At 69.7% G+C, this 45,117-nt stretch carries 33 protein-coding genes; 24 read left to right on the top strand and 9 right to left on the bottom strand.

Annotated features, from left to right (window positions below):
* The first annotated feature begins 315 nt into the window (after positions 1–315).
* The 6 genes from pglX (at position 316) to D457_RS0129130 (ending at position 16,895) form a co-directional block, all read left to right on the top strand.
* On the top strand, positions 316–4,029 hold the full coding sequence (gene pglX / locus D457_RS33705) for a BREX-2 system adenine-specific DNA-methyltransferase PglX (protein WP_039832019.1): 3,714 nt from the start codon (positions 316–318) through the stop codon (positions 4,027–4,029).
* Between the two features lie 365 nt (positions 4,030–4,394).
* Positions 4,395–8,198, top strand: a complete 3,804-nt coding sequence (locus tag D457_RS0129150; protein ID WP_026117148.1) for a DUF6079 family protein — start codon at positions 4,395–4,397, stop codon at positions 8,196–8,198.
* On the top strand, positions 8,195–11,161 hold the full coding sequence (gene pglZ / locus D457_RS0129145) for a BREX-2 system phosphatase PglZ (protein WP_017584198.1): 2,967 nt from the start codon (positions 8,195–8,197) through the stop codon (positions 11,159–11,161). The genes D457_RS0129150 and pglZ overlap by 4 nt, the downstream gene beginning before the upstream one ends.
* Positions 11,162–11,163: 2 nt before the next feature.
* Positions 11,164–12,489, top strand: a complete 1,326-nt coding sequence (gene brxD / locus D457_RS0129140) for a BREX system ATP-binding protein BrxD (RefSeq protein ID WP_017584197.1) — start codon at positions 11,164–11,166, stop codon at positions 12,487–12,489.
* Entirely contained in the window at positions 12,486–14,642 is a 2,157-nt protein-coding gene (locus D457_RS0129135) for a DEAD/DEAH box helicase (RefSeq protein ID WP_017584196.1), read from the top strand. Before brxD ends, D457_RS0129135 begins: the two co-directional genes overlap by 4 nt.
* Before the next feature lie 219 nt (positions 14,643–14,861).
* Entirely contained in the window at positions 14,862–16,895 is a 2,034-nt protein-coding gene (locus D457_RS0129130) for a hypothetical protein (RefSeq protein ID WP_017584195.1), read from the top strand.
* 152 nt (positions 16,896–17,047) lie between these two features.
* Here D457_RS0129130 and D457_RS0129125 read toward each other — a convergent pair whose 3' ends face one another.
* The gene (locus D457_RS0129125; RefSeq protein ID WP_017584194.1) at positions 17,048–17,968 is read right to left on the bottom strand and encodes an NPCBM/NEW2 domain-containing protein; all 921 of its coding nucleotides are present in this window, start codon (positions 17,966–17,968) and stop codon (positions 17,048–17,050) included.
* A 321-nt stretch (positions 17,969–18,289) separates the two neighbouring features.
* On the opposite strand from D457_RS0129125, the gene D457_RS0129120 reads away from it, so the two are divergent.
* Positions 18,290–18,469: a WD40 repeat domain-containing protein gene (locus tag D457_RS0129120; RefSeq protein ID WP_017584193.1), complete on the top strand. Its 180-nt coding sequence runs from the start codon at positions 18,290–18,292 to the stop codon at positions 18,467–18,469.
* 1,027 nt (positions 18,470–19,496) lie between these two features.
* A complete protein-coding gene (locus tag D457_RS37615) occupies positions 19,497–19,631 on the top strand; it encodes a hypothetical protein (RefSeq protein WP_017584191.1) in 135 nt (44 codons plus the stop codon).
* Between the two features lie 431 nt (positions 19,632–20,062).
* Here the strand turns inward: D457_RS37615 and D457_RS33700 are convergent, their stop codons facing one another.
* Positions 20,063–20,713, bottom strand: a complete 651-nt coding sequence (locus D457_RS33700; RefSeq protein WP_152514408.1) for a hypothetical protein — start codon at positions 20,711–20,713, stop codon at positions 20,063–20,065.
* A gap of 272 nt (positions 20,714–20,985) precedes the next feature.
* On the opposite strand from D457_RS33700, the gene D457_RS0129100 reads away from it, so the two are divergent.
* Both D457_RS0129100 and D457_RS0129095 read left to right on the top strand, forming a co-directional pair.
* Positions 20,986–22,329 carry a DUF2786 domain-containing protein gene (locus D457_RS0129100; protein WP_017584189.1) on the top strand — a complete coding sequence of 448 codons (1,344 nt, stop codon included), beginning with the start codon at positions 20,986–20,988 and terminating at the stop codon, positions 22,327–22,329.
* A gap of 88 nt (positions 22,330–22,417) precedes the next feature.
* Positions 22,418–23,476: an SEC-C metal-binding domain-containing protein gene (locus D457_RS0129095; RefSeq protein ID WP_026117146.1), complete on the top strand. Its 1,059-nt coding sequence runs from the start codon at positions 22,418–22,420 to the stop codon at positions 23,474–23,476.
* Between the two features lie 81 nt (positions 23,477–23,557).
* Here the strand turns inward: D457_RS0129095 and D457_RS0129090 are convergent, their stop codons facing one another.
* The gene (locus D457_RS0129090) at positions 23,558–23,935 is read right to left on the bottom strand and encodes a DUF1330 domain-containing protein (protein WP_017584187.1); all 378 of its coding nucleotides are present in this window, start codon (positions 23,933–23,935) and stop codon (positions 23,558–23,560) included.
* A 324-nt stretch (positions 23,936–24,259) separates the two neighbouring features.
* Here D457_RS0129090 and D457_RS36010 point away from each other — a divergent pair, with 324 nt between their 5' ends.
* From D457_RS36010 to D457_RS34310, 5 genes are all read left to right on the top strand, one after another.
* Complete coding sequence (locus tag D457_RS36010) at positions 24,260–24,640, top strand: hypothetical protein (RefSeq protein ID WP_152514407.1); 381 nt, start codon at positions 24,260–24,262, stop codon at positions 24,638–24,640.
* A complete protein-coding gene (locus D457_RS36290; protein WP_017584186.1) occupies positions 24,610–24,783 on the top strand; it encodes a hypothetical protein in 174 nt (57 codons plus the stop codon). The genes D457_RS36010 and D457_RS36290 overlap by 31 nt, the downstream gene beginning before the upstream one ends.
* A 200-nt stretch (positions 24,784–24,983) precedes the next feature.
* Positions 24,984–26,573, top strand: coding sequence for an HD domain-containing phosphohydrolase (locus tag D457_RS0129080; protein ID WP_017584185.1), 1,590 nt, complete (start codon positions 24,984–24,986; stop codon positions 26,571–26,573).
* Positions 26,574–26,744: 171 nt separating this feature from the next.
* A complete protein-coding gene (locus D457_RS0129075) occupies positions 26,745–27,575 on the top strand; it encodes an alpha/beta fold hydrolase (RefSeq protein ID WP_017584184.1) in 831 nt (276 codons plus the stop codon).
* Positions 27,572–28,459: a class I SAM-dependent methyltransferase gene (locus D457_RS34310; RefSeq protein ID WP_017584183.1), complete on the top strand. Its 888-nt coding sequence runs from the start codon at positions 27,572–27,574 to the stop codon at positions 28,457–28,459. Before D457_RS0129075 ends, D457_RS34310 begins: the two co-directional genes overlap by 4 nt.
* 56 nt (positions 28,460–28,515) lie before the next feature.
* Here the strand turns inward: D457_RS34310 and D457_RS0129060 are convergent, their stop codons facing one another.
* The 3 genes from D457_RS0129060 to D457_RS0129050 form a co-directional block, all read right to left on the bottom strand.
* Positions 28,516–28,977: a hypothetical protein gene (locus tag D457_RS0129060; RefSeq protein WP_017584182.1), complete on the bottom strand. Its 462-nt coding sequence runs from the start codon at positions 28,975–28,977 to the stop codon at positions 28,516–28,518.
* A 167-nt stretch (positions 28,978–29,144) separates the two neighbouring features.
* Positions 29,145–29,654 (bottom strand): TspO/MBR family protein, encoded by a 510-nt coding sequence (locus D457_RS0129055; protein ID WP_017584181.1) that lies wholly within the window; start codon positions 29,652–29,654, stop codon positions 29,145–29,147.
* A 248-nt stretch (positions 29,655–29,902) separates the two neighbouring features.
* Positions 29,903–30,604 (bottom strand): SDR family NAD(P)-dependent oxidoreductase, encoded by a 702-nt coding sequence (locus tag D457_RS0129050; protein WP_017584180.1) that lies wholly within the window; start codon positions 30,602–30,604, stop codon positions 29,903–29,905.
* A gap of 195 nt (positions 30,605–30,799) precedes the next feature.
* Between D457_RS0129050 and D457_RS0129045 the strand changes: the two genes are divergently transcribed.
* The gene (locus tag D457_RS0129045; protein WP_039832018.1) at positions 30,800–31,681 is read left to right on the top strand and encodes an oxygenase MpaB family protein; all 882 of its coding nucleotides are present in this window, start codon (positions 30,800–30,802) and stop codon (positions 31,679–31,681) included.
* 47 nt (positions 31,682–31,728) lie between these two features.
* Complete coding sequence (locus D457_RS0129040; protein ID WP_017584178.1) at positions 31,729–32,118, top strand: cryptochrome/photolyase family protein; 390 nt, start codon at positions 31,729–31,731, stop codon at positions 32,116–32,118.
* 377 nt (positions 32,119–32,495) lie between these two features.
* Here the strand turns inward: D457_RS0129040 and D457_RS0129030 are convergent, their stop codons facing one another.
* Complete coding sequence (locus D457_RS0129030; protein ID WP_026117144.1) at positions 32,496–33,314, bottom strand: metallophosphoesterase family protein; 819 nt, start codon at positions 33,312–33,314, stop codon at positions 32,496–32,498.
* A 201-nt stretch (positions 33,315–33,515) separates the two neighbouring features.
* Here D457_RS0129030 and D457_RS0129025 point away from each other — a divergent pair, with 201 nt between their 5' ends.
* The 6 genes from D457_RS0129025 (at position 33,516) to D457_RS0129000 (ending at position 41,083) form a co-directional block, all read left to right on the top strand.
* Positions 33,516–34,724 (top strand): PLP-dependent cysteine synthase family protein, encoded by a 1,209-nt coding sequence (locus D457_RS0129025; protein WP_017584175.1) that lies wholly within the window; start codon positions 33,516–33,518, stop codon positions 34,722–34,724.
* A 671-nt stretch (positions 34,725–35,395) separates the two neighbouring features.
* Positions 35,396–36,799, top strand: a complete 1,404-nt coding sequence (locus D457_RS0129020; protein ID WP_017584174.1) for a family 2B encapsulin nanocompartment shell protein — start codon at positions 35,396–35,398, stop codon at positions 36,797–36,799.
* A 35-nt stretch (positions 36,800–36,834) separates the two neighbouring features.
* Positions 36,835–38,169: a family 2 encapsulin nanocompartment cargo protein terpene cyclase gene (locus tag D457_RS0129015; RefSeq protein ID WP_017584173.1), complete on the top strand. Its 1,335-nt coding sequence runs from the start codon at positions 36,835–36,837 to the stop codon at positions 38,167–38,169.
* A gap of 114 nt (positions 38,170–38,283) precedes the next feature.
* The gene (locus D457_RS0129010) at positions 38,284–39,156 is read left to right on the top strand and encodes a geranyl diphosphate 2-C-methyltransferase (RefSeq protein ID WP_026117143.1); all 873 of its coding nucleotides are present in this window, start codon (positions 38,284–38,286) and stop codon (positions 39,154–39,156) included.
* A gap of 124 nt (positions 39,157–39,280) precedes the next feature.
* On the top strand, positions 39,281–39,883 hold the full coding sequence (gene idi, locus D457_RS0129005) for an isopentenyl-diphosphate Delta-isomerase (protein ID WP_017584171.1): 603 nt from the start codon (positions 39,281–39,283) through the stop codon (positions 39,881–39,883).
* Positions 39,884–40,036: 153 nt separating this feature from the next.
* Positions 40,037–41,083, top strand: a complete 1,047-nt coding sequence (locus D457_RS0129000; RefSeq protein WP_017584170.1) for a PDDEXK family nuclease — start codon at positions 40,037–40,039, stop codon at positions 41,081–41,083.
* 67 nt (positions 41,084–41,150) lie between these two features.
* Here D457_RS0129000 and D457_RS0128995 read toward each other — a convergent pair whose 3' ends face one another.
* Positions 41,151–41,837: an HNH endonuclease family protein gene (locus tag D457_RS0128995; protein WP_017584169.1), complete on the bottom strand. Its 687-nt coding sequence runs from the start codon at positions 41,835–41,837 to the stop codon at positions 41,151–41,153.
* Positions 41,838–42,162: 325 nt separating this feature from the next.
* Entirely contained in the window at positions 42,163–43,263 is a 1,101-nt protein-coding gene (locus tag D457_RS0128990) for a hypothetical protein (protein WP_017584168.1), read from the bottom strand.
* 279 nt (positions 43,264–43,542) lie between these two features.
* Here D457_RS0128990 and D457_RS0128985 point away from each other — a divergent pair, with 279 nt between their 5' ends.
* The gene (locus D457_RS0128985; RefSeq protein WP_026117140.1) at positions 43,543–44,373 is read left to right on the top strand and encodes a hypothetical protein; all 831 of its coding nucleotides are present in this window, start codon (positions 43,543–43,545) and stop codon (positions 44,371–44,373) included.
* Positions 44,374–45,117 lie beyond the last annotated feature (744 nt).

Raw genomic sequence — 45,117 nt, 5'->3', positions numbered from 1 at the left:
ACGGGTCAGGAGTGATCCTGATACCGCGCCTCGGCCCGACCCACCACGCTCTCCTACTGGGTCGCCGGGCCGAACGGACTCACCGAGGCTCCCGACGCCCGAGCCCTCACCGGCCTGCTGGGGAAGCTCCTCGTCCACGGCTGAGCGGCCCGGAGTCGGTGCCGACTGTCCGCCAGGGTGGTCGGCACCCACTCATGGACTTTGGTCACTTGACGGGCCGCAGCGTCCCACGGGAGGCGGTTTCCGGTGTGACCACGCGCTTCCACGAGTGAGAATGAAGAGGTACCCCGTCCCTCTGGTGTTGTTGGAGCCCCCGTGGTCGATCAGACGAAGCTGCTCAAGGACCTCCAGAAGCAGGTGAGTCTCTTTGAGGACGATCTACGGGAACGAGGCCAGGACCCAACCGCGATCAAGGGTGTAGGGCCATCGGGTGAGCCGGAGAGCTTCAACGCCTACCTCAAGCGGGAGTACCAGAAGGCTCGAGACGCTGAGCGGACCGCCATCGCCGAGGGTGAGTGGCGGGAAGACCAGATCACCCAGGCTGCGGTGGCGTGGGTGCTGTCCACGGTCTTCGTGCGCTTCTGCGAGGACAACGGCCTCCTCGAACAGCCCTTCATCGCAGGCCCAAAGGACGAGCGCGACCGGTATGGCGTCGCCCAGGAATTGAAGGAAGCCTGGGTCCTTCGCGGACGGAGCGAGAACCCCGACGCGCCGGAGCGGACCGACCGGGATTGGTTGGAGCACGCCTTCGAGCAGATGAGCGTGTCGTCTGTCATGGCCGGGTTGTTCGACAAGAAGCACAACCCCATGTGGACGATCACTCCGTCTCACCAGGCAGCCAAGCAGCTCATCGAGTTTTGGCGCCAGGTGGGGGAGGACGGCCACCTCGTCCACGACTTTACGGATTCCGAGTGGAACACCCGGTTCCTCGGTGACCTGTACCAGGAGCTGTCTGAGGCGACGCGGAAGAAGTACGCGCTGCTCCAGACTCCTGAGTTCGTTGAGGAGTTCATCCTCGACTACACCTTGGAACCCGCTATCAAGGAGTTTGGCCTTGATGGGAACAGGATCTACCAGGAGGAGAGCGCCGGGTTCCGACTCATCGACCCGACCTGCGGATCAGGCCACTTCCTTCTGGGTGCCTTTCATCGACTGCTGAACAAGTGGCGCGAAGCTGAGCCTGGGGCCTCCGATTGGGACCTGATCAACCGTAGCCTGCGTAGCGTCCACGGAGCCGACAAGAATCCCTACGCGGTAGCCATCGCCCGATTCCGCCTGCTCATCGCCGCGATGAAGGAGGGTGGAGTCGCTGTCCTGAACGCGAGCAACCCTGAGTGGCCGATCGTTGTTGCGGCTGGCGACTCTCTGTTGCATGGGAGGGGTGCCCCTGGTGTTCAGAGGACTCTCTTTGACGAGGTGCATTATTACGCCACGGAGGACGTGGGGGAATACGAGCGGGAGTATGACCTCCTGGGGATGGCGAGCTACCACGCGGTTGTGGGGAACCCTCCGTACATTACGGTGAAGGATAAGCAGGAGAACCAGAACTACCGGGAATGCTACTCGACTTGTTCTGGGACATATGCTCTATCGGTTCCTTTTGCTGAGCGCTTCTTCGGGTTGGCGCGGCGAGCTGGTGGCGACAAGGTGGGTGCTGGATTTGTTGGTCAAATCACAGCCAACTCCTTCATGAAACGTGAGTTCGGTAAGAAGCTGATTGAGCAATTTTTCCGAAATGAAGTTCGCTTGACACATGTCATCGATACTTCTGGCGCTTATATCCCTGGTCATGGCACGCCGACTGTGATCCTGCTAGGCCGTAACGTGCTACCTTCGCCTTCTGGGTATGTGCGTGCTGCTCTGGGGATTCGAGGGGAGCCTGAGCAGCTCGAGATTCCTGCTGAGGGTTTGGTGTGGTCGGCAGTTGTTGAGCAAATGGGTAAAGCTGGGGCCTCGGAATCTGAATGGGTAAGTGTCGGAGATTTCCCGTGGGATGATTTTAAGGAGCATCCGTGGAGCCTGGCTGGTGGTGGTGCTGGGGACCTAATGGAATCCATGGAGGAAGCCCCCGGGCTCCTGGCGGATTGCCTTGATGTCATCGGTCGGACCACTCATACAGGGCTGGATGAGGCATTCTACAGTCTGGCTTCAGGGTTGAACACCAGAAGGCTTGGTGGCTCTAGCGTCCCTGTCGTCTTGGGAGACGGTGTCCGCGATTATCTGGTATCGCACTCGATCGGGGCGATGTTTCCATATGATGAAAATGGGTTGCCTCGTAAGCTTTCCTCTTTGGAGGAGAGGTTCTACTGGCGAAACCGCGAGGTTCTGCGCAAGCGGGTCGATTTCGGGAAGACGCCTGAGAGTCGAGGGCTGCGCTGGTTTGATCACAGCATGTTCTTTCCGAAAAGGTACAGGACTTCTCTCTCCATTCCGTTTGCGTTTGTGGCGACGCATAATCACTTCGTGTTGGATCGGGGTGGAAAAGTCTTCAATCGTTCGGCTCCGGTGATCAAGCTGCCGGAGGGGGCCACGGAGGATCGGCACCTGGAACTGCTAGGAATGCTGAACTCATCGTCGGCATGCTTTTGGCTCAAGCAGGTGAGTCAGGGCAAGGGGAACAGGGGTGGTGAAAGGTCAACCGGGCGTTGGGAGTGGGAGGAATACTTCGAGTTCACTGGAACTAAAATAAAGGAATTTCCGTTGCCTCGTGAGCTTCCTCTCGCGCGGTCGAGGGAGATCGACTCTCTTGCTCGGAAGCTCTCCTCTCTGGAGCCTGCCGCTCTTATCAAGTTCAACGCTCCCACCGCTGACCTTCTAAAGGACTCCCACGCGGAGTGCACTGCCAATCGCCAGCGGATGATCGCGCTCCAGGAAGAACTCGACTGGGATGTCTACCACCGCTACGGCCTCGTCACCGACGCCCAGTTCGCGGAGTTGACCATTCCCGAGACCTCTGTGATCCCGCCCATCAAGCTGGGGGAGCGGGCTTTCGAGATTGTGCTTGCTCGCAGGATGGCTGATGACCCTGCTTTTGGAGCATGGTTCGACCGCCACCGGTCCATTCCTATCACCGAGATCCCCGAGCACTGGCCCGACGCCTACAAGAAGATCGTCGCCAAGCGCATCGAACTCATCGAGTCCGACAAGAACATCAACCTCCTCGAACGTCCCGAGTACAAGCGCCGCTGGGAATCCGAGCCCTGGGAGAAGAAGGAGAAGGCTGCCCTCAAGTCCTGGCTCCTCGACAAGTGCGAGGACCGTCGTCTGTGGTTCACCACCGACAACTACGGCGACGAGCGCGCCCGCCCCCTCTCCGTCCGAGTCCTCGCCAACCGCGTCCGCGACCTCTTCCCCGAGGCCGCCGACGTCGCCGCGCTCTACGACTCCGGCAAGGACTTCGCCGACGTCATCGCCGAGATCGTCAAGACCGAACACGTGCCCTACCTCGCCGCACTCCGCTACAAGGACTCCGGCCTGCGCAAGCGCGCCGACTGGGAGCACGTGTGGGGCCTGCAGCGCGAGGAGGACCGGCTCAACGCCGACCTCGCCGAGGGCGAGAAGGAACACCGCCTCGACATCCCCGTCCCGCCCAAGTACACCTCAGCCGACTTCCGTAAGGCCGAGTACTGGTCCAACCGGGGCAGGCTCGACGTGCCCAAGGAGCGCTTCGTCTCCTACGTCGGTGCCGAGACCGACGCCGACCCCACCCTCCTCCTCGGCTGGGCGGGCTGGGACCACGCCCAGCAGGCCGACGCCCTGGGCACCCTCGCCCACGAACGCCTCGAGGAACTCGGCTGGGGCAAGGACGACGACACCCGCGACCAGGTGGTGCCGCTCCTGGCAGGGCTCCGTGAGCTGTTGCCCTGGGTCGCCCAGTGGCACACCGACACCGACGAATACGGCGAAACCCCCGCCGACCACCTCAAGACCGACCTCACCGAGCTGCGCGACGCCACCGGCATCACCGACTCGCAGATGACCGAATGGCGCCCGTCCGCGCCCAGGCGGGGCCGAGCCAAGAAGGCGTAGGCCCTCACCCCGCACCCCTTTCCCGGGCCGGAGCCGCGCTTCGGCCCGGGACGCACCCGCCTTCGCACACCGCAACCTGTCAACCCGCACCGACCATCAGCCGTCCCACCCGTTACCCCTACCAGTCACCGACCGCACACCCCCACCGCCAGGTACTCCAGCCACCCGCGCACGACCCGTCTCCCGGCTTGCAAGCCACTGCTCAGCGAGCTTCCGATGTCACTGTGCGGGCATAGGCTGGAACTCCTGGCACACCACCTGGAACCGTGTCCCGGCCACCGGGGCGCCCGCTCCGGCGCATCCGCCCCCACCACGGCTGCGCACGGTCTCCAGCCGCACCGAAGGCAGAAAGGCGCACCCAGGCGATGACGACTCCTTCCCCCGCTCCGGGCGGCGAGAGCCGAGTGATCAGTGACCTGATCGACATCCCACAGTCGGTCCAGGACGGTGATCTGGTCGTCAAGCTCACCGAGAGCACCTCCACCCGCCAGGCCCAGGCCATCGACCAGTACGTGGTCACCCCCCAGCTCGCCGAATGCTTCGACCAGGCCCTGGAGACCATCCGCACCTCGGTCGCCGACAACAAGTCCCAGGCCGCCTACCTGCACGGATCCTTCGGCGCCGGTAAGAGCCACTTCCTCGCCGTGCTCTCCGCGGTCCTGGACCACCACCCCGCCGCCCGCGACAAGCGGGGCCTGGGCGACATCCTCGTCAAGCACGACACCTGGCTCGCGGACAAGAAGTTCATCGAGGTCAAGGCGCACATGGTCGAACAGACCGTGTCCATCGAGGCCAACATCCTCGGCGGCTACGTGCGCCAGGTCCGCGAACAGTTCCCGAACGCGCCCGTCCCCGCCGTCTACCGCGCCGACGGACTCCTCGACGACGCCCGCGCCCAGCGCGCCTCCCTCGGCGACGAGGCGTTCATCGCGCAGCTCCCCGTCCGCGGCTCCGGCACCGGCAGCGACGACCCCGACGTGTGGGGCACCTTCGCGGGCCCCTCGGCGTGGACCGCCCAGACCCTCGACCAGGCGTTCGCCGTCCACCCCGACACCGAGGACCCCGCCGAGCGCACCCTGCGCGAAGAACTCGTCAGCGCCCTGCTCGGCGGACCCTTCAAGCGCTACGCCGACGCCGTCGGCGACGCCAGCAACGCCTACGTCAGCATCGACGAGGGCCTGTCCGCGATCAGCCGCCACGCCAAGCGGTACCTGGGCGTGGACGGCGTCATCCTGCTCCTGGACGAGCTGATCCTGCGCTTCACCGCCTTCATCGGCGACGAGGGCCGCATCAGCAGCGAGGTGCAGAAGATCTCCAAGCTCGTGGAGTCCTCCCACAGCGACCGGCCCGCGCCCATCATCAGCTTCGTGCCCCGCCAGCGCGACCTGCGCGACCTGGTCGGCCTCGGCGGCGGCACCGAGGGCATCTCCCAGACCATCAGCTACTGGGACGGCCGCTTCGGCCACGTCAAGCTCGCCGACGCCAACCTCACCGAGGTGGTCCGCCACCGCCTCATCCGGCCGCTCGGCGACCAGGCCGCCGCCGAGATCGACGCCGCCTTCGAACGCATGCGCAACAGCCGCGCCGAGGTGCGCGACACCCTCCTCGACAGCCAGGGCGGCGCCGACACCAGCACCTGGGACGACTTCCGGGCCCTCTACCCGTTCAGCCCCGCCCTGCTGCACGTCATGGTGGACATGTCCTACGCCCTGCAGCGGCAGCGCAGCGCCATCAAGCTCCTCCTCCACCTGCTGGTCAACCACCGCGACACCCTGCCCGTCGGGCAGATGGTGCCGCTCGGGTCGGTCTTCGACGTGCTCATCGAGGGCGAGGACAAGCCCTTCAAGGACCACCTCAGCGGCGAGTACGCCAAGATCAGCACCTTCTACCGCAACAGGGTCCGCCCCTGGCTGCTGGAGCGCAACCAGACCACCGAGGCCGCGGTCGCCGCCCTGGACGTGCGCTCGCCGTTCCGCCGCGAGGACCTGCTCGTCAAGACCCTGCTGCTGAGCGCCCTCACCCCCAACGTGCCCGCGCTCAAGGACCTCACCGTCGACCGGGCGATGGCCCTCAACCAGGGCATCGTCAAGGCCCGCCGCCCCCGCCAGGACGTCGCCGCGGCCACCAAGTTCTTCCAGGACATGGCCGCCCAGTTCGGTGAGGTGCGCGTCGGCGCCCAGACCGACAACCCCACCGTGTCCCTCAACCTGCTGCGCGTGGACACCGAGTCCCTCATGCGCAGCGCCTACCAGGCCGCCAACGACCACGCCCTGCGCCGCCTCTTCCACAAGCTGCTGTGGGAGCAGTTCGGCCTGGAGCCCGGAGCCGAACGCGCCGAGGCCGTCTGGCGCGGCACCCGGCGCGTCGTCGAGCTGGTCTTCGGTAACGTGCGCTCCACAGACGACCTCGGGCGCGAGGCGTTCACGCCGCTCGCCGAGAACGCCGTCAGGGTGGTCGTCGACTACCCCTTCGACGACAGCCACCACGACCCCTCCCACGACCGCCGCCGCATCCAGGACCTGCGAGAGGAGTTCGGCGGGCCCGTACCCGCCGTGGGATGGCTGCCCACCTTCCTGTCCCCGGGCAGGCTGGAGGACGCCCGCAGGGTGCTCATGATGGACTACCTCCTCGAACCCGACGTCATCGAGGAGAAGGCGCCCGACTGGAGCAGCGACGACCGCCGCGAGGCCCGCGCCCAGCTCGACAACCAGCGCAGCCAGCTCGTCACGCAGCTCACCGCCCTGCTGCGCGGCGCCTACGGCCTGGCCGAGGTCGACCCCGACAGCACCGACTACGGGGCCCGCGCCGAACCGCACATCGAACCGCTGCCCGACGGGCTCACCATCGCCCTGGAGGCCGGCAGCCAGTTCCCCGCCGCGCTGGAGCGGGTCACCCACAAGCTCCTGGACAGCCTCTACCCCGAGCACCCCGACCTGTCCAGCGGCAAGGGCAGGACGCCGCTGCGCCGCACCGACCTGTCCGCCGTGCTCAAGGCCGTGGAGGAGGCCAAGGCCGACCGGCTCAACCGGTACGAGCCGCCCAAGACCGACCTGGCCGTGCTCAAGCGCGTCGCCGAGCCGCTGCGCATCGCCACCGTCAGCGAGGTGTTCGTGCTGCGCGATGAGTGGCGCCAGGAGATCGACCGCTTCCTCAAGGTCAACCGGCCCACCAGCACCGACGTGCGCGTCGACGAGATCAAGGCGTGGATCCGCGCCCGCGAGGACGGCCAGGGGCTGCCCGAGGACATCGTCGACCTGCTCGTCATGGTCTACGCGGTCCAGAGCGACCGGGCCTGGATCCGGGCGGGCAAGCGCTACACCGGAGCCGAGATCGGGCGCCTGTCCGGCGACATGGTGCTGCGTCGCCAGGAACTGCCCGCCGAGGAGGACTTCCAGCGCGCCAACGAGCGCGCCCAGCGCATCTTCGGACTGCCCGCCCAACCCCTGCTCAGCGCCCGCTCCGTGCAGCGCCTGGCCGAACAGCTCAAGGAGCAGGCCCACCGGCTGCGCTCGGGCAACGAACACCTGCTGCGCGAACTCACCAGGCACGCCCGGGTCCTGGGCCTCGACGAACAGGCCCCGCGCCTGGTCACCGCGCGCGCCACCGACGAACTCCTGGGCCGCCTCGGCGGCCTGGCCGACGACACCGCGCTCGTCAACGCGCTCGCCCACGCCGAGCTGCCCGAGGACGGCGGCGTGTACCGCATCGGCATGGCGGGCGCGGGCAACCTCGCCCAGGCCCTGTCCGCCGCCAAGTGGGAACTACTCGGCTCCCTGGACACCCTGATCCAGGAGGGCGGGGACAAGTCCGGCGAGGCCGCGCGCATCCTCGACCAGCTCCAGGAGGCCGCCCGCCGCAACGAGAGCAGCCAGAAGCTCGCCACCGCCATCAGCGCCGCCGACAGCGCCGTGACCGCGCTGCTCGTCCGCAAGGCACCGGCCAGGCCCGCACCCGCCCCACCGCAGCCCGCCCGGCCCGAGGCCACCGGGGCCTCGCCCGGCCCCGGCGTCACCCTCGCCGACGAGCCGACCCTGCCCGTGCCCGCCGAACAGCCGTGGATCACCGTCACCCCCGGCGCCGACGTCGACTCCGTCGTCGCCGAACTGCGCGCCCGGCTCGACATCCCCGAGGGCAAGAGCATCCAGATCACCATCCGGGAGGCCGAGTGAGCACCACCGCCCCCCACAGCACCGGCCGCACCCGCCCCGCCGCCGCGCTCGGCCGGGTCAACGCCGAAGCCGTCGCCAACGCCCTCGAACGCGCCCTGGACGCCGAACGGCGGCGCGTGGACAAGGGCCACCCGTCCTCGCGGGCCCGGGCCCTGGCCCTGTCCGCCGACCCGCACTGGGACGGCCCCGACACCCTGCCGCTGAGCATCGACACCAGCGACGGCACCACCCGGGAGGTCACCGTGCGCGTGGCCGCCGCCGACAGCGTCCTGGCCGTCGTGCACGCGCTCAGCGGTCTCGGCGACGACATCGACCACCTCGTGGTGCTCACCCCCCTCGAAGCGTCCGACCTCGGCGAGACCCTCCTCGGCAGCTTCCTGGGCGAGGAGGTCATGCGCCTCAACAACTGGGAGCTGCTGCGCTCCGAACTCAAGGTCACCCGCGTCGACCCCCGGCTGTACTCGGGCACCTGGAGCTGGCTCGCCGACACCCTGCGCAGCATCCGCGCCACCCACCAGCTCAAACTCGGCACCGGTGTGCTCAAGCTCGAACAAGCCCTGTCCATCGCCGTGTCCGCGCGCTTCGGCCGCGACCCCGGCGAGCAGGTCGACAGCGCGGCGCTGCTGGAGTGGACCCGCAACCCCGCCTCGGTCGCCGCCTTCACCCACCTGCCCGACGCCGAGAGCGAACACCTGCGCTCGGCGCTGGAGACCGAACTCGGCGCGGTTCCGCGCGTGCTGTTCACACTCCTGGACCGCGGCCACGCCCTCGACGCCATCCCCGTCGGCCTGGTGCTCGCCGAACTCGCCGACGCCGCGGACCCAGGCACCGGCGGAGCGGGGGCCCAGGCCACGCCCGCCGCCCAGCACGCCCTCATCCGGGCCCAGGAGCGCTACTTCGGCGCCAACCAGCCCGCGCCGGAGCACCTGAAGGAGTTCGCCGGCGCCTGCACCGCCGCCCTGCTGCGCATGCTCGACGGCACCGAGGACGACCACACTGACGAGACCGTCCGCCGCACCGAGGAACTCCTCTTCCAACTCGACGCCGCTCCCGTGGCACAGGCCAGCCGGCTCCTCGACGCGGGACTGCACACCCGCCTGGCCGACCTGGGCCGCCAGATCACCCTCGCCCTGGGCGAGGACACCGCCGACGGCCTGCCCCAGCCGCAGGACGTGCGCGAGGCCGAGACGGCGCTGGTGCGCCTGCGCGACCACCGCCGCCACGGCGCACGCGCCAAGCAGGAACAGGGGCGGGCCGCCACCGACGCGGTGCGGCTCCTGCGCCGCCTCGCCCTGGCCACCGCCGACGCACCCCTGGGCGCCGACACCCCGACCACCGCGCGCGGCTGGCTCCAGGCACACGTGCACCACACCGGGTGGGTCGACCGCGCCGCTTCGGCCATCTGGCACCACCGCAGCGACGTCCCCGCCTTCGCTCAGGCCCTGGACGTGCTCTACCGCAGGACCCGCTGGTGGCGGGCCGAGGTCGACGCCGCGTTCGCCGCCGCCCTCAACCGGTGGAACAGCGGGCACGTCCCCTCCGACACCCTGCTGCGCGCAGAGAACCTCCAACAGCAGATCGCCCTCCCCCTGGCCGGGAAGGCAGAGGACCCGGCGCCGCTCATCGTCGTCCTGGACGGCATGAGCGTCGAGGTCGCCGTGCAGATCGCCGAGGACGTCAACGCCGGCGGACGCCTCACCGAGATCGTCCGTGCCCCGGGCCGAGGCAGGCCGGGCGGGCGCGAGGGCGCGCTCGCCACCGTCCCCTCCACCACCAACTGCTCCCGGGCCGCCCTCCTCACCGGCAGGCTCGTCGCGGGCAAGCAGGACCGGGAACGGGCGGGGTTCGTCGCGCTGTGGGGCAGCTCCGAGTTCGGCGGCCGCCGGGCCGTACTCCACCACCAGCGCGACCTGGAGGTCGGCGCGGGCTTCCACCTGCCCGCCGCCGTCCAGCAGGACATCGACACCGCCGACAAGGTCGTGGGCGTGGTGCTCAACACCATCGACGACGCGCTCTCGCGCGGCAGGGAGATCGACGCCGCCACCTGGCAGGTCCGGCAGGTCGGCAAGCTCGGATCGCTGCTGGACGCCGCCGCCCGCGCCGGACGCCCCGTCGTGCTCACCTCCGACCACGGCCACGTGTGGGACCGCGGCGACGCCGTCAAGACCCAGCCGGGCGAGTCCGCCCGCTACCGCACCGGCGAACCCGGCGACGGCGAGGTCCTCGCCGCCGGCGACCGGGTGCTGGAGGGCGGTGACACCCTCGTCGTGCCCTACCGGGAGGACATCCGCTACACCGACCGCAAGGAGGGCTACCACGGCGGGTTCTCCGCCGCCGAGATGGTCATCCCCGTGCTGGTGTTCGTGCCCGTCCTCGACTCCGGACGGCTCGGCGGAGGCCGGTCCGAGGACCAGGTCCCCGACGGCTGGCAGCGGCTCGACGCACCCGACCGCGAACCGGTCTGGTGGACCCAGGCGCTGGAAGGGACGAAGGAGACCTCACCGGACTCCGAGCCCGCGCGGGGCCGGTCGCCGCGCCCCGGCGCGCCGGGCGAGGCCAAGCCCGCCCCGCGCGCCCGCAGGAAGCAGGCCGTGCCCGAGCAGACCCCCGCCCTGTTCGGGGAGGACGCGGTGGCCCCGCGCGGCCTGGGCGCCAGGACCGTCGCCTCACCCGTCTTCGCCGCGAGCCAGGCCCGCGTGCCCAAGGCGCCCGCCCCCGAACACGTCGCCGCGCTCATCGACGCCCTCGAAGCCGCGGGTGGCACCCACCCGCGGCTGCCCGTCAGCGCCGCCTCCCGGGCCTCGGGCGGACCCGAGAGCCACCCGCGGGCCGTGCGCCACCTCAAGATGGTGGGCAAGATCCTCAACGTCGAGGCCTACCCCGTCCTCACCCTCACCGACGGCGACCGCAGCGTCGAACTCAACACCGCGCTGCTCCGGCAGCAGTTCCCCGAGGAGGGCTGAGCGTGAACCCTGTCAGTACGGCCCGCCGCGCAGAGGTCGTCGGCGCACTGCGCCGGGGCACCGTCCCGCACAGCGGCCTCGACCTGTTCGCCGTCGGCCTCGAACGGTTCGAGAACGCCCTGGACAAGGAGCTGGGCAACGCCGCCTCGGGCGGCGCCGACTTCAAGGCCGTGCGCGGCGAGTACGGCTCGGGCAAGACCTTCTTCGTCCGTTGGCTCGCAGAACGCGCCAAACGCGCCAACTTCGCGGTCACCGAGATCCAGATCTCCGAGACCGAGACCCCGCTGCACCGGCTCGAGACCGTCTACCGGCGCCTCACCGAACGGCTCTCCACCGCCACCCAGCCGCCCAGCGCCCTGCGCGAGATCGTCGACAACTGGTTCTACTCGCTGGAGGGCGATGTCGTCGCCGACGGCAAGGTCGACGACAGCGACGAGGAGGCGCTCAACGAGGCCGTCGGCGCGCTGCTGGAACGCCGCCTTGCCGAGGTCGCCAGCGCCAACCCCTCCTTCGCCGCCGCGCTGCGCGGCTACCACCGGGCCCAGGCCGAGGGCGAACACGCCGTCGCCGAGGCCCTCATCGCCTGGCTCGGAGGCCAGCCGAACGTGGCCGCGGCGGCCAAGCGCTACGCCGGGATCAAGGGCGACCTCGACCACTTCGGTGCCCTCGCCGCGCTCAAGGGGCTGCTCGTGCTGCTGCGCGACTGCGGCCACCCCGGGCTCCTGGTCGTCCTCGACGAACTGGAGACCCTCCAACGGGCGCGCACCGACACCCGGGAGAAGGGCCTCAACGCCCTGCGCCAGCTCCTCGACGAGATCGCCAACCGGCAGTTCCCGGGGCTGTACCTGGTCATCACCGGCACCCCCGCCTTCTTCGACGGGCCGCAGGGCGTGCAGCGCCTGGCCCCCCTCGCCCAGCGGCTGCACACCGACTTCCTGGCCGACCCGCGCCACGACAACCTGTACGCCGCCCAGATCCGCCTCGGCGGATTCGACGCCGACAAGCTCCACGAGCTGGGGCTGAAGGTCCGGGAGCTGTACGCCGACGGCGCGGACGACCCCCAGCGGGTGCGCGAGCGAGTCGACGACGGCTACCTGGTCGGCTTCGCCGAGGCGGTGGCGGGCGAACTCGGCGGCAGGGTCGGCATCGCGCCCCGCCTGTACCTGCGCAAACTCGTCGACGTGATGGATCGCGTCGACCAGAACCCCGACTTCGATCCCCGGCAGCACTACAGTCTCACCGTCACCGGCCAGGAACTCACCGAGGTCGAGCGGTCCGTCCACGTGCAAAGAGCCGCGAGCGCCGACGAGGTGGAACTGGACCTGTGAGCCCCACCCCCGCCGCGGGCCCCGGGCCCAGCAGCCTGGACCTGCTCCACCCCACCCTGGCCCACCACGTGGTCAACACCCTGGGCTGGCCGGGGCTGCGTCCCCTGCAGCGGGAGGCGCTGGCCCCGCTCATCGACGGGGACGACGCGATCCTGCTCGCCCCCACAGCCGGCGGCAAGACCGAGGCCGCGCTGTTTCCCCTGCTGACCACGATGGCGGGTCGGGCGGGGGAGGGGTTGTCACTGCTGTACGTGTGCCCCATCAAGGCGCTGCTCAACAACCTGCTGCCCCGGGCCCAGGCCTACGCCGGGTGGATGGGACGCACCGCCGAACTCTGGCACGGTGACGTGTCCTCGGCCGGGCGTCAGCGCATCCTGCGCAACCGGCCCGACATCCTGCTCACCACCCCCGAGTCCCTCGAATCGATGCTGGTGAGCACCAAGGTCGACCACCGGGCGTTCTTCAAGAACCTGCACGGCATCGTGGTGGACGAGGTGCACGCCTTCGCCGGGGACGACCGCGGCTGGCACCTGCTCGCCGTCCTGGAACGCCTCGGCAGGGTGGCCGGGCGGCCGATCCAGCGGGTGGGGCTGTCCGCGACCGTCGGCAACCCCGACGAACTGCTGACCTGGTTGCAGGGATCGCAGGCGGGTAAACGTCCGGGCCGGGTGATCGCCCCCGGGGTACGACTGCCCCAGGCCGGGCACATCCCCGAGGATCCCCCGCCCGGGGAGGTCGAACTCGACTACGTGGGCTCGCTGCGCAACGCCGCCAAGGTCATCGCCTCCCTGCACCAGGGCGAGAAACGTCTGGTGTTCTGCGATTCGCGCAAGTACGTGGAGGAACTCGGCCACGCCCTGCGCGAGTTCGGGGTGACCACCTTCCTGTCCCACGCCTCCCTGGCCCTGGACGAGCGTCGCCGTGCCGAAGCCGCCTTCGCCGAGGCCCGCGACTGTGTCATCGTCGCCACCTCCACCCTGGAACTGGGCATCGACGTGGGTGACCTGGACCGGGTCATCCAGATCAACGCACCGGGAACGGTCGCCTCCTTCCTGCAGCGCATCGGCCGCACCGGGCGCAGGCAGGGCAGCGCCCGCAACTGCCTGTTCCTCGCCGTGGACAAGGCCGGGCTGTTGGACGCCGCCGCGCTCCTGCACCTGTGGGGCCAGCACTGGGTGGAACCGGTGACCCCCACCCCCGAACCCCGGCACATCGTCGCCCAGCAGTTGCTGGCCCTGTGCCTGCAGGAACCCGAGGTGGGGGAGCGGCTGTGGCCCGAGTGGTGGGGCGACCTGGAACCCTTCCACCAGGGCGTACCCATCGCCGCCCACCTGATTCGTGAAGGGTTCATCGACCTCGACGGCGGCCTGATGATGATCGGCCCCGAGGCCGAGAAGCGCTTCGGCCACCGCCATTTCATGGAGCTCACCAGCGTCTTCACCGCGCCGCCCCAGTTCACCGCCCTGCACGGCCGCACCGAGATCGGCCGGGTCGACCCGTCGCTGCTGGCCGCCGACGAGAAGGAAGCCGGGCCGCGCCGCCTGCTCCTCGCCGGGCGCACCTGGGCGGCCACCTGGGTGGACTGGCGCCGCCAGCGCTGCCAGGTCGAACCGGTCGAAGGCGGGGGCGGCAAGGCCAAGTGGGACTCGGGCGGCCACCTGGGCTCCTTCTTCGCCCTCACTCGCGCCGTCCGCCAGGTGCTCCTGGGTACGGACCCGAAGGTCAGGCTCACCCAGCGGGCGGTGAAGGCTCTGGCCGAGGCCCGCGAGGACCACCTGGACCTGGTCCACCCCGGCGGCACGGTCATCGTCCGCGCCACCAACGGCGACCTGCGCTGGTGGACCTGGGCGGGCGCCCGAGCCAACCTCACCCTGGCCGCCACCCTCGGCCGCGCCGCCGACCCCAAACAACAGCCCACCGACGCCTGCCTGCGGCTCAACGCCGAACTGGACCCGCACACCTGGGCCGCCGCCAAACAGGCGGCCCAGGAACGCGTCACCCTCCCCGAGGTCTCCACCCGCGCCCTGGACGGACTGAAGTTCAACGCGGCCCTCCCCAAACACCTCGCCGAACGCACCCTGTCCGCGAGGCTGGCCGACATCGAGGGCGCGAGAGCTCTTCTGAAGGAACCCACTCGTTTCGTTCAGCTTTAGTCTGGAAGAAACCCACCCCCACTCCGAGGGTCCCATGACGCTCGCCATTTTCACCAAAGACAGCCATGAGCAGCCTGTCCTCTCCCACCCTCCCGGCGAAGGCTTTCCAGGCGGCACGATCTGTCGCTCTCCGCCGTTCTGCTCAATGTGGTGGCGGCGTACCTGAGGAAACCAGCCACCCATGCTGAGGCGTAGATCAAGCGAAAGACCTGGAGGGAAATGGTCGCGCAGGAGACCGCGCTGGTGAACAACTCCGCGGTGTTCAACAACCCGGTCGAGTTCCTCAAGATGGTGCAGCTTGGCCACCTGCACGGGAACCTCTTCGTATACCAGTTCGGTACGGAGGGTCTGGAGCCGGAGAAGAAGAGCTGGCAGTACCAGAAGTACCTGGCGGACACCTTCCACCCGGCGTCCAGGGAGGCCTACGAGCGTTTTCGCGGGGTCTTCAGGAACACACGGTGGGGGGTTCTGGTCGGTGAGCCAGGAAGCGGCCGGGAGACCGCGGCGATCGCTCTGCACACCTCGTGCGGTCTCCAGGTCCACCAGGTCCAGTTCGGTCAGGACAACGACAACCCGGACGAGACGCCGCACAGCCGACTGGGCAGGACCAAACCGATCCCGGGCGCGGGCTACATCGTCGACCTCTCCACGATGAGCAGCGTGGATGCGCAGGTGGTCAACGCCGTCAGAGCGCTGTGGCAGAAGTTGGAGGGGGTCGATTCCGCGCTGATCGTCATCACCCGGCCGGGAACCTACGACACCGCCTTCTCCGAAGCACCGGTCTTCGAGGTCGACCGGCCCCTCGCCATCGATGTGCTCGCCAAGCATCTGGCGTACTTCCCCAGTGCCAAGGGTGTCGAGGCGCTGCCGCGCTGGCCGGAGATCAAGACGCTCATGGCCGAAGCGTCCCCCACGGACGCGGTCCGTATGGCCAACATCGGGTTCAGGACCTTCACCGCACGCGACAGGCAGGGGAGTTTCGACGCCTGGGTCCACGAGGCCATCGGGATCTACAGCGACTGGAAAGCTGAACTCGACCGGTGGTTCGAGGAGCACAGGGGCGGGCCCGAGGCAGCATGGAACCGCATCGTTCTCATTTCCGTGGCCGCACTGGAAGGGCTGGGCAGCGAGGAGGTCCTCAAAGCCGCGGACACACTGGCCCCGATGCTGCGGGTCGAGAAGGGTGACGCGGGCGGTCTCACTGGTCTCGGGGTGGAACCGACGTTCAGGCTCGTCGGAGCCGAACGCGGGGAGGACGACCGGGTGCGGTTCACCAAACCCGAGTACTCGGCCGCGGTCCTCGACTACGTGTGGTCCCAACTCCCGCGGATCCACCCGGAGCTGCTGGCCTGGACCGACGCCATCGCTGCGGAGCGCCCCGAGGAGTGCCTCGAAGCCGTGCGTGACGCGTGGATCGGTCTGGCCCTGCGCAGGAACGACCCCGGGTTGACGATCCGGCTGCTCGACGAGTGGATGAAGGGGAGAGCCCCCAGGAAGGCCGTCGCCGGGCTTGCCGCGGAGGTCGCTTCCTGGCCTGACTTCGGCAGCAAAATGCGTCGAAGACTCTATGAGTGGGCGAGGAACCCGAAGACGGACGAGCATGCCGCCGTGGTGGCCACAGCCTGTGCCACCTACAGCCGGGACGACGTCGTCTCCGCGCTTTTCCGACTCAAATGGCTGGCCCAGGCGGAGTCCGGGAAGGCTCGGGAGGCCGCACTCGGCGCTTTGTCGGAGATTGCGGAGGACACAGAGGGTTTGTTCGCAGTCGTCCGGGCGATCGTGGATGAATGGAGCCATTCGGGCGTCCCGGTCGAACGGCGGGAGATCGCCCGCCGGTTCGTCACCGATCGCCTGGCCCGTGCCGAGGACGGGGTTCCCGAATTCCTGCTGATGATCGAATCCGCATCGGGCGACCCCCGGAACAGAATGACACGTCATGTCGCTGACCTGTGGCGATCGCTTCTCGACCAGGAGGACGACGAGGCCTTACAGGTAGCGATCGGGCCGTGGGTGACCTGTGTTCTGGAATCAGAGGCCAAGCTCGAACCGGTCATGCGGATCTTCGTGGCGGCGGTCGCTGGCACGAAGCAGACGCCCGGAGGCACTGAGGCAAGTGGACGTACCGTCGTCTTGGGGCGGACGATCATCGAGTGGTGCGACCGCAACGGGATCGACCGGGGAGCCAGATCCGTGTATGGGATCCTGACACGCCTCTTCACCGCTCACGAGCCCTTCCGCGACGGAGACAGGTGACAGCTCAGGTAGGTCTGCCTGACGCTCGAGGGTGGCCCAGGCACTCGGGCGTCAGGACTTGAATTCCTCTGGCTTGCTCTCACTCCTCGGTTCTACCTTGATGGATGAAGCTACCGGCCACGGGCACCCTGCTCTGAAGTGCGGTGCTCGGTTCAGCGAAGCACGGTGGGGTCAGCCCACACGGCGACCCCACGGGCAGGGCCGACGCGTTCGGCCTCCAACTTCAGATACTGGGCCCCTTCCACGTCGATGGTGATCTCCTCGGTTTCGCCGCGTGACAGCGTGTGGCTGAGGACGTCCCCTGAGTCCACATACATCAGGAAAGTGATCTGGGCACCCTCTGGGGAGTCGCTGCTCAGGCCGATCAGCGCCGTGAAAGTGGTCCAGTCCTTACCCAGGTTGTACTCCATCGAACACTGGACGCATTCCTTCAGGTAGACGGTCTGGGCATAGGTCTCGCCGGCGACCTGCATGGTCCCGGAGTCCTGCCGGTGGCCGGACGTCGTCGTCTCAAGCTTCAACAGTGATTCCTCTTCGGGGGCGGAATCAGGTGAGGAGGTCGGCGAAGCTGAACCGCCGTCGGAGCTAGCCTCCTCTGAGCGCTGGTCGGGCTCTTCCGCGTCCTCGTCCTCTGGGGCCTCCTCACCCTCTGCAGAATCCGAGGGCTCCTGGGTGGGAATACCTGCGATGATCGTCTCTGAATCGGTCCCGTCGGCTCGGCTCTCCTTGGTTTGAAGTGCCCAGTGTTGGGCTGCGCCACCGGCGACGGCAGCGAGGATGAGCAGAATCGATACCAGTAGCACGATGGAAGCCCAGGACCAGCTGACCTGCCTCTGCGGCCAAGGGGTGGACGACTCCATCTTGACGGAAGAAAAGATCGCTTTAGTCAAGAAGGTGGCCAATGCGCACCAAGCGATGAATAGGGCGACCGGAGTTGCGGTGACCCAGGAGAAGAACTCCCAGGAAGAGGCTTCAGTGGCGCCTCCACCGATCCACAGCAACCATGCGATCAGTCCCAAAGTGGCCAGTAGCCAGAGCAGCCCAGTCGCTATCAGGTAGAACGCATGTCTCATGCCGGAAATTATGGTCGATCGGAGACCTGAGGTGCCAGTGGATTGGGGGATTGATCGCCTGCTTCTTGATAATTGTAGCTTTCGATTCTCATGGTGCTTGTGGTGGATTAAGGCACTGTTTGTCCTTTTTGATCCTGTGTCTTCTGTGAGCAATTCCGGGACTCGACGTGCGCCCGCGAAGCTGGTTTGGCACGGCCTCCGACGCAACAGAACCTCCGGGACGCGGCGCAGGTGCGGTGTTCCCTGGTTCCCCAAGTGCCCCAGGTACAAGGGCTTCTGTGTGCGAGTGGCGAGCATGTAGTGCATGGAACGCAGGCCGGGATGGAACGGGTACTGTCCCCGGTACAGTTGGCGCTGCGCGGGCCGGAACCGGCACCCGATGACCCCCGTCTCGTACGGCTGCTGACCGGCCACCGCGCCCCGGTGCGTGCGGTGACCTGGTCTCCCGACGGCGAGCGCCTGGCCACGGTCGGCGCCTACGACGCCTCCGTGCGGATCTGATATCGCGACGGTTGGCGGGAGGAACACCGGATCGACATCGAGGGTGCCGCGCTGGACGACGGCCAGTGGACTCCCGACGGCCGCTGGCTCGCGGTCCTGGGTAAGAGCAACCGGTTCCCCGACAACGGTGGGTACGGCCCGGATGACATCCACGATGGGGAATCCCGCGTCGAGTACGTGAGCATGGTTCTGGTGTTCGACACCGGCACCTGGCATGAGGTCGCCGCGACCCCCACCGCACCACGGTTCTGGATCGGGGACGATCCGGTCTTCACCTGGTCGCCTGACTCCCGTATCGATCGCCGTCGGGGAGAACAGCAGCGTGCGCCTGTGGGAGTTCGGGGCAACGGAGGAACAGCCTCAGGTCAACACCCTGCCCGGCTTGGGAATCAGCTCCCTGCCCGGGGCGAAAAGGGTCGAGGAAATTCACTGGCGTCCTGAAGGAGTCCTGGAAGCCCGGGCCTGGACAGAGCGACCGGCCTCTGAAGAACACAGGCCTTCGGTATTCGCACACGTGGGCGTGACCTGGCCGGATCCGCTTTCCGCCCCCGATCACCGGACACGGGGTGAGGACGTCGAGTCAGGGCACGGGTACCAGGAGCCGCGTACCAAAGCCGTGGGCTGGTCACCCGACGGGAGCAGGTGGGCTGTGCCGCGCTCACACCACCGGGGGTGGCCGGACTTCGTCCTGTGGGACACCCGCGGGACGGAGGAACCCACGGAGGTCGGCCGCATCGACGTCGCCCCGGAGGAGACGGAGGCGTTGGCCTGGTCGCTCAGAGGGGACCTACTGGCCACGGGCGGGGAGAGCTCGCGTTCTGCCCTGACGCGGACCACGTGGTCAGCTCACAGCATGGAAGTACCGCTCGTGGGGGAAGCGACGACCGTGTGGAGAAGGTGATGCTGACCCTGTGGGGCCCAGCGGTCAGAGACTGGTCCGCGAGTACCTCCGGGGAGACCTCGCCGAGAAGGGGCGTCTGGATGAGTTCCCGGTGGGGTGCGCCGTGAGCCGGATCCATCTGGCCTGGTGCGGCAGACATGGGCGCTCGCCCTGCACGACCTCGAAACCCTCCGGCCCCTGAGCAGGGTCAGGCTCGGCGAGGAGACGCGATCGGTTTCCTTCTCCCCGGACGGTTCCACCCTCGTCGCGGTCGGCTATTAAGGAGTACGCGTCGCCACCGTGGTGAATGCCGGTACGTGAGTTCAGCGTCGGTTCCATTGCTCGCGTGAACTCGGTGAGGGCCCGGAAAAGCCCCCTGGGGCAAGGGGTCTTGTCGCCCTGGACACAGGGAAGTGTCCGTTTCCTGGATATCCGGTACCGATCGGTCCGGGGCACTGTGGTGGCCGGTCCGGATTTCCCGGTGCCGGTTCCCCGCCCTCGGAGGGTTCAGTGCCCACGTCTGCCGAACACAGCAAGCGGTGCGAACAGACCGTCGAACCGACGTGTGTCTGTTCGATCTGCGGCGGCAGCGCTCACGGTTGGTCCGGTCACCTTGAGCGGGCACGTCGAGGTGATGAGGGAATTCCAGACCCGCGGACTGATCCGGCCAAGGCTTCAACCGCGAAACCCGTTCGGGTGATCGGGCCTGGGGTTCAGCGGGACAGCGTCCAGTCGCCTTCGGAGGTGATGGACAGCAGCACCGAGCCCGCAGAGAGACGCGCCTGGCCCTCGTAGGGGCCGATGGTGTTGACGATCAGGTCCCGGTCGCCGTCCGTGTACGCCCAGATGGCGAAGTTGCTGTCGCCGCTGTGGCTGAGATCGAGGATGGTGAGCCCGTCGGGCTCCCACTCCAGGACGAGGACGTCGTCGCCGTTTCCTGAAGCCTCGTCGTCATCCTCGGGCCAGGTGTCGGCTTCGTGGAGGGGCTCCAGGCTCACCTCCCACGCGCCGTCCGCGCTGATGTCCAGGGCGGCCAGTTCCTCGCCGACCAGGTCGTTGTACAGAACCGTTCCCTCGTAGGGGCCGATGGTGTTGACGAGCAGGTCCTGGTTCTCCCCCTGGGAGCCCACGGCCCACACGGCGAAGTTGGAGGAGCCGTTGTGGCTGAAGGTGGCCACCCGTGGTTCCTCGTGCACGTCCACTCGGAGGACGGTGTCGCCGACCCCGTCGTAGGACAGGGTCTCGTCGGAGCCGAGTGCGGCGGGTGGCGCCGCTCCGAGTAGGGGGAGGACCAGGGCTGCCAGGGCGGGCAGGCACAGGGTGGCCCTGCGGTTGCGGCGGGTGCCTTCGGTCGTGCCGCGCATGGTGTCACATCCGTCTCCCACCCGGTCCTTCCGGCTGGCCGGGGTGCTGGGGCCTCCCCACCAGGATGAGCCTGAACTGCGGTTTCGTGATCGTCCGTGACGGTTTTCAGAGGGAAGTTTTGCGCGCTGGTGCATCCGTGGTGCCGGAGGGCCCTGACCCGCGGACCAGCCAGGAGTGCCGGTTTTCCACAGGCCTCTGCGGGAGCGCGGCGATTCTGTGAGCATGGAGGTCGAGCATCCCCCCGAACCCGCGAACACGAAGGAGTTCCCCCTTGGGTAAGGCCAACCGGGAGCGTCGCCGGGCCAAGCAGAAGAAGACGCGTGAGCAGCGGCGTCACCGGGCCTCGAACACCGCGAGCGGAGCCTTCGCCGGGGGCCGTGAACCCGGCCGGGACGAACTCGTCCTCTCCCTGGTCGGCCAGGCCGTACACGGCCTGCACCAGGGCGCGGACGAACCGGAGCCCGAGCTGGTGGCCGCCCTGGTGGAGAACCCCTCCCCGGGGTGGGCACACGCCGTGGACCGGATCCTGTTCACCGCGCTCGAAGAGAGCGTCGGCCATGTCTGGGAGAGCGGCTGGCAGCCAGCGGAGCTGGTCCGGGCGGTCAAGCGGGAGCTCGGGCGCGAGGCGGGCGCACTGGTCGCTGACGCGGTGGTCGTCGAGAACCGGCGCTACGCCGCGGCACGGGTGGCCGACGTCTGGGCCGCGCAGGTCCGTGATCTGGGTGAGCCCTGGTGGGGCGAGGGTGCCGTGCAGCCGGGTGAGTTCGCCGAACGGCACGGTCCCTCCCGGCAGGCCTACGTCGGCATGGCCCTGTGCGTCCTCGCCCTGCTGGCCGCTCTGCCCCCGCTTCAGGTACTCCTTCCGCTGCCAGGGAAGGCATGGGCGAGGCCAGTACGGCAGGGGGAGCAGGCGGACCCGGCCAAGCTCGCCAAGGTGCGGGCGCTGCTGGCCAAGGCGGAGGCCACCGAGTTCCCCGAGGAGGCCGAGGCGCTGACGGCGCGGGCGCAGCAGATGATGGCCCGTCACCGCATCGACCACGCTGCCCTGGCTGCTGAGACGGGTACCGAGTCCGAGGTCGGCGGGCGCCGTCTGCCGCTGGACGCCCCCTACGAGCAGCACAAGGCCGTCCTGTTGAACGTGGTCGCCGACGCCAACGGGTGCCGGTCGGTGTGGCACAACCACCTGGGGTTGTGCACGGTGATGGGCCAGGCCGAGGACGTCAACGCCGTGGAGATGCTCTTCACCTCGTTGCTGGTCCAGGCAACGCGGGCGATGCAGCGCGCCGGTTCCACTCGGGACGTGCGGGGCCGGTCCAGGACCCGATCGTTCCGGAGTTCCTTCCTGTCCGCCTTCGCCGCCCGGATCAGTGAACGCCTCAACGAGTCGGTGCACACCGAGCAGGACCGGGCCGTACACGAGTACGCCCGGGCCGGAACCGACCTGCTGCCGGTGCTGGCCTCGAAGGAGCGCCAGGTGGAGGAGGCGGTCGCCGAGGCCTTCCCTGAACTGGGGTCGGTGCAGCTGAACCACTCGAACAACGTCCAGGGCTGGCGGGCCGGGCGGGCCGCGGCGGACAGCGCCGCCCTGCACACCGGTCAGCGCATCGAGTCCTGAGCCGGTGGTGCGCAGTTCGGCGCTGATCCGGTGTGGCAGTTCGGGTGAACACCGGGTGTGGCCCGGAGTGAGGGGATAGTTTCGCACCATGGACGAGATCTCTGCGCGACCAGCGCTACCCGAGCCGATCCCGCCCGGGTTGTCGAAGGCCCTTGAGGGATTCGACCTTCCCCGCGGGGTCGTGCGCGAGCTGGAGGAGGACCCGGACGAGGCCGGGACGATCCTTCTGGAGACCGCTTACCAACTCGACCGTTCTGGGCGGCCGGACCAGGCAAGGGAACTCCTGCAAGCACTCCGGGAGCACCCTCCCGTACCCGAGGACGGGCAGTTCGCCTCGATCGAGATCCTGTGGCGGCTGCGCGAAAACGGTGGAGCCGACGCGGTGCGGGAGGCGGAGCGGATGCTCGAAGAACTCCTGCGGCCCGGCGGCCTGGAACCGGGGACAGCCGACCTTCTCGCCGAGGACCTGATGGAGGCGGGAGACCTGGAGCGGGCGCTGCGCTGTGCCAATATCGCCTCCCGTGAGCTGCTGGTCGAACCCGCCGACGCGCTCGTCGACGCCGACACGGGCATAATGCGCCCCCTGGTCATCCGTGCCCGGCTTCGCGGCGAACTGGGGCTGCCCATGGACGAGCACGACGAAGTGGGCCTGGCGGTGGCCGAGCGTCTGCTTCGGGAGAACACGGACCTGGACTGGGACGAAGACTTCGAGGAACCGGACGAGGACCTGCCGGGCCGGCGCGGAGGAGTCTTCCCACCGACCGGACGCCTCAGGGGGATTCAGGTTCTCGTCCGGCGCGGCGACTTCGACAGGGCGCGCTCGCAGGGCCTGGTCACCGATGACACCGCCGGGCAGGGGCCGGACCGCTACTTCAGGGCGGCCGAACAGGTCCTGCGGGACTCATCCGAGGCGAGCTTCGGGGCGTCCTTCCACACGGTCCTGTTCGGTGCCGACGAGATGGCGGACTTCGCGGCGGCCCGGGACCTGGACCCCGCTGACGCGGACACCCACCGGGCCTGGGCGCACTCCGAGACCCCCGACGGCTCCCCGCGTCTGCTGGCCTGGCCGCCGGGGCGTAACGAGGCGTGCTGGTGCGGTTCGGGCCGCAAGTACAAGAAGTGCTGTGGTTCCCCGGCCCGCACCTGAGGCGGGCACGGGTGCAAAGCCCTTCCCGGCGGCGCTCCCCGGCGCCATGCACCGTGTCCGCGGCGCCCTCTTCCGGCCTGCTCAGGACTTGCGGCTCGGGCCCCAGGGGTCGGTGGGCTGGAGCACGGCCTCGCTCAGGGCCTGGGAGCGCAGGTGGGTGATCTCCTGGTACTCGGGGTCGGCGACCATGCGGCTGAAGGCCTCCCGGCCGGGGTAGCGCACGAGTAGTACCGCGTCCCAGTCCTGACCCTCCTCGGCGACCAGGGGTGTGGCCCCGTCGCCCGCGTAGAGCAGTTCGGCGCCGTACTTGCCCAGCAAGCGCCCCGCCCGCCGGGAGTACTCCTGGTACGAGGCGCGGCCGTTGGGGGCGAAGCGCAGTAGGTTGAGCATGACGAAGGGTCCGTCGGGGCCCTCGTTCAGCATTCTCGCGAGGTCGGGTCCGGTGGGGTCGACAGCCATGGGTGGCTCCTTGCCGTGGGGGCGGGCACGGCCGGGCTGCGGCCGCCTCAGGGGCGCCGGGAGGCCCGGTGGGCATCCAGTATGGCAAACCGTCTGGTCGGTATCTCTCGGGGGTCTCGTTCGCGCCGCCCGGACCTCCCGCGTCCCCGGGCTACCCCCGCAGCCCGGGCTGCCCGCCCTACTTCAGCCACCACCACTGCCACCGCCGTCACCACCACTGCCACCACCACTGCTGCTGCCGATGCCGCCGCGGCCTCCGTCGCCGAAGGGACCGGTCTGCGCGGACCCCTGCCGGACAGCGCCCCCTCCCGGACCATGGTGCGGATGAAAGCCCGATACGCCGTCCCCGCCTTCGCCGCCGGGGTCACCTCCCTCGCTGTCCTCTTCCCCGGCCTCGACATCATGGGCACCGGTTCCACGACCCCCACCCTGGGCTGGCTCGCCTTCCTCTTCGTGCTGACCACGCTCATCGGAGCGCTCGCCGTGCTCAGGTGGCGCCGGGTAGCCAGGAACCCCCTCACGAGGGTTCCGCCGCCGACGGACCCGCGAGTCCCCTATGTGCTCTACAACGAGGCTGATCCGGAAGGTACCCAGGCCCCTTCTACTCCGGGCCCGCCGAGCAGGACAGGCCCGCCCGTGCTCCCGCCACACCCGAGCACGGCCGTGCCCTGCGGTTGCTGGCCGCGGCACCGGAACAGGCCCTGACCACCTCCGCCGCGACGGAACTGACCGGCCTGCCCGCCGAGCGGCTGATCCCCGTACTGGCCGACCTGACCCGTGCACGACTGGTGGAGCGCGATGCCGTAGCCGAACTGTGGCGCGTCACCGAGCACGGCCGGAACGCGTGAGCCAGCGCTGAGGGAGGCTGCACGTGGGCGCGGTCGTCCCGACCGGGGCGCGCATCGGCCGCCGGGGCGGCGAACGGCTCTCCTCCGCACCCGCTGGTACGGGCCGTGCGGGCCTTCGAGCGGCTCCACCGCCGTGACTGCGGGTCTACCCTGTGCCCCGCGGGTAGGGACAACGGTGCGAGGGGGAGCGAGGGGATCCGATGGGGGCCGACGGGCAGTGGCAGGGTGAACCCGGCTCGGGCGTGCGCCTGACGGACCTGCTGTGCGGGCTCACCCTGGTCATCGACTTGGGCATGGCCCACCGCCCCGGGGAGTCGTTGCGCTCAGGGCTGGTGGCCGCGGCCTTCGCCCGGGACCTGGACCTCGGTTCCGCTACCGTCGCCGACATCCACCACACCGCCCTGTTGCGCCATGTGGGCTGCACGGCCTTCGCCCACGAGGCCGCGCTGCTGCTGGGCGGTGACGACCGGCGGGTCAACGCGGCCGGGGCCAGGACCGACTTCTCCGACGTGCGCGACATCCTCGCCACGTTCCTGCCGGGCCTGTGGGAGGGGGAGGGACTCGCGCGACGTGTGCGCCTGACCGCCGCCACCGTTCGCGCCGGGCCCGTGATGGACGGTCCGGGCCGCCGCGCCAACTGCGAGGTCGCCGCGCAGATGGCCGACCGGCTCGGCCTGGGGCCGGGGGTCGCCGACGCCCTCAGCCAGACCTTCGAGTGGTGGAACGGCAGGGGAGGCCCCGTCGGGCTCGCCGGGGAGGACGTCTCGATCGTCACCCGGGTGACGCACGTGGCCACCACGGCCGTGCTCTTCCACGGCCTAGGCGGCAGTGAGGCAGCTTTGGAGGCCCTCGACCGCCGAGCGGGCAGCCTCCTGGACCCCGACCTGGTCGCGGACTTCCACAGCTACGGTCCCCACCTGTTGGAGGAGGCCGCCGCGGCCGACCCCGGGCCCGCCCTGCTGGAGGCCGAACCCCGCCCGGTGCGTCGGCTGACCACGGCGGGGCTGGCGGAGGCGGTCGCCGCCTTCGGTGACATGGTGGACCTGAAGACCCCCTACCTGCACGGGCACTCGGCGGCGGTCGCGGAGCTGGCCCACAGCGCCGGTACCCGTCTGGGCCTGCCCGAGGCCGGAGACGGGCGTCTGCGCGTCGCCGGGCACACCCACGACCTCGGCCGGGCGGGCATCGCCTCCGGGGTCTGGGACCGGCCCGGGCCGCTGCGGGAGACCGAGCTCGAACAGGTACGACTGCACGCCTACTACAGCGAGCGCGTCCTGCGCCGCTGCCCGCCGTTGAGCGGGATCGCCGCGCTGGCCGGTGCCCACCACGAGCGCTGCGACGCGAGCGGCTACCACCGGGGCCTGAGCGCGGAGCGGCTTCCCATGGCGGCGCGTGTGCTTGCCGCCGCCGACGAGTTCGCGGCGCTGCGGTCGGCCCGGCCGCACCGCCCCGCACTGGGCCCGGAGCAGGCCGCCGCACTGCTGTCCGAGCACGCCCGCGCCGGCGCCCTGGACCCCGAGGCCGTCCGGGCCGTCCTCGCCTGCTCCGGCAGGGGCGGCGGCCCCGGCCCCGCCCCGGCCTGGCCCGCCGGGCTCACCGACCGCCAGGTCCAGGTCCTGCGCCTGCTGTGCGAAGGGCTCACCAACCGGCAGATCGCCCGGCGCCTGGACGTCTCACCGCGCACCGCCGAACACCACGTGCAGGACGTCTACACCAAGATCGGCGTCTCCACCCGCGCCTCGGCTGCCATGTTCGCCATGCGCCACCCGGTGCTGGCCCCCGCCCCCTGAGGTGAACGAACGCCCGTACCCGCGTGTGGTCCGCAGAATCGCGCCCACGGTGGTCGTCCACCGGCGGGACCACTGGGTAGAACTACCGATGTGTGATCGCCCCACCGAGGCGCACGCTGGAGCCACAGCGGCGGACACCCTCCGCCCCGGACCACCGGCGAGGCGATCACCATGACGATCCCGACCACACTCCACAGCGCCGTCTCACCCGACGGCACCGTCATCGGCTTCACGTCCACCGGCTCCGGGCGGCCCCTGGTCCTCGTACACGGCGGCACCGCCGACCGCCACCGCTGGGCTCCGGTCCTGCCGCTCCTGGAGCGCGGCCACCGGGTCCACGCCGTCGACCGGCGCGGTCGCGGCCTCAGCACGGACGGTGCCCACTACACGATCGAGCGCGAGTACGAGGACGTGGCCGCCCTCGTCGGCGCCCTCGCCCGGGAGAGCGGTGGCGGGGTCGACGTGCTGGGTCACTCCTACGGGGCCCTGTGCGTCCTGGGCGCCCTGGGGCTGACCCCGCACCTGCGCCGCGTCGTGCTCTATGAGCCGCCGCTCAACGCCGCTGGGCGGATCCCCGCCGAGGTCGTCTCCGAACTCGACTCCCTGCTCGCCCGGGGACACAACGCCGAGGCGGTGGCCTACTTCTTCCGCACGGTCGTGGGCATGCCGGAACGTGAACTGGACCTGCTCCGCGCACTGCCCGCCTGGCGGGACCGGGTGGCGGCGGCGCCCACCATCGCACGGGAGCTGCGGGCGGCCGACGCCTACCGCTTCGACCCCGAACGCCTGCGCGCGGTGACCTGCCCCGTCCTCCTCCTGCTGGGCGGGGACAGCCCCGCGCCCGTGCAGGAGGATGCCCGGGTGCTGGCCCGCGCGCTGCGCGGCTCCCGTGTGCATGTCCTGCCCGGCCAGCAGCACGTGGCCATAGACACCGCTCCGGAGCTGTTCGCCCGTGCGGTCACCGCGTTCCTCGACCAGCGGCAGGGGGTGCAGCAATCATGACCGTCAACGGCCCGTCCCGGGCCCGCCGCGTTGGGGCAGCCCCGGCCGACCCAGGGCCCAACCCCGGCCCCGGCGGCCGCGACTTCGTTCGCTTCGAGAAGGAGGGCTGGGACGGTATCGCGCACGCCTACCACCGCTTCCTCGGGCCGCTCACGGCCCTGGCCGCACCGGCGGTGCTGGACGCGGCCCGGGTGGAGCCCGGCTGCCGGGTCCTCGACGCGGCCACCGGGCCCGGCTACGCCGCCGGTCTGGCGCTGAGCCGCGGGGCCTCCGTCACCGCGATCGACCTGTCGGTGGAGATCCTCGCCCTGGCCCGCCGCCTGTGGCCGGGGGTGCGGCTGCGGGTGGCCGACGTGCACGCGCTGCCCTTCGGGAACGGTGCCTTCGACGCGACGGTGGCGGGGTTCCTGGTACCCCACATGGCCGACCACGCCAGAGCGGTCGGGGAGCTGGCCCGGGTGACGGCCCCGGGCGGTCGCGTGGCGCTCTCCACCTGGGACGCGCCCGCGCGCGTCCCCGTGTTCGGGCTGGTGCGGGCCGCGGTCGGGGCCGCGGGGGCACGCCCCGACCCGGACGTGCCTCCGGGACCGGACTTCTTCCACTACAGCGACCCGGACCGCCTGGCAGCCCTGCTCGGTTCGGCGGGCCTGCGGGACGCCGAGGTCACCGCGGTGGAGTTCACCCAGCGACTGACGGGCAAGGACGCCCTCTGGGAGGGCGTCATGTCGGGCACGGTGCGGATCTCGGCCCTGGTGCGGGGCCAGGACCGGGCCACGCGCGAACGGGTCCGCGTCGAACTCGACAGGCTCCTGGAGCCGTTCACCGACGCCAGTGGTGCGCTGGACCTGCCCGTCTCGGTCCTGGTGGGCAGCGCGCGCCGCTGACTTGGAGGAGCCGGTGCGGGCGGCTTCGGAACGGGGAGGCGGCGAGCTCCGGCCTGTCAGGGGCGGCGGTACTCCCCGTTCAGGTAGTGGCCCGCGACACCGTCCGCCTCTTCGGTGACCGCGTTGTTCAGGTTGGTGTCCCAGCCCTGGTCCAGCAGCCAGAGGTGGACGGCCTGGCGTTCGGCCGTGATCCGGCGGTAGGCGTCGCGGGCCCTGGCGTAGCGCTCCTTGCGGGCGGGGCGTTCGCGCCGCAGGTCGCGCCGGGCCTGTGCGACACGGCGCCCGTAGTACTCCTCGACGATCGCGGCCGCGTTGAGGTGGCTGAGGAAACCCTCTTCCTGCCAGGCCGCCAGTTCGCGTGCGCGCAGCGCTTCCAGTTCCTGGCCTGGAACGTCGGCCGCTCGGCCGTCGGCCCGCGCCGCGCGTGAGAGGTTCTGGGTGTTCTCCAACCTGCCGGTGAGGAAGTCCTCGATCGCCGCCAGTGCCGTGGATCGCGTGTCCTGTGTCTCCGAAGCCATCGTCGCTTCCGGTTGCCCGGTGCCCCCGTTTTCCTGGATTGCCGGTGCGCGCGGCCGGGCCGCACACTACTCGTGACCAGGTTCCCACGCCGGTGCGGTTGCGTGGTGCTCGACGGCGGGGTTTCGCTCTTTTCCCGTGGTTTCCACGGCGCGGGCGCCTGTGCGGTTCAGCCGCCGGTGTTGAGCTGCCAGATGGAGAAGTTGAGAGCGGTCGCGAACACCGTCCAGGCCCAGTAGGGCACCAGCAGGGCCGCGGCCCAGCGGGAGACGCGGGAGAACAGGACGATGGTCACCGACAGCGTCACCACCAGCAGCACGATGTCGACCAGCGCGGTGCCGCGGAGCCCGGCGGCGAAGAACAGCGGCGTCCACGCCGCGTTCAACACCAGTTGGACGGCGAACAGGGACAGCTCGGTCCGGGCTCCCCGCCAGCGGCGTTCGCGCCAGACCAGCCAGCCGGAGAGCGCGATCATCGCGTAGAGAACGGTCCACACGGGTCCGAAGAGCCAGGAGGGCGGCGCCCACGGGGGCTGTTGCAGAGCAGCGTAGTCTCCGGCGGTTCCGGGGCTGGAGAGCACACCGATGAGCGCGGCCGCGGTGACGGCGGCCGCGAACACCGCGGCGGCGATCAGTGAGGCTCCGAGCGAGGAGCGGCCGGGTGCGGTCCTTGTGGTCATGGCATCCCCTGTCGACGGTGTGCGGGCACTTCTCAGGTGAGGCCGGGGCCCGTGGGAGGACGCGCCAGCTATCCGGCAACTTTACTCTATAACCGAGCTTCTTGAAAAACATGCTATTTCTGTCAAGTCGGTACGAACCATCGCTGTGCGTGTTTGGAGCACCTCTGCGGAACCCGTTCGGGGCCGCGGCCGACACGCCCAGCGCCCTGCTGAGCCTGCGGGGAGCGGGCCCCGGGCCGGACGGCCGACTACCTGACCCGGAGCTCGCGCTCCTGCGGATCGAATGCCAGCTGCCTTGCACCGGACCGCAGTGCGCTCATCAGCGCGTCGACCAACGCGTCCACGGAGAACGGCTCCGGCAGCCTCGCCGGTGGCGCACCGGCCACTGCCCGGTGCGCGAGGCCGGTGTCCATGTGCGGGGCCCGGATGTCCAGGACGGACACCTTCTTGCGGCGGTACTCCGCGCGGGAGGCCTGCAACCACGCGGACAGGGCAGACTTGCTGGCCGAATAGGTGGCCATGCCCGCGGTCGGGTACTCCGCGGTCACGGCCGTGATCACCGCCACCGATCCGCCCGTCTCCAGTTCCCTCAGTGCCGCGCGCAGCATAGTCATCGGCGCCAGCGCGTTGACCTGGAACACGTGCTCCGTCACCCAGTCCTCGGTGTCGGCCTCGGGACCGAAGGTCACGACGCCGAAGGCGATGATCAGCGCGTCGAGTCCACCGAGTTCCCCGGCCGCGCGGGCGACGACCGCCGCGCAGCTCTCGTTGTCCAGGGCGTCGAAGACCAGGGTGGCGGCGCCGGTCTCGGACGCCAAGGCCTCCAGGGAGTCCTCGTCGCGCCCGGCGAGTACGAGCCGGGCGCCGTCGGCGCTCAGCGCCCGGCTGATGTGTCCTCCGAGTACACCCGTGGCTCCGGCCACGAGTACACGCGAGCCCTCGATCTCCATGCGGCCAGTATTTCCGCATCACGTGCCCGGGCCACCCTCCGACACGCCCCGGCGGCACCGACCGCTCCTCCCCCCAGGGGGCTCGGGCACCGGCACGGAGCCGGTTGCCCCTGCCGGTCGCCCCTGACGGCCGAACCGGCCCGTCGTTGCCCGATCAGCCTGACGCGGCGGCGGGGCCTGCCGCATACTGGTGTTATGAGTGATCCCGTCGCCACCCGAACCGTCCCGCGGTCGCCGCGGGCGCGCGCGGGTGCGTGGTTGTTCGCCCGGGTGGCCGGCTCCCAGGGGCCCGCCAACCGCGCCCGTATCCACGGGGCTCAGGGACCGCGCTGGTTCGGACCCGAACGCCCGATCCGGCGCGTGCACGGCGACGCGGCGATGTTCGTCGGCGGTGTGCGCGCACTGCTCCTGCAATCCCTGCACCCGCTGGCCATGGCGGCGGTCGCCGCGCACTCGGGGTACCGGGGCGACCCGTGGGGCCGGCTGCAGCGCACCAGCACCTTCCTGGCCGTGACCACCTACGGCACCGACGCCGACGCCTCCAGTGCGGTGGAGCGGGTTCGCCACGTTCACGCCACCGTGCGCGGTACCGCCCCCGACGGGCGTGAGTACCGCGCCGACGACCCCCACCTCCTGGGCTGGGTGCACGTCGCCGAGGTCGAGAGTTTCCTGTCGTGCCACCAGCGCTACGGTGCGCGGCCCCTGGACCGGTCCGGGTGCGACGCCTACGTCGCCGACACCGCCCGGATCGCCGAGGCCCTGGGCGTCGCCGGACCGCCGAGGAACACGGCTGAACTCCGCCAACGCCTGGCCGCCTACCGGCGCGAGCTGAGGGCGACCCCGCAGGCTCGTGAGACCGCCCGGTTCCTGCTGCGCCAACCGCCCCTGCCGCCGGTCGCCCGCCCGGCCTACGCCGCGCTCGCCGCCGGTGCGGTGAGAGGGCTTCCGCCCTGGGCGCGCCGCGAGCTCGGCCTGCCCGAACCCTCCGGCTTCGGCGCCCTCATCGGTCCGCTGGCCGCGGGCGCCGCGGTGAGCGGCATCCGGTGGGCCATGGCACCGGACACCCCGGACCACTGAGACCGCTTCGGCACGCGCCGCCGACCAGAAGAACGGACGACACCCCTGTGGCCTGCGAACACGGTCGCTTCCGATCGGGCGGCTCCGCGGTCTCCCCGGCCCGAACCGGCCAGACGCTCCTACGCGCCTTCCCCCGCGTGATGGGGGCGGTCACCGTCGGCTACGCCCTCCTCGTCCTTCCCTCACCCGGGTTCGCGCTCGGGCGCTCCGACTTCGCCCGGTGGGCGGGCGAGCGGTCGGGCTTTCGGATGGAGGACTTCTACCGGGACCAGCGCCGCCGGTTCCAGATCCTGATGGAACCGGACGGTGAGCTGACCGGCGGCCGGTGGAACTTCGACAAGGACAACCGGGAGGGCCCGCCCAGGGGTGCCGTGACACTCGACGTTCCCCCTCCCTGGCACCCCCGCGAGAACGACATCGATGACCAGGTCAGGTAGGACTTCGACCTGCTCTGCCAGGAGAGCGGAAGCAGGGTGGTGGGACGCGACGGCCCGCGCCTGTTCGCGGTCGGCCAAGCCGAGGCCCAACGGGCGCTGCGCCGTAATGGGCGTGGATGAAACGCAACGAGGCCGAACTCGCCGAGAACCACCGGATGAGGCAGCCTCTGGCCGGGATGCGCCGGTTGCCCGACCTGGAGGCCGTCCTCGAGCAGGAGCGGCACAGGGAGGGGTAGCGCGCCGACTCGGAGGCAGGTCCTGTGAGTGACCGGGAAGCAGCGGGGCCGGTGGTCTGCCGACTCCGAACGGCTGGCCCCGGCCGCGATCCGGCCCGCCCACGGCAGCGGCCGCGGCCTCCCGGGGCCGCCCCCCCGCTCCTACGACAACACCAGCCGCGGACCCCGCGGCGGCTCGGGGCGGGGCTCCCACTCGCGCGGATAACCCAGGGAGACCTCGGTGTGCGGGACCCCGTCGACACTGATGGTGCGGGGGATGTGCAGATGGCCGTAGACGACCGCGCGGGCCCGGTAGCGCAGGTGCCAGTCGGCGGTCTCCTCGGTGCCGCACCACTGGGCGAACTCGGGGTGGCGCAGCACCCGGGTGGGTTCGCGCACCAGCGGGTAGTGGTTGACGAGCACCGTGGGCAGATCCGGGGACAGCGACTCCAGCCGGGAGCGTGTGTACGCCAGCCGCGCACGACACCAGGCATCCCGCCCCGGGTGCGGGTCGGGGTGCAGCAGGTACTCGTCGGTGCACACCACGCCGCTGGCGTGCGCCACGGCCAGGGCCTGGGCCTTGGTCTGGGCGCCCTCCGGGCGGAAGGTGTGGTCGTAGCCGATGAACAGGGGGACCACCGTCACCGGACCGTCGGTGCCCTCCCACACGGGGTAGGGGTCCTCGGGGGTGTGCACGCCCAGCGCGCGCAGGCCCTCGACCAGGTACAGGTACCGTTCCTCGCCACGCAGCTGGACGGGATCCGCGGGTAGCGTCCACAGGTCGTGGTTGCCCGGAACCCACACCACGGTGGCGAAGCGGGAGGCCAGCGCCCCCATGGTTTCGAGCACTTCGCTGGCGGTGTCGGCCACGTCCCCGGCCACGAGCAGCCAGTCCTCGTCCGAGGACGGTACCAACGCCTCGGTGAAGGCGCGGTTGGCCTCGTACCTGACGTGCAGGTCGCTGATGGCGAACAGGCCCACGGCCACCGCCCTTCCGTGTCGACGCCGGATCGCGGCCACACTATCCGGTCGCGGTCCCGCCTGATCGTGTGAAGGGGTGAAGCCGAAACCGCCCGCGCCGACAGGGATCTTTCCACAGAAAGAAGGCGCAACCCCGGCACCGGTGAGCGGTTTGCTCCCCCTGACGGGTCCCCTGGAACAGGATCCGGGTAGCCCCGCCCCATGACCACGACACAGAGCCCACAGGGCACGGCAACCGTCACCACACGCATCACCGACAACTACGACGGCCGCAAGCGGGCATGGGTGAAGGAGGCGATCCGACTGCTGCACGCCGACGCCACGCGTTCGGCGGACACGCACGTCTTCCGGTTCCCGCTCCCCGCGGAGTGGGGCATCGACCTCTACGTCAAGGACGAGTCCGTCCACCCCTCCGGCAGCCTGAAGCACCGTATGGCGCGGGCGCTCTACCTCCACGCCCTCTGCAGCGGGTGGATCGAACCCGACACGCACGTGTTCGAGGCCTCCAGCGGTTCCACGGCGGTCTCGGAGGCCTACTTCGCGCAGCTCCTGGGCCTGAAGTTCACGGCCGTGGTGCCCAAGAGCACCAGTGTGGAGAAGGTGGAGCTCATCAAGGCCTACGGGGGAGAGGTCAAGAACCCCGAAGACGGCACGGATATTGAGAAGGCGGCGGCCCAGCTGGCGCAGAAGGACCCCAAGGGCCACTTCATGGACCAGTTCACCTACGCCGAGCGCGCCTACGACTACCGGGACGACCACAACGTGGCGGCGACCGTCTTCCGGCAGATCGCCGAGGAGCGCCACCCCGATCCGAAGTGGATCGTGGTGGGATCGGGTACCGGCGGCACCAGCGCGACCATCGGCCGGCACATCCGCTTCAGCCGCCGCGACACCCGTGTGTGCGTCGTCGACCCGCAGAACTCGGCGTTCTTCCCCAACTGGACGGCCCACCGGGGGCACCCCAGGAGTCAGTGGCCGCAGGACCCCTCGACCTGGATTAAGGGAAGCCCGTCCCGCATCGAGGGCATCGGGCGCCCCGTGGTCGAACCCTCGTTCATGCCCGCCGTCATCGACCGGATGATCTCGGTGCCCGACGCCGCCTCGATCGCGGCCATGCGCCTGCTTCTGTCGCGTCTGCGCCACCGTGCGGGCCCCTCCACCGGAACCAACCTGTGGGGAGCGCTGCGGATCGTCGCGCAGATGCTGGCCGACGGGGAGAAGGGCAGCGTCGTCATGCTCATGTGCGACCAGGGTGAGCGGTACATGCACAGCTACTACGACGACAGCTGGGTCGAGCACAGGCTCGGACTGAACCTGGTTCCGTACACCGAGGCGTTGGAGGGCTTCCTCTCCACCGGGGAGTGGAACGAGCCCGTGGCCGACGCGGTCCCGGCGGCGAGGCGGCCCTGAGAGTGATCCGGCTGCGCCCGACGCGAGGGGCCTGAGGCTCGCCGGGCCGGGAGGACCCCGCCGTCGACGGGGTCCTCCTCCGGGTGCGCCTGGTTCCAGGTCCCGCGGTCGCCGGCGCGGACATCCTGTCCTGTTGATCCGGGACTGGGTCTCAGGCTCTGACAGCAGGTTCCTCGCGGCGAAACGAGGAGTGGAATGGTTGGTATGTGCATGTTGGGTGATTCACTGGAGTGACCGAAACATGGTGTGTTCGGTTGGCTCTGAACCTCGAATCATCGGGTCTCCGGTCGGCTTTCTGGTGAGCTATGGGATGAGTCGGATGATTTGTCCCATTGCTGATTTATTGGGAGCTTGTCGAGGGATATATTCGACATCCGTGCTGTTCGTGGGGTTGTTTTGTCGATCAGATCTGGATTGATCTGGTCATTTGTGTCAATGGTCTGCTTTGGGTATCGGATTTGCGCGAGTGGTCCTTCTGTTGTCTGAAAAGGTTGTTCCTGTTCTTTTGTTGTGCTGTTTCTCGTAGAGTGATCCGCGGTTTGTGGGGCTCGGTCCGGAAGGTGTCGGAGCGGGTCGGGTTCCCCCGTATTCCATCCCCTTGACCCTCTCGATCCGTTCACCGCGGTCTCCGCGGAGCACGGGCACGAACAGCATGAGGAGAGACACCGCCGATGTCGATCGATTCAGCGCCCGAAGTACGCACCAGTCAGCAGAAGAGCCTGGCGACCGCGGCCGCTCGGAACCTGGCCACCACCACCAAGTCCGCTCCGCAGATGCAGGGCAAGAGCTCCCGCTGGCTGCTGAAGACGCTGCCGTGGGTTCAGACCGACGGCGGCGCCTACCGGGTTAACCGCCGCCTGTCCTACACCATCGGTGACGGCCGGATCGACTTCGTGCAGACCGGCTCCCAGGTGCGTGTCATCCCGCGCGAGCTGGGTGAGCTGGCCGTGCTGCGCGACTACGACGACATCGAGGTCCTGGAGGCCCTGGCCGGACGCTTCGTCCAGCGGGAGTTTGAGCCCGGAGAGGTCCTGGCGCAGGAGGGGAGCTCCGCCGACCACCTCTACCTGATCGCGCACGGCCGGGTGCACAAGACGAGCAACGGGGCCTACGGCGAGACCAACAGGCTCGGCACGCTGGCGGACGGCGACCAGTTCGGTGAGCGCTACCTCCTCGACACCGAACCCGACTGGGAGTTCACCGTCAAGGCGGCTACCGCGGGCACCCTGCTGGAGCTGCCGCGTCAGGAGTTCATCGCGATCCTGGACGACTCGCCGAGCCTGCAGGCGCACGTCCAGCGGTACCTTTCCGTTCCCGGCCAGCGCCAGAACAAGCACGGCGAGGCCGAGATCGCCCTGTCCTCCGGCCACTCCGGCGAGATCGAGCTGCCCGGCACCTTCGTCGACTACGAGCTCAAGCCCCGCGAGTACGAGCTGAGCGTGGCCCAGACCGTGCTGCGTGTGCACACCCGGGTGGCCGACCTCTACAACAAGCCGATGAACCAGACCGAGCAGCAGCTGCGGCTGACCATCGAGGCCCTGCGCGAGCGGCAGGAGCACGAACTGGTCAACAACCGCGAGTTCGGCCTGCTGCACAACGCCGACTTCAAGCAGCGCATCCAGACTCACTCCGGCCCGCCTACCCCGGACGACCTCGACGACCTGATCAGCATGCGGCGCGGCACCCAGTTCATGTTCGCCCACCCCCGCGCCATCGCGGCCTTCGGCAAGGAGTGCAACAAGCTCGGGCTGAACCTCGGCACCGTGGACGTCAACGGCCACCACCTGCCCGCCTGGCGCGGGATCCCGATCCTGCCCTGCGGCAAGATCCCGGTCTCGGAGCACCACACCTCGTCCATCATCGCCGTGCGTACCGGCGAGGACAACGAGGGCGTCATCGGCCTGCACCAGACGGGGCTGCCCGACGAGGTCGAGCCCGGACTCAACGCCCGCTTCATGGGGATCGACGGCCAAGCGCTCATCTCCTACCTCGTGAGCACCTACTTCTCCGCCGCGGTCCTGGTCCCGGACGCGCTCGGCGTCCTGGAGAACGTCGAGGTCCGTCCCCGTGCCTGAGCGACCGACACCGTCAGGGAAGGAGGTCTGAGACGGTGTCACTGATCTCCCGGATGTCCGCCGCCACGGCCGTGCACGAGACGGCTGAACTGGTGGACCTCCTGCTCCGCGACCCGCACCGCCCGGGCAGACCCGACCTGCTCGCGGTGCCGGACGGCCCGTCCCCGACCGGCCCGTCCCCGACCGGACCGCAGACCGTGCCCCTGCTTCCTCCCGGCCCCATCGGGATCGGCACCTCAGCGGCGAGGATCCTGCTGCCCGAGGCGCCCCGGCGCACCGGGACCCTTGCCGGGACGGCCCCGGCCGCCCGAGTCTCCAGTAGCGCCCGGGCCATGCCGAGAATCCCGACCGCACCGCCCGGTCCCGGGTACACCGGCTCCGGCGCGGCACCGGTGGACGGGGGCTCACCGGTGCCCGTCCTGTACTGTCCTCCCGCGGTCCGGGACGACCCGGCCCTGGGGGAGGAGGTCGACGACCGCTTGGTCGAGTGGGCCGCCGAGGTCGGCGTCTACCCCGGCCAGCTCGACAGGGTCCGGTCGGCTGGCTTCGGCCGCCTCATCATGCTCGCCCACCCCGAGACCAGCGACCCCGACAGGTTGTTGGCGGCGGCCAAGTGCGCCCTCGCTGAATGGTCCGTGGACGACCACTACGTGGACGGTGAGGTGGAGGAAGCCCGGCCGGAGCTGCTCGGCCAGCGGTTGGCGATCGCGCACTCGGTGATCGACCAGGCGCACCTGCCGCTGAAGTACGCACCCCAGTTGGAAGAGGTGGTGCGTGCGGACCCGGTGATGGTCGCCCTGCGCTCCAGCCTGGACAACCTGGCCAAAATCGGGTCCCACGCCCAGGTGCGACGCCTTCGGCATGAACTGGGCATCATGTTCGTGGCCTACAACCAGGAGGCGGTCTGGGCCACCACGGGGCAACGGCCGCCCATGTGGGAGTTCCTCATGCACCGGCACGAGAACAGTTTCGTCCCGTGCATGGCGCTGATCGACACGCTCGCCGGATACGAGCTCCCCCAGGAGGAGTTCGCCGACCCCCGGGTCCGCCGGGTGTTCACGATGGCGGGGTCGGCGACCGTGATCGTCAACGATCTCTACTCCATGGCCAAGGAGGACCCCTCCGACTTCAGCGTGCCCAGGCTGATCGCCACGGAGGAGGGCTGCTCCGAGCGGGAGGCGATCGAGCGCACTGTGCTCCTGCACGACGAACTGATGCGCACCTACGAGGCGGAGGCGGCCGCGCTCGCGCTCACCGGCTCACCGGAACTGCGCCGCTTCCTCGCCGGAGTGTGGGCGTGGACCGGAGGCAGCCGCGAGTGGCATGCCAGCAGCGGCCGCTACCACGGCACCGGAACCAGCGCGAGCTGACCGGAGGCCGATCCGCACACCCGAAATCCCCTGGCGCGGGCCCACGTGGCCCCGCCCCGGTTCGGCGTGCCCCGAACCGACCGAACACACCACCACGACAAGGAGCCACACGCGATGACCGCGACCATGCCCTCTCAGAACCAGGCGCCGACCCGGGTCCTGCGCACCGACTACCAGCGGTCCGTGGCGGACTACTGGAACGAGGAGCAGGACCCCGTCAACATCCGCCTCGGTGAGGTCGACGGCCTCTTCCACCACCACTACGGGATCGGCGACTACGACCCGTCCGTCCTCGAAGGGCCCGAGGAGACCCGCGAACAGCGCATCATCGAGGAGATGCACCGCCTGGAGACCGCGCAGGCGGACGTGCTGCTGGACCACCTCGGGAACATCACGCCGAACGACCGGATCCAGGACACCGGTTCCGGTCGCGGCGGCACCAGCTTCATGGCCAACGCCCGGTTCGGCTGCCACGTCGACGGGGTGAGCATCTCCCAGAAGCAGGTCGACTTCGCCAACGACCAGGCTCGCGAACGCGGCGTGGACGACAAGGTGCGGTTCCACTTCCGCAACATGCTGGACACCGGCTTCGAGACGGGTTCGATGCGGGCCATCTGGAACAACGAGTCCACGATGTACGTGGACCTGTTCGAGCTCTTCCGCGAGCACGCCCGCCTCCTGGAGTACGGTGGCCGCTACGTCACCATCACCGGTTGCTACAACGACGTCACCGGCGGCCGGTCCAAGGCGGTCAGCCGGATCGACGAGCACTACACGTGCAACATCCACTCCCGGAGCGAGTACTTCCGGGCGATGGCGGCCAACAGCCTCGTCCCGATCAACGTCGTCGACCTCACCGCCGCGACCATCCCGTACTGGGAGCTGCGGGCGCAGTCGCAGGTGGCGACCGGGGTTGAGGACCCGTTCCTGACCGCCTACAAGGAGGGCAGCTTCCACTACCTGCTCATCGCCGCCGACCGGGTCTGATCCGACCCCCTCGGCCCGGGGCGCAGCTTCCCGAGCAAGGCATGCGGGTGCCCGCCTCCTCACGGGGCGGGCACCCCGGCCCCGGGCCGTACCGTCGTCAAGCCGTAGAACACGAAGGGCGCCCATGACCACCGACACCGCTGCCGGGGCCCCCGGCCCCGCGACCGAGACCGGGCCGGGTGAGCGCGGACCGATCCTGCTGGAACTGGTCGACGAGGCCGGAACGACGACCGGAACCACCGAGAAGCTGTCCGCGCACCAGGCACCGGGCCAGCTGCACCGGGCCTTCTCGGTCTTCCTGCTCGACGACCGGGGCCGACTCCTGCTCCAGCGCCGTGCCCTGAGCAAATACCACTCGCCCGGCCTGTGGTCGAACACCTGCTGCGGTCACCCCCTCCCGGGCGAACCGCCGTTCGCGGCGGCGGCCCGGCGCACGGGTGAGGAACTGGGGCTGGCCCCTGAACTGATGCGCGCCGCCGGAACGGTGCGCTACCACCACACGGACCCGGTGTCCGGGCTCGTGGAGAGCGAGTACAACCACCTGTTTGTCGGGGTGGTCCGAGCCGAACCCCGACCCGATCCCGAGGAGGTGGCGCAAACGGCCTTCGTCGACTCCGCCGAGCTGGAGCGGTTGCGGGCAGAGGCCCAGTTCTCCGTGTGGTTCCCCACGGTCCTGGACGCCGTCCGCCCCGCCCTGCGCGAACTGGCCGATTCAGCTGACTGGTAGTGGCTCCGAAACCACGGCCCCGGCCCTGACCCCGCCCTGGCCACGCCCCGGCCCTGTTCGGCCCTGACCTGCCCTTCTCCGATCCCCTCGGGCCCAGCCGTGGCATCCTTGCCGATACCAGGATTCTGGTGACCTTCGGGGTGAGGGGCGACGATGTTGTACGAACTTGGTGCGTCCGGCGGCCTGGCTCCGGTGCCGGAGACGACGTTCGCCGAGGCCGGGGTCTGGGAGCGCCGGGACCTGCAGGCCGCGGTCCGCGACCACATCGGGGTGCTGGGTGATGACCTTAAGGTCGTCGCCGAGGAGTTCGACCGCTTCGAGGGCTCCCGACGCCGGATCGACCTGCTGTGCGTCGACCGTCAACTGTGCCTGGTGGTCGTCGAGCTCAAACGCACCGTCGACGGCGGCCACATGGAACTTCAGGCGCTGCGGTACGCGGCGATGGTCGCCGGAATGCCCTTCGATGACCTGTGTACTGCCCTGGCCCGGCACCGCCGCGCCGTCGACGGGGGCGAGTTCACGGTTGGGCAGGCCCGCACCGAACTCCTGGAGTGGTGGGAGGACGAGGGTGACGAGGAACCGGTCATCGGACGCGACGTGCGGGTCATCCTCGTCTCCGCCGACTTCGGTCAGGAGGTCACCACCGCCGTGCTCTGGCTCAACGAGGTGTACGGCACCGACATCCGCTGCGTGCGCCTGTCGCCCTACCGGCACGGGGACAGCGTGCTCCTGGACGTACAGCACATCATCCCGCTGCCCGAGGCCGAGGACTTCCTGATCCAGGCCCGTCAGCACAACGACGCGGTGCGTACCGCCTCGGGCCGCGACCGGACCCGCTACCTCATCGAGTTCGAGGGGCGGAGCGAAGGCCCGCTGAACAAACGCAGAGCGGTGCTGGCCATGGTCGGGGCCGTGCACGCCGCGGGGGCGGACCCGGAGCGTGTCCGCGGCGCAGTGGGAGAGGGCAAGTTCAGGTCCGTAGCGGTGCCTGAACCCGGTCAGGAGCTCTGGGAGGCCTTCGCCGAGCGGCACGGGCTCAGCCAGGAGCAGCGCAGCAGGTGGTTCCACGAGGACCCGCTGGCCGACGGTGACCGGGTGTGGGTGCTCAGCAACCAGTGGGGGACCGACACCGAGGAGGTCCTGCGCGCGCTGGCCGCGCTGGCCCCCGAGAGCGGCGGACCGACTTTCCGGGCGGTGTGAGCGCTCACAGTGCCCGCCGGGCCGCGCGGGCGGGTGTCCGCACGGCCCGGGGGAGTCACCGGCGGTGTCAGCAGCGGGTGTTGATGGTGCTCTGGATGGAGGACTTCTCGGTGCTGGTCACCGACAGGTTGTAGCGGTGCTTCACGTTGACCCAGGCCTTGACGTAGTCGCAGTGGATGGCGGTGCGCGGGGGCATCCACGCGGAGGGGTCGCGGTCGCCCTTGGAGCGGTTACTCGAGGCCGTCACCGCCCACAGCTGGGGCGAGGAGACGTCGTTGGCGAAGGCACGGCGCTGGTCGGTGGACCAGGTGTTGGCGCCCGACCGCCAGGCGTCGTACAGCGGCACCATGTGGTCGATGTCGAACTCGGAGGGGTTTCCGGTCCAGACGCCGTCGTACTCGCTGGACCAGCGACCCGACGTCGGCTGGCAGTTCCCGTCGACCTGGACGGTGTGGCCGTCGCGGCGCAGGACGAACTGTCGGGCGTTACAGGGGCTGTCGACGGCCACCCAGTGCGGGAAGAGGCTGCGGTCGTAGCCCGAACCGTCGTTCTTGGCGCGGACCGTCAGACCGTTCAGCTGGGTCTGTGCGGCGGAGGCGGAGGGGATGCCGGGGGGAAGGACGTGGTGGGCCAGGGCCGGTGCGGCCCACCCGAGGACGGCGATGAGGACGGCGGCGGCGAACGCGGCCAGGGAGCCGAGCACCGTCCGGCGCACGCCGGTGACGGGGGAGGGAGCGGGGGAGGCGGGCAACATGTCTCCTGGGGGAGGAAGTGACAGGTCGGACACCCACACCATGATCGTTCCCGGGGCGCCCGACCAGTCCCCTTGCGTTAATTTCCCGCTGTCTTCGGGTGGCGCCCCGGTGACGGACCCGCCCGCGGAGCGGTCACCTGCTGGGCGAGGGGTACGCGGGGGCCGCGCTCCGCCGGGTGCACGGGTCGCGCGGCGGGAGCTGTCACCGTTCGCGGCGGCACCGCCCGCCCGCGCGGCCTCCGGGGATCCTTCGAACGGTTGCTCGACACCGACGGTCCCTGAACCGGGCCGCCCGGTTCAGGGACCGCGCCCGGCGCGGAGCGGCTCAGTCCAGGGACGAAGCCTCGGAGAGCCACTGCCCGGCGTCGAGGGCCTCACGCATGCTCGCGTCCCGGACGTGTTTGATCGCCTCCAGGTCCACGGCTGCGGTCAGGTGGGTCTCGTCGCCCAGCCCGGCGCTCGCCCGGGCGACCAGGTCGCCGTACTCCGCGTGTCGGGCGACGTTGGCCTCCACCTGCTCCCACTCGCGTTGCGCCCTGATCGCCCTGCTGAGCTTGTCCCGGTACTCCTCGATGATGCTCACCCGTCGCTGAACGGTCGATCGGGTGGCGTTGATGGCGTCGAACTGGGGCCGCATCGAGTCCAGGACGGTCTGGGACATCGCCTTCCTGGCGCGTTTCCTCAGGTCCTTCTCCAACCGCGACTGCTCGCGCAGGATCCGGGCCAGCTGCCATTCCTGGTCGCGCAGCACGAGACCGGGCTGGATCGAGTCGAAGGCGTCACCGAGTTCCCCGGAGGCCTCGGCGACGTAGGTGCGGGCCCGCTGGACCCGCAGCAGCAGTCGCTGGCTGTCCTTGTCCAGGTCCTCTGCCCGGACGTAGTGCCCGTGGTACTTGGCGGCCAGGTGGGTCGGCCTGGTGTCGTTGGGTCGGGCTGACTCGCCTTCACCGGCGACCGCCACGATACCGACGAGGAGCCCGAGGGCGGCGACCGTGACGATGATCGCGATGGATGCCCTGTCTGGTCCCAACCACTGGGCGAACACGGCCAGACCGCCGACCGCCACGAGAGAGAAGATTCCGAGCAGGCATCCGCTGACGGCGAAGGCCGAAAGGACGACCAGTAGGGCGGCGAGCGCCAAGAGGCCGATGACCAGGGGCAGCGCAAACATGGCCAGAAGCAGCGCGATACCGGCGATCACCACCGACACGATCGTCAGGCCGAGGAACAGTGCGCCGCGGTCACTGCTCTCTGCGTGCTCGGTGCGCTTGGGTTTTTTGTCCGGCGCCAGCAGCTTCTCGGGGGAGGCGGCCAGTTTCTCGACGACCTCTTCGGGGAGGTCGGGATCGAACACGGGGTCGGCCAGGACGGTCTTCTCAGACCCCTCAGCCCCGTTCTCGGCAGAGTTCTCTGGGTTCTCCGGCACCGCACCAACCTTTATCCCGTTTTGACGTTGAGGTGAGATTAGCAGCGGGGTGAAGGCGAGGTTTTCGGGCGTTCCGGTTCTGTGCCGTGACACAGGAGGAGAGTCGCGGGCCTGTGGCGGGTGGCACGGCGCCCGCCGCCGCGGGTGTACCGCGCACCGTCACCCCGGCAGCGGAGCGGCTCGGTGGATCGTGACGTAAGTGTGGCGTTCCTGAGCACCGGAAATGCGGTAAAGCGGATTAAGTTCTCATTCGTCACGAAGAGAACGAAAGTTAACGTCATGCCCTCACGCTTCACCGCCGCCCCCTGGATGGCGGCTCTTCTCTGCCCGATCCTCGTCGGATGCGCCCCCGTCCAGGACTTCCTGGACCGGTCTGTGCCGGACCTGGAGTCCGTCAGCCAGCTGAACCCCGCGGACCGGGTGGACCGGGACGACCCGTTCGCGGGCAGCCCCGCCGAGGACTACGGCGAAGGGTTCCCCGTCCCGGAGGCCGAGGCCGTCGGATCCTTCACCCGGGAACAGGTCGAGTGGTCCTACGCGCACACCCAGGAGTTGCTGGAGGCCGTCTACCTGAACCAGGACGCGGTCTTCGGCGAGGACAACAGCGAGCTCACCGGACTGCTCACCGGCCAGACCCTGGAGTGGTACCTGGACAATCTCAGCAACGAGGACTTCGAGCTGAACAGCCGCCACCTGCCCTTCAACCTCACCCCCGGCACCGCCGAACCCGTCGGTGACGAGGTCAGGGTGGACGGCTGGATGCGCGCGGAGGCGGCCCGGGACGACCAGGGCTGGGACTACCTCTCGGTGGTCACCGAGTACACCATCGTCCACCCCGTCGCCCGGCCCGGTCACCCGGTCTCGACCCGGCTGGTCACCTCGCACTTCGGCGAGGTCGGCTTCTACGAGGCGGGCGGGGAGGAACTGGAGGCGGCGCCCATGTGGGCGCGCTCCGTGGCCCCCGTGCACTGCCTGGATGAGTACACCTTCACCCCCCTCTACGATGACGAGCAGCCCAGGGGGGAGCGGGCCAGAGGCCTGCGCGAGGACCCCTACGACAGGGAGAGCCTCGAGGATCTGGAGGGCTGCGGCGCGGTCAAGGACACCTGACAGACTCGGTCCCGTTCGGCTGGTCGGAACGGTCCGCCAGAGGCGGGCTGATGGTTGCGGACAGCAGTGGTGCGCACGGGGGTGCGGCGGGAACACGCTGTGTGGAGGCCGCGGTGGCAAGCTTCCTGACGGTGGTCGACCACAACGCGCGCGAGGTCGAGGTACCTGCCTCGGGCGTGGACTGCGTGAGCGGGGAGCGGGTCGGGGGACCTTGCGGGTTCCGGCAGGGGGAGCTGCTGTCGGCGAATCAGCAGCGTTGGGCCCCTAGAAGCGGAGAGGCTGACATGGGGAGGCTTCTCTGTGTCAGGCTCGGGCAGGGCATTCGGGGTGGGGTCTGTGTGGGGCCTGGGGCCTGCGGTTCGGGTTGCGGTTCCCCCGTTTCCCGCCGCTTGATGGTTGCCGTCTCCGCTGCGCGCGTCAAGGTCGTCGCCATCGCGGCTTCGCCGGATCGGGGCGCTCCACCTTGACCCGCTTCGCTGCGACGGCGGTTGGCGGCTATCGGGAAACGGGGGAGGTGTGGTCGGGGTGGCAGACGGGCCCCAAAGGGGCCCAACGGCAACTACCTCGGCCTTCGGCCGGTGCCTTCCCCAGCCCGGTGCCCACCGCCTGGACGTGTCGCGGCCGGTCAAGCGTGCCGGTGAACAGCAACAGCGGCCCGCGAGACCCCTGAGCACAGTTTCGGCCCCAGTTTCAAAGATGATCTTGCTACCAGAAGCGAAATCGGCGCCCTCGGGTTTCGTGGTT

Source organism: Nocardiopsis valliformis DSM 45023 (genome assembly GCF_000340985.1).
GTDB lineage: Bacteria > Actinomycetota > Actinomycetes > Streptosporangiales > Streptosporangiaceae > Nocardiopsis > Nocardiopsis exhalans.
Note: the sequence above shows the minus strand (reverse complement) of the source record. Positions and strands in the feature narration are given on the sequence as shown.

Excerpts from the sequence above, each read along its gene's own strand:
- D457_RS36010 (WP_152514407.1), top strand. The coding sequence starts at position 24,260 with ATGAAAGCCCGATACGCCGTCCCCGCCTTCGCCGCCGGGGTCACCTCC.
- D457_RS0129090 (WP_017584187.1), bottom strand. The coding sequence starts at position 23,935 with ATGGCTGTCGACCCCACCGGACCCGACCTCGCGAGAATGCTGAACGAG.
- D457_RS34310 (WP_017584183.1), top strand. The coding sequence starts at position 27,572 with ATGACCGTCAACGGCCCGTCCCGGGCCCGCCGCGTTGGGGCAGCCCCG.
- D457_RS0129060 (WP_017584182.1), bottom strand. The coding sequence starts at position 28,977 with ATGGCTTCGGAGACACAGGACACGCGATCCACGGCACTGGCGGCGATC.
- D457_RS0129050 (WP_017584180.1), bottom strand. The coding sequence starts at position 30,604 with ATGGAGATCGAGGGCTCGCGTGTACTCGTGGCCGGAGCCACGGGTGTA.
- D457_RS0129045 (WP_039832018.1), top strand. The coding sequence starts at position 30,800 with ATGAGTGATCCCGTCGCCACCCGAACCGTCCCGCGGTCGCCGCGGGCG.
- D457_RS0128985 (WP_026117140.1), top strand. The coding sequence starts at position 43,543 with ATGCCCTCACGCTTCACCGCCGCCCCCTGGATGGCGGCTCTTCTCTGC.
- D457_RS0129125 (WP_017584194.1), bottom strand. The coding sequence starts at position 17,968 with ATGAGACATGCGTTCTACCTGATAGCGACTGGGCTGCTCTGGCTACTG.
- D457_RS0129025 (WP_017584175.1), top strand. The coding sequence starts at position 33,516 with ATGACCACGACACAGAGCCCACAGGGCACGGCAACCGTCACCACACGC.
- D457_RS0129055 (WP_017584181.1), bottom strand. The coding sequence starts at position 29,654 with ATGACCACAAGGACCGCACCCGGCCGCTCCTCGCTCGGAGCCTCACTG.
- idi (WP_017584171.1), top strand. The coding sequence starts at position 39,281 with ATGACCACCGACACCGCTGCCGGGGCCCCCGGCCCCGCGACCGAGACC.
- D457_RS0129150 (WP_026117148.1), top strand. The coding sequence starts at position 4,395 with ATGACGACTCCTTCCCCCGCTCCGGGCGGCGAGAGCCGAGTGATCAGT.
- D457_RS0129000 (WP_017584170.1), top strand. The coding sequence starts at position 40,037 with ATGTTGTACGAACTTGGTGCGTCCGGCGGCCTGGCTCCGGTGCCGGAG.
- D457_RS33700 (WP_152514408.1), bottom strand. The coding sequence starts at position 20,713 with ATGCGCGGCACGACCGAAGGCACCCGCCGCAACCGCAGGGCCACCCTG.
- D457_RS0129020 (WP_017584174.1), top strand. The coding sequence starts at position 35,396 with ATGTCGATCGATTCAGCGCCCGAAGTACGCACCAGTCAGCAGAAGAGC.
- D457_RS0129010 (WP_026117143.1), top strand. The coding sequence starts at position 38,284 with ATGACCGCGACCATGCCCTCTCAGAACCAGGCGCCGACCCGGGTCCTG.
- D457_RS0129120 (WP_017584193.1), top strand. The coding sequence starts at position 18,290 with ATGGAACGGGTACTGTCCCCGGTACAGTTGGCGCTGCGCGGGCCGGAA.
- D457_RS0129080 (WP_017584185.1), top strand. The coding sequence starts at position 24,984 with ATGGGGGCCGACGGGCAGTGGCAGGGTGAACCCGGCTCGGGCGTGCGC.
- D457_RS0128995 (WP_017584169.1), bottom strand. The coding sequence starts at position 41,837 with ATGTTGCCCGCCTCCCCCGCTCCCTCCCCCGTCACCGGCGTGCGCCGG.
- D457_RS0129095 (WP_026117146.1), top strand. The coding sequence starts at position 22,418 with ATGGACGAGATCTCTGCGCGACCAGCGCTACCCGAGCCGATCCCGCCC.
- D457_RS0129075 (WP_017584184.1), top strand. The coding sequence starts at position 26,745 with ATGACGATCCCGACCACACTCCACAGCGCCGTCTCACCCGACGGCACC.
- D457_RS0129130 (WP_017584195.1), top strand. The coding sequence starts at position 14,862 with ATGGTCGCGCAGGAGACCGCGCTGGTGAACAACTCCGCGGTGTTCAAC.